The organism is Microbacterium oryzae (assembly GCF_030406385.1).
Lineage (GTDB): Bacteria > Actinomycetota > Actinomycetes > Actinomycetales > Microbacteriaceae > Microbacterium > Microbacterium oryzae_A.
Map to the genome: position 1 here is coordinate 109918 of NZ_JAUEPM010000001.1, position 56665 is coordinate 166582.

At 70.9% G+C, this 56665-nt stretch carries 49 protein-coding genes and 3 tRNA genes (2 of these 52 running past the window's edge); 18 read left to right on the plus strand and 34 right to left on the minus strand.

What is annotated here, in order from left to right; genetic code table 11:
• The 3 genes from QWJ90_RS00575 to QWJ90_RS00585 form a co-directional block, all read left to right on the plus strand.
• Positions 1 to 1290, plus strand: partial view of a hypothetical protein gene (locus tag QWJ90_RS00575; protein ID WP_290105642.1) — the 3' portion only. 3915 nt of this gene lie to the left of the window's left edge; only the last 1290 of its 5205 coding nucleotides appear in the window; its start codon lies beyond the left edge, outside the window; its stop codon occupies positions 1288 to 1290.
• The gene (locus QWJ90_RS00580) at positions 1287 to 4394 is read left to right on the plus strand and encodes a hypothetical protein (protein WP_290105643.1); all 3108 of its coding nucleotides are present in this window, start codon (positions 1287 to 1289) and stop codon (positions 4392 to 4394) included. The genes QWJ90_RS00575 and QWJ90_RS00580 overlap by 4 nt, the downstream gene beginning before the upstream one ends.
• A 61-nt stretch (positions 4395 to 4455) precedes the next feature.
• Entirely contained in the window at positions 4456 to 5277 is an 822-nt protein-coding gene (locus QWJ90_RS00585; protein ID WP_290105644.1) for a peptidoglycan-binding domain-containing protein, read from the plus strand.
• A 63-nt stretch (positions 5278 to 5340) separates the two neighbouring features.
• Here the strand turns inward: QWJ90_RS00585 and QWJ90_RS00590 are convergent.
• From QWJ90_RS00590 to rplU, 10 genes are all read right to left on the minus strand, one after another.
• A tRNA-Ala gene (locus tag QWJ90_RS00590) sits at positions 5341 to 5416 on the minus strand.
• 71 nt (positions 5417 to 5487) lie between these two features.
• Entirely contained in the window at positions 5488 to 5862 is a 375-nt protein-coding gene (rsfS, locus tag QWJ90_RS00595) for a ribosome silencing factor (RefSeq protein ID WP_436836668.1), read from the minus strand.
• A complete protein-coding gene (locus QWJ90_RS00600) occupies positions 5862 to 6872 on the minus strand; it encodes a hypothetical protein (protein ID WP_290105646.1) in 1011 nt (336 codons plus the stop codon). The genes rsfS and QWJ90_RS00600 overlap by 1 nt, the downstream gene beginning before the upstream one ends.
• Positions 6869 to 7468 (minus strand): nicotinate-nucleotide adenylyltransferase, encoded by a 600-nt coding sequence (gene nadD, locus QWJ90_RS00605; protein ID WP_290105647.1) that lies wholly within the window; start codon positions 7466 to 7468, stop codon positions 6869 to 6871. Before nadD ends, QWJ90_RS00600 begins: the two co-directional genes overlap by 4 nt.
• 10 nt (positions 7469 to 7478) lie before the next feature.
• Positions 7479 to 7685, minus strand: coding sequence for a hypothetical protein (locus QWJ90_RS00610; protein ID WP_290105648.1), 207 nt, complete (start codon positions 7683 to 7685; stop codon positions 7479 to 7481).
• 44 nt (positions 7686 to 7729) lie between these two features.
• On the minus strand, positions 7730 to 9013 hold the full coding sequence (locus tag QWJ90_RS00615; protein WP_290105650.1) for a glutamate-5-semialdehyde dehydrogenase: 1284 nt from the start codon (positions 9011 to 9013) through the stop codon (positions 7730 to 7732).
• Positions 9010 to 9834, minus strand: a complete 825-nt coding sequence (gene proB / locus QWJ90_RS00620) for a glutamate 5-kinase (protein ID WP_290105652.1) — start codon at positions 9832 to 9834, stop codon at positions 9010 to 9012. The genes QWJ90_RS00615 and proB overlap by 4 nt, the downstream gene beginning before the upstream one ends.
• The gene (gene obgE, locus QWJ90_RS00625) at positions 9831 to 11330 is read right to left on the minus strand and encodes a GTPase ObgE (RefSeq protein WP_290105653.1); all 1500 of its coding nucleotides are present in this window, start codon (positions 11328 to 11330) and stop codon (positions 9831 to 9833) included. Before obgE ends, proB begins: the two co-directional genes overlap by 4 nt.
• Before the next feature lie 102 nt (positions 11331 to 11432).
• Positions 11433 to 11687: a 50S ribosomal protein L27 gene (gene rpmA / locus QWJ90_RS00630; protein ID WP_156241084.1), complete on the minus strand. Its 255-nt coding sequence runs from the start codon at positions 11685 to 11687 to the stop codon at positions 11433 to 11435.
• Between the two features lie 18 nt (positions 11688 to 11705).
• Positions 11706 to 12014: a 50S ribosomal protein L21 gene (rplU, locus tag QWJ90_RS00635; RefSeq protein ID WP_156243281.1), complete on the minus strand. Its 309-nt coding sequence runs from the start codon at positions 12012 to 12014 to the stop codon at positions 11706 to 11708.
• A gap of 235 nt (positions 12015 to 12249) precedes the next feature.
• Here rplU and QWJ90_RS00640 point away from each other — a divergent pair, with 235 nt between their 5' ends.
• Entirely contained in the window at positions 12250 to 12516 is a 267-nt protein-coding gene (locus QWJ90_RS00640) for a DUF4031 domain-containing protein (RefSeq protein ID WP_156241083.1), read from the plus strand.
• 18 nt (positions 12517 to 12534) lie between these two features.
• On the opposite strand, the gene QWJ90_RS00645 is transcribed toward QWJ90_RS00640, so the two are convergent.
• On the minus strand, positions 12535 to 15189 hold the full coding sequence (locus QWJ90_RS00645; protein WP_290105655.1) for an Rne/Rng family ribonuclease: 2655 nt from the start codon (positions 15187 to 15189) through the stop codon (positions 12535 to 12537).
• Positions 15190 to 15473: 284 nt separating this feature from the next.
• Here QWJ90_RS00645 and QWJ90_RS00650 point away from each other — a divergent pair, with 284 nt between their 5' ends.
• Positions 15474 to 16070 carry a vitamin K epoxide reductase family protein gene (locus tag QWJ90_RS00650; RefSeq protein WP_290105657.1) on the plus strand — a complete coding sequence of 199 codons (597 nt, stop codon included), beginning with the start codon at positions 15474 to 15476 and terminating at the stop codon, positions 16068 to 16070.
• A 145-nt stretch (positions 16071 to 16215) separates the two neighbouring features.
• Here the strand turns inward: QWJ90_RS00650 and ndk are convergent, their stop codons facing one another.
• From ndk to ileS, 4 genes are read right to left on the minus strand one after another with little or no spacing between them, the layout of a single operon-like run.
• On the minus strand, positions 16216 to 16629 hold the full coding sequence (gene ndk / locus QWJ90_RS00655; protein ID WP_156241081.1) for a nucleoside-diphosphate kinase: 414 nt from the start codon (positions 16627 to 16629) through the stop codon (positions 16216 to 16218).
• 43 nt (positions 16630 to 16672) lie between these two features.
• A complete protein-coding gene (locus QWJ90_RS00660) occupies positions 16673 to 17074 on the minus strand; it encodes a DUF4233 domain-containing protein (protein ID WP_290105659.1) in 402 nt (133 codons plus the stop codon).
• A complete protein-coding gene (locus tag QWJ90_RS00665; protein WP_290105661.1) occupies positions 17071 to 18429 on the minus strand; it encodes a bifunctional folylpolyglutamate synthase/dihydrofolate synthase in 1359 nt (452 codons plus the stop codon). The genes QWJ90_RS00660 and QWJ90_RS00665 overlap by 4 nt, the downstream gene beginning before the upstream one ends.
• Positions 18426 to 21755 carry an isoleucine--tRNA ligase gene (gene ileS, locus QWJ90_RS00670; RefSeq protein WP_290105662.1) on the minus strand — a complete coding sequence of 1110 codons (3330 nt, stop codon included), beginning with the start codon at positions 21753 to 21755 and terminating at the stop codon, positions 18426 to 18428. The genes QWJ90_RS00665 and ileS overlap by 4 nt, the downstream gene beginning before the upstream one ends.
• 249 nt (positions 21756 to 22004) lie before the next feature.
• Between ileS and QWJ90_RS00675 the strand changes: the two genes are divergently transcribed.
• Positions 22005 to 22658, plus strand: coding sequence for a pentapeptide repeat-containing protein (locus QWJ90_RS00675; protein ID WP_290105663.1), 654 nt, complete (start codon positions 22005 to 22007; stop codon positions 22656 to 22658).
• Between the two features lie 95 nt (positions 22659 to 22753).
• On the opposite strand, the gene QWJ90_RS00680 is transcribed toward QWJ90_RS00675, so the two are convergent.
• Positions 22754 to 23581: a type IV toxin-antitoxin system AbiEi family antitoxin domain-containing protein gene (locus QWJ90_RS00680; protein ID WP_290105665.1), complete on the minus strand. Its 828-nt coding sequence runs from the start codon at positions 23579 to 23581 to the stop codon at positions 22754 to 22756.
• 325 nt (positions 23582 to 23906) lie between these two features.
• On the opposite strand from QWJ90_RS00680, the gene valS reads away from it, so the two are divergent.
• Positions 23907 to 26471 carry a valine--tRNA ligase gene (gene valS / locus QWJ90_RS00685; RefSeq protein ID WP_290105666.1) on the plus strand — a complete coding sequence of 855 codons (2565 nt, stop codon included), beginning with the start codon at positions 23907 to 23909 and terminating at the stop codon, positions 26469 to 26471.
• Positions 26471 to 26698 carry a hypothetical protein gene (locus QWJ90_RS00690; RefSeq protein WP_290105668.1) on the plus strand — a complete coding sequence of 76 codons (228 nt, stop codon included), beginning with the start codon at positions 26471 to 26473 and terminating at the stop codon, positions 26696 to 26698. Before valS ends, QWJ90_RS00690 begins: the two co-directional genes overlap by 1 nt.
• A 9-nt stretch (positions 26699 to 26707) precedes the next feature.
• Here the strand turns inward: QWJ90_RS00690 and QWJ90_RS00695 are convergent, their stop codons facing one another.
• Both QWJ90_RS00695 and QWJ90_RS00700 read right to left on the minus strand, forming a co-directional pair.
• Entirely contained in the window at positions 26708 to 26944 is a 237-nt protein-coding gene (locus QWJ90_RS00695; protein ID WP_290105669.1) for a hypothetical protein, read from the minus strand.
• Positions 26941 to 27531: an ArsR/SmtB family transcription factor gene (locus QWJ90_RS00700; protein ID WP_290105670.1), complete on the minus strand. Its 591-nt coding sequence runs from the start codon at positions 27529 to 27531 to the stop codon at positions 26941 to 26943. Before QWJ90_RS00700 ends, QWJ90_RS00695 begins: the two co-directional genes overlap by 4 nt.
• Positions 27532 to 27623: 92 nt before the next feature.
• Here QWJ90_RS00700 and QWJ90_RS00705 point away from each other — a divergent pair, with 92 nt between their 5' ends.
• Positions 27624 to 29666: a M3 family metallopeptidase gene (locus QWJ90_RS00705; RefSeq protein WP_290105672.1), complete on the plus strand. Its 2043-nt coding sequence runs from the start codon at positions 27624 to 27626 to the stop codon at positions 29664 to 29666.
• Positions 29667 to 29681: 15 nt separating this feature from the next.
• On the opposite strand, the gene QWJ90_RS00710 is transcribed toward QWJ90_RS00705, so the two are convergent.
• Both QWJ90_RS00710 and QWJ90_RS00715 read right to left on the minus strand, forming a co-directional pair.
• Positions 29682 to 30356 (minus strand): response regulator, encoded by a 675-nt coding sequence (locus QWJ90_RS00710; protein WP_290105674.1) that lies wholly within the window; start codon positions 30354 to 30356, stop codon positions 29682 to 29684.
• Positions 30353 to 31447: a sensor histidine kinase gene (locus QWJ90_RS00715; RefSeq protein ID WP_290105675.1), complete on the minus strand. Its 1095-nt coding sequence runs from the start codon at positions 31445 to 31447 to the stop codon at positions 30353 to 30355. Before QWJ90_RS00715 ends, QWJ90_RS00710 begins: the two co-directional genes overlap by 4 nt.
• A 123-nt stretch (positions 31448 to 31570) precedes the next feature.
• Between QWJ90_RS00715 and QWJ90_RS00720 the strand changes: the two genes are divergently transcribed.
• Complete coding sequence (locus tag QWJ90_RS00720; protein WP_436836669.1) at positions 31571 to 33502, plus strand: amino acid transporter; 1932 nt, start codon at positions 31571 to 31573, stop codon at positions 33500 to 33502.
• 60 nt (positions 33503 to 33562) lie between these two features.
• Here the strand turns inward: QWJ90_RS00720 and clpX are convergent, their stop codons facing one another.
• The 3 genes from clpX to QWJ90_RS00735 all read right to left on the minus strand — a co-directional run bounded on the left by clpX (position 33563) and on the right by QWJ90_RS00735 (position 36245).
• The gene (clpX, locus tag QWJ90_RS00725) at positions 33563 to 34834 is read right to left on the minus strand and encodes an ATP-dependent Clp protease ATP-binding subunit ClpX (RefSeq protein ID WP_290105676.1); all 1272 of its coding nucleotides are present in this window, start codon (positions 34832 to 34834) and stop codon (positions 33563 to 33565) included.
• Between the two features lie 137 nt (positions 34835 to 34971).
• Positions 34972 to 35631: an ATP-dependent Clp protease proteolytic subunit gene (locus QWJ90_RS00730; protein ID WP_156241067.1), complete on the minus strand. Its 660-nt coding sequence runs from the start codon at positions 35629 to 35631 to the stop codon at positions 34972 to 34974.
• Positions 35632 to 35651: 20 nt separating this feature from the next.
• The gene (locus tag QWJ90_RS00735) at positions 35652 to 36245 is read right to left on the minus strand and encodes an ATP-dependent Clp protease proteolytic subunit (RefSeq protein WP_290105677.1); all 594 of its coding nucleotides are present in this window, start codon (positions 36243 to 36245) and stop codon (positions 35652 to 35654) included.
• Positions 36246 to 36434: 189 nt separating this feature from the next.
• Here QWJ90_RS00735 and glgX point away from each other — a divergent pair, with 189 nt between their 5' ends.
• From glgX to treZ, 3 genes are read left to right on the plus strand one after another with little or no spacing between them, the layout of a single operon-like run.
• The gene (glgX, locus tag QWJ90_RS00740; protein WP_290105678.1) at positions 36435 to 38618 is read left to right on the plus strand and encodes a glycogen debranching protein GlgX; all 2184 of its coding nucleotides are present in this window, start codon (positions 36435 to 36437) and stop codon (positions 38616 to 38618) included.
• Positions 38615 to 40897, plus strand: coding sequence for a malto-oligosyltrehalose synthase (treY, locus tag QWJ90_RS00745; RefSeq protein WP_290105679.1), 2283 nt, complete (start codon positions 38615 to 38617; stop codon positions 40895 to 40897). Before glgX ends, treY begins: the two co-directional genes overlap by 4 nt.
• Positions 40894 to 42618 carry a malto-oligosyltrehalose trehalohydrolase gene (treZ, locus tag QWJ90_RS00750; RefSeq protein WP_290105680.1) on the plus strand — a complete coding sequence of 575 codons (1725 nt, stop codon included), beginning with the start codon at positions 40894 to 40896 and terminating at the stop codon, positions 42616 to 42618. Before treY ends, treZ begins: the two co-directional genes overlap by 4 nt.
• 204 nt (positions 42619 to 42822) lie before the next feature.
• Here the strand turns inward: treZ and tig are convergent, their stop codons facing one another.
• The 4 genes from tig to QWJ90_RS00770 form a co-directional block, all read right to left on the minus strand.
• A complete protein-coding gene (tig, locus tag QWJ90_RS00755; RefSeq protein WP_290105681.1) occupies positions 42823 to 44421 on the minus strand; it encodes a trigger factor in 1599 nt (532 codons plus the stop codon).
• Between the two features lie 70 nt (positions 44422 to 44491).
• A tRNA-Pro gene (locus QWJ90_RS00760) sits at positions 44492 to 44568 on the minus strand.
• Between the two features lie 94 nt (positions 44569 to 44662).
• Positions 44663 to 44736 (minus strand) — tRNA-Gly (locus QWJ90_RS00765).
• A 93-nt stretch (positions 44737 to 44829) separates the two neighbouring features.
• The gene (locus tag QWJ90_RS00770; RefSeq protein ID WP_290105682.1) at positions 44830 to 45369 is read right to left on the minus strand and encodes a gamma carbonic anhydrase family protein; all 540 of its coding nucleotides are present in this window, start codon (positions 45367 to 45369) and stop codon (positions 44830 to 44832) included.
• A 162-nt stretch (positions 45370 to 45531) separates the two neighbouring features.
• Between QWJ90_RS00770 and QWJ90_RS00775 the strand changes: the two genes are divergently transcribed.
• Positions 45532 to 46017: a Dps family protein gene (locus tag QWJ90_RS00775; RefSeq protein ID WP_290105683.1), complete on the plus strand. Its 486-nt coding sequence runs from the start codon at positions 45532 to 45534 to the stop codon at positions 46015 to 46017.
• Between the two features lie 404 nt (positions 46018 to 46421).
• Here the strand turns inward: QWJ90_RS00775 and QWJ90_RS00780 are convergent, their stop codons facing one another.
• From QWJ90_RS00780 to QWJ90_RS00795, 4 genes are read right to left on the minus strand one after another with little or no spacing between them, the layout of a single operon-like run.
• Positions 46422 to 47927, minus strand: a complete 1506-nt coding sequence (locus QWJ90_RS00780; RefSeq protein WP_290105684.1) for an amidohydrolase — start codon at positions 47925 to 47927, stop codon at positions 46422 to 46424.
• Positions 47924 to 48574 carry an FMN-binding negative transcriptional regulator gene (locus QWJ90_RS00785; protein ID WP_290105685.1) on the minus strand — a complete coding sequence of 217 codons (651 nt, stop codon included), beginning with the start codon at positions 48572 to 48574 and terminating at the stop codon, positions 47924 to 47926. The genes QWJ90_RS00780 and QWJ90_RS00785 overlap by 4 nt, the downstream gene beginning before the upstream one ends.
• A 35-nt stretch (positions 48575 to 48609) precedes the next feature.
• Positions 48610 to 49632 (minus strand): Fpg/Nei family DNA glycosylase, encoded by a 1023-nt coding sequence (locus QWJ90_RS00790; RefSeq protein ID WP_290105686.1) that lies wholly within the window; start codon positions 49630 to 49632, stop codon positions 48610 to 48612.
• A gap of 5 nt (positions 49633 to 49637) precedes the next feature.
• On the minus strand, positions 49638 to 50135 hold the full coding sequence (locus tag QWJ90_RS00795) for a ribose-5-phosphate isomerase (protein WP_290105687.1): 498 nt from the start codon (positions 50133 to 50135) through the stop codon (positions 49638 to 49640).
• Positions 50136 to 50298: 163 nt separating this feature from the next.
• Here QWJ90_RS00795 and pepN point away from each other — a divergent pair, with 163 nt between their 5' ends.
• The 3 genes from pepN to QWJ90_RS00810 all read left to right on the plus strand — a co-directional run bounded on the left by pepN (position 50299) and on the right by QWJ90_RS00810 (position 54393).
• Positions 50299 to 52848, plus strand: coding sequence for an aminopeptidase N (gene pepN, locus QWJ90_RS00800; RefSeq protein ID WP_290105688.1), 2550 nt, complete (start codon positions 50299 to 50301; stop codon positions 52846 to 52848).
• Between the two features lie 73 nt (positions 52849 to 52921).
• Positions 52922 to 53974: a mechanosensitive ion channel family protein gene (locus QWJ90_RS00805; protein ID WP_290105689.1), complete on the plus strand. Its 1053-nt coding sequence runs from the start codon at positions 52922 to 52924 to the stop codon at positions 53972 to 53974.
• Positions 53971 to 54393 (plus strand): globin, encoded by a 423-nt coding sequence (locus tag QWJ90_RS00810; RefSeq protein ID WP_290105690.1) that lies wholly within the window; start codon positions 53971 to 53973, stop codon positions 54391 to 54393. Before QWJ90_RS00805 ends, QWJ90_RS00810 begins: the two co-directional genes overlap by 4 nt.
• 30 nt (positions 54394 to 54423) lie before the next feature.
• Here the strand turns inward: QWJ90_RS00810 and QWJ90_RS00815 are convergent, their stop codons facing one another.
• On the minus strand, positions 54424 to 55086 hold the full coding sequence (locus QWJ90_RS00815) for a hypothetical protein (RefSeq protein ID WP_290105691.1): 663 nt from the start codon (positions 55084 to 55086) through the stop codon (positions 54424 to 54426).
• 57 nt (positions 55087 to 55143) lie between these two features.
• On the opposite strand from QWJ90_RS00815, the gene QWJ90_RS00820 reads away from it, so the two are divergent.
• Complete coding sequence (locus tag QWJ90_RS00820; protein ID WP_290106329.1) at positions 55144 to 55992, plus strand: acyl-CoA thioesterase; 849 nt, start codon at positions 55144 to 55146, stop codon at positions 55990 to 55992.
• Here QWJ90_RS00820 and sufU read toward each other — a convergent pair.
• Together sufU and QWJ90_RS00830 are read right to left on the minus strand one after the other, a co-directional pair.
• Positions 55976 to 56413 (minus strand): Fe-S cluster assembly sulfur transfer protein SufU, encoded by a 438-nt coding sequence (sufU, locus tag QWJ90_RS00825; protein WP_290105692.1) that lies wholly within the window; start codon positions 56411 to 56413, stop codon positions 55976 to 55978. The genes QWJ90_RS00820 and sufU overlap by 17 nt on opposite strands.
• A protein-coding gene (locus QWJ90_RS00830; protein WP_436836681.1) for an aminotransferase class V-fold PLP-dependent enzyme crosses the window boundary here: on the minus strand, positions 56410 to 56665 show its final stretch. Its footprint extends 1010 nt past the window's final position; only the last 256 of its 1266 coding nucleotides appear in the window; its start codon lies beyond the right edge, outside the window; it ends in the stop codon at positions 56410 to 56412. The genes sufU and QWJ90_RS00830 overlap by 4 nt, the downstream gene beginning before the upstream one ends.

Genomic DNA, 56665 nt, shown 5'->3' on the forward strand with positions numbered 1-56665 from the left:
CGGAAGAGCAGCGCGGCCACGGACGCGACGGAGGCGACGCCCGGCAAGGACGTGAGCACCCTGCGGACGGTCCTCAAGCCTGGCACCCGCTACCGCCTGTCGGTCGGCCTGGCCTGGACCCGGCTCACGGACGACGGCTCCGGAGAGCCGCCCACGCGAGAGGACGGCACCGGCCGCACGGCGACGTGGTTTTTCCGCACCGCGCCCGTCCCGCCCGCCGGCATCGCGCCGCTCACGGTGTGGAAGAGCTCGATCGGCAGCGGACCGCTCGTGTCGTTCACGGTCGACACGTTCAAGGTGGAGTACCTCGACCGCTACCTCATCGGCTACTCGGTCGCCGACCACGAGCGGTTCGTCTTCACGAAGGACCGGCCATCCGCTCGTTTCCGCGCGCCGCACGTGCGCGCCCTCGCCGCCACCTACGGCCGGGACCTCGGGCTGCTCCTCAAGCCGACCGATCGCCCCGACCCGCCGCTGTACCGCAAGCCGGAGATCATCGGGCTCTTCGGCGCGCTCGCGCTGCCGTTCGCCGATCCGATCGCCGCGGCGAGCGCGGCGTACGGATGCCCACTGCCGCCCCGGGAGGCGGAGACGGCGTGGCCGAACGTCCTGCAGCCGAGCACGCCCTACGACCTCTCGGTCGCGCTTCCTCCGAAGCGGAAGCGGGCGACCGCGGCGAGCGCGCAGCTGCGCGGGATCACGTTCGTCACGAGCGCGTTCGCGGGGCCCGCCGAGCTGGTCGCCTCCCTCGGCTTCACGCGCTCGACCGCGGCGAGCAGGATCGCCGCGGCTGCGGCGTCCGGGCATCTGCCGGTGACGTCCGCGGCTCCCCTCGCCGAGGGTCTGAGCGCGGACGACGACGCCTTCGAGGCGGCGATCTCGGCGCTGGGGCTCCCGCCGCTGCGCATCCCCGACCCGAGCGCGACCGGCGCGCCCCCGCCAGGTCGCAGCAGCCTGCTGTGGGAGAAGCTCTCCGACGGCCGCTGGGCCCTGCGCGGCCTGCTGCTGGAGGCGTCCGAGCCGCTGGTCCGACAGAACGGAGCCCGGATGGACATCCAGGAGGCCGCGTACTCCCGCACGGATTCCGTCGCCGTGCCGCTTCCCATCCGCCGCCGGGACCGCACGGGCACCCGCGCGCTCTGGCTCCTGGCCGAGCCGATCGTGCCGGCCGCGCCTCGCACTCTGCGCGTGCGGGTGACGGACCGGAGCACCGGATTCTGGATGCGGATCACCGTTCCCGTCGCGCCGGTCTTCGCGACGTCGGCGATCGTGGGGAGGAGCCGACCGTGAGCAGTTCCCTCGCCCGCCACGATGAGGGGTACGCCGAGGCCGCGCTCATCCGCCATGGCCAGCCGATCCCGAGCGACGAGCGCGTCCCGGAGGGCGTGCACTGGCGCATCATCCCGCCGCCCGGGATCCTCCCCGCCGGTCCGGTCGTCGTCTGCGACTCCCCGATCGACGGCACCGGATCCCGCGAGGTGCGCTCGGATCGCGACACGGCCGGCCCCTGGCACGTCGACGAGGACCACGACCTGCTCCTCACCGTCGACAGCGCGCCCGATCAGATGACGGGATGGCTCGGCATCCAGGCCGAGGGCCGCCTGCGCATCGCCGTCATCGCCGAGCGGACGGCCTCGAACGGCGAGTACATCGAGATCACGGCCCGCGACATGCCTCCCGACCAGGGCGAGTGCGTTGTCGCCGCGAGCGACATCTCGCGGGTCCGGGTGACCGGCCGCGGCACCGTCATCGAGGTGTGGGCGAGCTCCGTCCCGCGTGAGCGCGACTGGGCTGGCGAAGTCCTTGACGTCGCCGCGCTGGACCCGGACGCCGCAGACGCGATGGGCGGCGCCTACGCCCCGCTGAACGTCGCGCTCGAACCAGCTCGAGAGAGGGTGCTGCGCGCCGCCCCCGACCGGCCGGTGCCCTACGCGCCGCGTCAGCCCTGGCCGGAGTACACCGTCGACGACGAGGTCGCCCGCGTCAGCCGGCTGGTGGACGAGGAGGACACGATCCGGGGGTGGCTCCGGCTGGCGGGCGAGGGCATCCTGGCGGGACGCCGCGGCGAGGTGGTGCAGGAGGTCGGCGGCGCGCAGGCGCTGCGCTATCCCGTCGCCTCCGCGCTCGGCGTGGCCGCGGCCGATCCCGGCGTGGCGCGGTGGCTCGCCCGGCAGGGGATGTTCGTCGACAGCCCTCGCGGATGGAACCGGGGGCCGGCGATGGCCGTCGCGCTCGTGCCGATGATCGTCCTCCGTGCGCCCGTCTTCGTCCGTCCGGCACCCGGTCTCGAGGAGATCTACGAGTCGCAGGTCCCCGGAGCGCTGGGCGAGCTGCGCGCGCGGGCCGCGGACATCCCACGACCGCCCGAGTACCGGCCCGGTCGTTTCGGGCGCGACGACCCCTTCGACCCGTTCGGCGGCGGCGGCGGGAACCGGCTGCTGCGGCCGCGCTGGGTCGTCGACCTCGTTCAGCTGCCGATGCCCCTCACCCTCGACGGATCCCCCGCGCTTCCTCCGGCCCCCTCCCCGGCGCTGTCGGGCCCGGCCACGTGGACGCTCGCGGAGCCGGTCGACGCCACGCCCCAGCGCACGGACGCGCGGGAGCAGAGGGTCGCCCTGCGCGGGGTCGCGCCGTTCGGCCCCGTCTCGTTCGTGCAGATCCCTCCGGACCCTGGCGGCCCCGACCGCGTCACAATGCACGACCGCGTGTCTGACGACGTCGCCCGTCCCCTCCTGGCGGGATGGCCGCAGCCGACGACCCTTGGCGCGCCACCCGTGACGGATCCGGTGCTCCGCGGGCGCGTGCCCGTCGCCACGCCCGCCGATGCGCGGACCGTGGAGTGGGAGGTGCAGCTCGGCGACTGGATCGGACGCTGGGGAGAGCCCGGACGCGTCGTCGCCGAGCCGCCCCTGCCCGCTCCGCCGGTTCCCCCCGTGCTCCGCGCGACCTTCGTCCGTCTTCCGGCGACCGGCACCGCACCCGCGTCACCGGGGACCATCCACGTCGAGCTGGTTGTCTCGCCGGCGACGGCGCCCGGGGCGCTCCCACTCGGCGCCGTGCATCTGCGGATCGACGGCGCGGACATCCCCCTCGCGACGCCGGACGTGACGACCGCCCACGCGACGGTGACGCACGACCATCCGGCGCCGCCGACGGTGCCCGGACAGGATCGCGTCGTGCGCATCGAGGCCTGGGTGACGGATGCCGCGGGCACCTCCTCGGCCGCGCCGAACCCGGCCGTCGATGTCCACGCGGCCGACGCGCGGGCGCTTCCCGTGCCCTCCGTCTCGCCGCGGCTCGTGATGACGGGCCGCGCGGGTCCGGCACCCGACGTCGCGGTGCGACTGAGTGTGCGAGCCGCGCCGGGGGCCGCGTTCTACCGCTTCTACACCGCCCCCGAGCAGGTGGTCCGCGCCGCCGTCGGCCTCGCCTCCAGCGGATTCCGCTCGGATTCGCGGCCGGCGCGCGCGGCGGCGCTCCTGGCCGCCGCCGCCCGCCCGCCTCGGAAGGGGTTCACGCTCGCGGCGACCGCCGAGGTCGTCGGCGGCGTCGCCACCGGCGCGCTCGCCATCCCGAGCGTCACGACCGACCTCGTGCTCGTGCGCGCGGTGCCCGTCACCGGCGTCGTCGACGCGTACGGGAAGAAGGCCGAGGGCGTCGAGGCCGACGTCGCCGCCGCCGTGCCCACGTACCTCGCCGTCCCGACCGCCGACGTCCCTCCCCTGCCGCGCCTCACCGCCGAGGTGATCGCGGACGGCGCCGCCCGGGAGGTGGCGGTGACCGTGACGACGTCGGGCGTCCCCTCCTCGGTCCTTCGTCGGCTGCCGGGGGTGATCGAGGCCCGGCTCGTCGAGGCGATCGACCGCACCGATCCGCACTACTGGCCGCAGGTCACGACGGTCCCTCTGACCGCGCATCCGGACGGGTCGCACACCGCCACCGCGCGGATCCCCGTCCCGACCTGGGCGCGCGTGCGGCTCGCCGCGTCCGTGCGCTTCGCCGCTGAGGGCACGACCGTCCCGGGCGCGGACATCGTCGTCGATCCGGACCTCGCCAGCGCCGCGCCGCAGCCCGACGCGGTGATCTCCCCGTGGGGTCCGCTGTCGGCGCCGATCTCGGTCGACGTCGACGGTCCGGAGCCCGCCGTCACCTCGGCGCCGGATGCGTCGGGCACCGCCGTCACGGTGACGGGCCTCCCGCTCACCGCCGCGGGCAGCAGCCCGTTCACGGCCGTGCTGTATCTCGCCGACCCGTCCGGAGCGCTCATGGAGTCGTCTCGCCACCGCTCCGTCACCGGCGAGGCGGCGTCGTTCACGGTCGCCCCGGCGGGCGCGGCCGCGGTCGTCCTCGTCGATCCGTTCGGCCGACCGCGGGCTGCTGTGCGGATCGACTGATCATGCCCGCCTTTTCGACACCCACGAGAGCCGACGGCTGTCGGCAAGGAGGATGATTCCCATGGGACTCACATCCCGTCTGTTCACCGATCCCCCGGATCCGCGCTTGGACGCGTGTCTTGTCGACGACGCCGCCCACATCTTCCAGGGCGCGGACGGCTCCCACGTGGCCTGCATCCAGATCGCGCTGAGCCTGCTCAGCGATGGCCAGGTGTTCCTCGTCATCGACGGGGTGTTCGGTGATCAGACCTCGCAGGCCGTGTTCGATTTCAAGGATGAGCGGGGCATCCTGGCACCCGGAGAGGTCGTTCCGAATCGCATCGTCGGAAAGGGCACGATCAAGGCGCTCGATGAGGAGATGGAGGTCTTCGAGAATCAGTCCGTTGCGACGGACGAGTTGGTGGCGTCGACCGTGCTCGGCGCGCCGCACGATCACTCGCTCTGTCCGACATCCGGGTTCTCGGCTCCCGGTTCCGGAGGCCGCGTGAATCACTTCGGCACGCCCGTGAATCCGCTGCCGGGCCGGAGCATCAACATCTCCGGCGAGCATGAGACCGACTATCTCGGATTCGAGGACTTCACCACGGGCATGGTGCTGGGTCCGCCCCGTCCACTCACCTCCATCATCCCGGACCACACCATCCAGAACATCTGCCTTCGCGACAGTCCCTTCTCGATGGACGGATCGGCGGATGCCGCGCGTGATGAGATCCTGCGCATCGCCGCACCCGACTGCCGACTGACCTTCTGCGGTGACGTGCCGCAGTACCGGCCTCAGCTGCTCTCACTCGGGGTGGTGCACCAGCACATGGTCCTGGCCGATCCTCGCTTCACCAACCCCGCGACGGCGACGGCCGAGGTCCTGATCATCGCGATCCCGTGACAGCTTTCAGGATCGCGCAGAAAGCCCGGGAAATGGAAAAACCCCCGCCGAAGCGGGGGTTCTTGGTGGACCTGAGGGGACTCGAACCCCTGACCCCCTGCATGCCATGCAGGTGCGCTACCAGCTGCGCCACAGGCCCAGATGCTGTCCGGTAGAAGCCCCGGACAACTCCTTTAGCTTACACGACCGTGTGGGAGCGGTGAAATCCGCTCACTCCGCCGGGCGCGTCGCGGGAAGATCGATCGGAACGACCGGGCAGTCCTTCCACAGGCGCTCGAGCGCGTAGAACGACCGCTCCTCCTGGTGGAAGACGTGCGCGACGAGGTCGCCGAAGTCGAGCAGGATCCAGCGCGCCTCCGCTCGGCCTTCACGGCGCAGGCACTTGTGACCGGCTTCGAGGAGCTTCTCCTCGATTTCGTCGGCGATGGCGGCGACGTTGCGCTCGCTGCGCCCCGTCGCCATGAGGAAGATGTCCACGAGCGGCAGCGGCTCGGAGACGTCGAGCGCCACCTGATCCTCTGCGCCCTTGCCATCGGCCGCGGCTGCGGCGATCTGCAGCATGTCGATGGACGACTGTGTTGCCATTATCCGAATACTCCTGTGGTCCATGCGATGACGACCGCACCGACCACGACGATGCCGAGGCCCGCAGCGGTGATGCCGAGCGTCAGCACGAGCTTCTGATTCTTCTCGGGAATGGGAGGCCGGATGACCTCTCCCGGGCTCTTGGACGTCGACACCGCACTGCTGGCGGCGATCGGCGTCGGCGACGACGAGAGCGGGAGCTCTCCGTCGAGGAGCACGGCGTCGACCTCGCGGCCGTCGGTCGTGCCTCGTGCTGCCCCGCTGGAGCCGAAGCCCTCGGGCAGCTTGTGCGAGCTCGTGATGAGCAGCTCGCCGGTGGCGGTGATCGGCGCGCTGAGCGCGGCGGTCGCCGGGATCTCGTCGAGGATGAGCGTGCTCGGCGCCGAGCTCGACCCACTGGTCTCGTGCGGGTAGGTGAGGAGCTCGTCGAACGACGACGGCGAGTGCGTCACGTCGTCGATCGTCATGTTCTCCCCGAAGCCGGGTCGAAGTGTCGCCCGGGGACCCTCGGCTTCGCGCAGGAGCGCCGGCGATTCCTCAATCTCGGCCGGCGCCTGCGGCTCGTCCTGTGCGTCGATCGGCTCGACCGGCTGGGGCACCTCGTCGGTGACGATGGTCGCCTCGATCGGCTCCTCGTCGTCGACGTCGGCCGCCGGGATGGTCGTGAGGCCGTCGGTGCGCAGCCGCTCCTGTTCACGCAGCTGACGACGCGTGAGGCGCGGATGGCCGTCGTCGGCCGAGTGCGGATCGGTCGTCTCCGCGGGAACGGGCTTCTCGACGGCGGTCGGGTCGGTCTCCGCCTCGGGGTCCGTCGGCTCGTCGGCCTCCTCGACCTCGGTCACGTCATCGTCGCGCTCCGGAGCGTCGGGGGCGACGACCTCATGCTCGCTCTCGTCGTCCTCCTCCGGGGACGCGGCGACGTCGTCAGCGGGGATGATCGGGTGCTGTCCGGTCTGGCGCAGCTCACGCAGCTGACGTCGTGTGAGCGGACGACCGTCTGATGTGCTCATGACTTGCTCCGATACAGATGATGCTTCGCGATGTACTGCACCACGCCATCCGGCACGAGGTACCAGACGGGAAGATCGCGGCTCACGCGGTGGCGGCAATCGGTGGAGGAGATCGCCAGCGCGGGGATCTCGAGACTGCTCACGACACCTCCGGGCAGTCCGTCTGTGCTCAGCACATGACCGGGACGCGAGACGGCGACGAAGTGGGCGAGCTCCCACAGTTCATGATGGTCCCGCCAGCTGAGAATCTGCGCCACGGCGTCCGCCCCGGAGATGAAGAACAGCTCCGCGTCCGGTCGCTCCGCCTGCAGATCTCGCAGCGTGTCGACCGTGTACGTCAGCCCGCCGCGATCGATGTCCACGCGGCTGACCGTGAAGCGCGGATTCGAGGCGGTGGCGATGACCGTCATCTCATAGCGCGCCTGCGCGGCGGACACGTTCTCCTTCTGCCACGGCTGCCCCGTGGGCACGAAGACGACCTCGTCGAGATCGAACGAGGTCGCGACCTCGCTCGCCGCCACCAGGTGGCCATGGTGGATGGGATCGAACGTCCCGCCCATCACGCCGATCCGCGGAGCGCGCCTCGAGGTCGTCACCGTCCGAGACCTAGTGGCCTGCGCCGTCTGCCTGGCTCGACGCGTGTCCGTCGGCGCCGATGTGGCGGTTGGCGACGTTGCGGTACGACGCCATGATCAGCGCGAGCACGCCGAAGACGCCGAACGCCACGAGGCCATAGTGGACGGTCTCGAGAGCGACGTTGCCGTGGTGCTCGGATTCAGCGGCGAGGGTCGTAATCGCGGTGGCGAGGTCCATGTGAGCTTCCGTTCTCGGGGCGGGCGAACCGTTCCAGCTTACCGTCAGCCCCGCACCTGACCGGAGCCACGCCCGATCCATTTGGTGCTGGTCAGCTCGGGAAGACCCATCGGTCCGCGCGCATGCAGCTTCTGTGTGGAGATGCCCACCTCCGCGCCGAAGCCGAACTCCGAGCCATCCGTGAAGCGCGTGGACGCATTCGCGAACACGGCCGCGGAATCGACCTCGTCGAGAAACCGCTCGGCGTTGCGCACGTCGGCCGTCACGATCGACTCCGTGTGGCCGGTGCTGTAGCGGCGGATGTGCGCGATGGCTTCGTCGAGCGAGTCGACCACGCGCATGGCGATGTCGAGGCTGAGGTACTCGGTCTCCCAGTCCTCCTCGGTCGCGGGGACCACGTCGGACGCCAGCGACGTCACGGTCTCGTCGCCGTGGACGGTGACCCCCTCGCGCTGGAGCGCCGCGACGACGGCGGGCACCAGACGCTCGGCGGCCGAGCGGACGACGAGCACGGTCTCGGCCGCGTTGCACACCGACGGCCGCTGCACCTTGGCATTCACGACGATGTCGCGCGCCCAGTCGTCGGGGGCGCTCGCGTCGAGCACCACATGCACGTTGCCGGCGCCGGTCTCGATGACGGGCACGATCGACTCCGTGACGACGGTCTCGATGAGGCTCGCACTCCCCCGCGGCACCAGCACGTCGACGAGGCCGCGAGCCCGCATGAGCGCGCGCGCACCCTCGCGCCCGAAGTCGTCGACGGTCTGCACGGCGTCGGCGGGAACGCCCTGCGCGTCGAGCGCGGCGCGCATGACGTCCACGAGCACCTCGTTCGACGAGCGCGCCGCGCTGCCGCCGCGGAGGACGACCGCGTTGCCCGACTGCAGGGCGAGAGCGGCGATGTCGACCGTGACGTTCGGGCGCGCCTCGTAGATGACGCCCACGACGCCGAACGGCACCCGGCGCTGCTCGAGCATCACGCCGTTGTACATCCGCTGACCGCGCACGAGCTGCCCGACCGGGTCGGGCAGGGCGGCGACCTGGCGCACGGCGGACGCGAGGGCCTCGATGCGGGCGGCATCCAGACGCAGACGATCGAGCAGCGACGCACCGATTCCCTGCTCCTCGCCGCGACGCAGGTCGTCGGCGTTCGCGGCGACGATGCGGTCGCGATGCACCACGAGGGCGTCCGCGATCGCGTGCAGCGCGGCGCGCTTCTCGTCGCTCGTCAGCCGCGCGACGGCGCGCGAGGCCTCCTTCGCGCGACGCAGGCGATCCTCGGGAGCGTCCACCGCGGTGTCGGAAGCGAGCAGGGCGTCTGTGGTCATCCGCCCAGTGTAGCGAGCGGTCCCGTCAGCGCCGGGCGGTGGTCGGATGGCGAGAACCAGGTTCCGATGGCGGCTCCCGAGAGCGCTTCGGCGACCTGGTCGGCACTCGTGACGAGCACGCCGATGCCCGCCGACGAGGCCAGCCGCGCGGCGGAGGCCTTCGTCGCCGCACCGCCGGTGCCGACGCTGTTGACGACCTTCGACCCGAAGGCGTACGCCGACAGGTCGTCGTCGGCCTCGATCACGGCGATCGGCTCGGCGCCGGGCTCTCCGGGCGGGCGAGTGTAGAGCGCCGTGATGTCGCTCAGCAGCACCAGCGCATCGGCGCCGACGAGGCGCGCGACGAGCGCCGCGAGGCGGTCGTTGTCGCCGAAGCGGATCTCGTGCGTGGCGACGGTGTCGTTCTCGTTGACGATCGGCAGGATGCCGAGTCCGAGCAGGCGCTCGATCGCACGCCGCGCATTGCTGCGGTGCGTGGGATCCTCCATGTCGTGCGCGGTGAGGAGCACCTGGCCCGCGACGATCTTGAAGGGCGCCAGCGCCTCCTGGTACCGGTACACGAGGACGTTCTGGCCGACCGCCGCCGCGGCCTGCTGCGTGGCGAGGTCGTGCGGCCGCGACTCGAGGTCGAGGAACGGCATCCCGGTGGCGATCGCGCCGGACGACACCAGCAGCACCTCGACGCCGCGCGCGTGCGCGGCCGCGAGGGCCTCGACGAGCACGGGGATCCGCCAGGCGGCCTCGCCGCTGATCGACGACGAGCCGACCTTGACGACGATCCGCCGCGCGGCGGGCAGTTCGCTCCGCTCCCGCAGGGTCATTCCGCGTCGTCCTCGTCTCGACGGGCCAGGCGGCGCTCCTCCTCGAAGGCGCGCTCGGCGGTGCGGGCGTCCTGACGGGCGTAGTACTTCTCGCGGCGCTCCGAGGTCGTACGACGGTGGTTCGGGTCCAGACGCGCATCGAGACCGCGGGGGGCCTGCACGAGCTCCGCTGCCGAGGCGATCGTGGGCTCCCAGTCGAAGACGATGCCGTCCTCGCCGATGACGACCGTCGAGCCCGCCACCGCGCCGAGGCGGAACAGCTCGTTCTCGACGCCCAGCTTCTCCAGGCGGTCGGCGAGGAAGCCCACCGCCTCCTCGTTCTGGAAGTCCGTCTGCTGCACCCACCGCAGCGGCTTCTCGCCGAGCACGTGGTAGACGTTGCCGTACGTGCCACCATCGACGCGCACGGTGAAATCCTTCTCCGCGCCCTTGGGGCGGATGACCACGCGCTCGCGGGGCGGCTCGACGGGAGCGTTCCTGCGGTGCTCGTCGATGATCTCCCCGAGCGCGAAGGTGAGCTCGCGCAGCCCGCGGCGCGCGACGGTCGAGATCTCGAAGACGCGGTAGCCCAGCGCCTCCAGATCAGGCCGGACGAACTCGGCGAGCTCGTGGGCCTCGGGGACGTCCACCTTGTTCAGCACGACGATCTGCGGGCGCTCGAGAAGCGGCACCTGGCCATCCGCGACCGGGTAGTTGGCGAGTTCGTGGCGGATGGTCTCGAGGTCGCTGAGCGGGTCGCGACCGGGCTCGAGGGTGGCGCAGTCCAGGACGTGGACGAGCGCGGTGCAGCGCTCGACGTGACGGAGGAACTCGAGGCCGAGGCCGCGCCCCTCGCTCGCGCCCTCGATGAGGCCGGGAACGTCGGCGACGGTATAGCGGATGTCGCCGGCCTGCACGACACCGAGGTTCGGGTGGAGCGTGGTGAAGGGGTAGTCCGCGATCTTCGGGCGGGCGGCGGAGATCGCCGCGATGAGGCTGGACTTGCCGGCCGACGGGAACCCGACCAGCGCGACATCGGCGACGGTCTTCAGCTCGAGGACGACGTCGCCCTCCCAGCCGGGCGTGCCGAGCAGCGCGAAGCCGGGAGCCTTGCGCTTGGGCGAGGCGAGGGCGGCGTTGCCCAGGCCACCGCGGCCACCGGGCGCGGCGATGAAGCGCATGCCGGGCTCGATGAGGTCGACCAGCACCTCGCCGTCCGGCGCCTTCACGACGGTGCCGACGGGCACGGGCAGCTCGAGGTCCTCGCCCTGTGCGCCCGAGCGGTGGTCGCCCATCCCGAACCCGCCGTTGCCGGCCGAGCGGTGGGGCGAGTGGTGGTAGCTCAGCAGCGTCGTCGTCTGCGGGTCGGCGACGAGCACGATGTCGCCGCCGTCTCCGCCGTTGCCGCCGTCCGGACCACCGAGCGGCTTGAACTTCTCGCGGTGCACCGACACGCAGCCGTTCCCGCCCTTGCCCGCGCGCAGGTGCAGCGTCACCTCATCGACGAACGTGACCATGTCGGTTCCAGCCTCTCGGAGATCCCGGTGCGAGCCGGGGGTAAAAGAGAACGGGGCGGGCCGAAGCCCGCCCCGTCCAGATGCATATGCGTCTCGAGGTGATTACTCGCCCGCGACGATGTTGACGACCTTGCGGCCGCCCTTGGTGCCGAACTCCACGGCGCCCGAAGCGAGGGCGAACAGCGTGTCGTCGCCACCGCGGCCGACGTTGGCGCCCGGGTGGAAGTGCGTTCCGCGCTGGCGGACGAGGATCTCGCCGGCGTTGACGGTCTGGCCGCCGAAGCGCTTGACGCCGAGGCGCTGCGCGTTCGAGTCGCGGCCGTTGCGAGTGGAGCTTGCGCCCTTCTTATGTGCCATCTCTGGAGCCTCTTCCGCTTACTTGATGCCGGTGATCTTGACGCGCGTGAGGTCCTGACGGTGGCCCTGGCGCTTCTTGTAGCCGGTCTTGTTCTTGTACTTCTGGATGACGATCTTCGGGCCGCGGAGGTCGTTGAGCACCTCGGCGGTGACCTTGACCTCGGCCAGCTTGGCGGCGTCGGTCGTCACGGCGTCGCCGTCGACGAAGAGGACGGCGGGCAGCTCGATCGTCTCACCCTCAGCAGCCTTGAGCCGGTCGAGGGTCACGATGGTCCCGACCTCGACCTTCTCCTGCCGACCACCGGCGCGAACAACTGCGTAGACCACGTTCATACCTGTTTCATTGGGGAAGCCGTGCGGCTTCCGAATCTCACGGGAAGACTTCGCTTGCGTATCGCACGGGATGTGCGAGGTGCGTCTCGGGCAAGACTTTCGTCGCGCCGCCAGTGGGAGAGCGCGCGACAGGGGACGCACCAAAGGAATACTTTACCCCATCGAGGCCGGTCCGCCAAAAGCGGCCGAACCGGCGCGTTGAGGGCGGATGTCCGTAGGCTGGATGGCCATGACCGTTCTCGTCGATCAGGCCCTCTGGCCCGCACACGGACGCCTCTGGGCCCACCTGGTGAGTGACGAGAGCCTCGCGGAGCTGCACGCGTTCGCCTCGGCCAACGCCATCCCCCGTCGAGCCTTCGACCTCGACCACTACGACGTCCCGGAGGACGCGCTGCCGCGCCTCGTGGCCGCCGGAGCGGTGGCGGTGTCGGCGCATGAGCTCACGCGCGCGCTCATCGCCTCGGGCCTGCGGGTGCGCGCTCGAGACCGTCGCTGAGGTCTCGAGCGCGCCCGCTCACTCCCCTTCGGGGTTGCGCTTGACGTCGACCGCGGTGCCGAGGAGCGCCGCCGTGGTCACGCGACGACGCGCGCGGCCCTGGCCCGGCGCCTTCGGCTCCGGAAGCGCCTCCAGCACGGAGTCGAGCAGCTGCGCGGCCTCCGACGCCGGGGCGACCGATGCGGGCTTCTCGACCTGACGCTTCTTGCGCGGCCGGCGCGGGCGCTCCCGCTCCTCGCTCTGCGCTCCCCCGCGTGGTCCCTCCGGCAGCTCGATGCCCAGCGAGGGCAGCTCTGCGGCGCCCTCGGCGGGAACGTGCTCCTCGTGCTCGGCGTGCTCGGGCTTCGCGATCGTCGACGCGGCGATCTGCGCGAGAGCCGACTTCACACCATCCGTGATGACGTGCGCAGCCGTCGACGCCTGCTGCGCCACCGGCGAGCTGGCGGGAGCCTGGCCGCCGCGCGAGCGACGCCCGTTGGAGCCGCCGTTGGAGCCGTTCGATCCGGTGGAGCCGCTGCTGCTCGAGCGGTGCTTCACCACCGGGTCGTGGTGGACGATGACACCGCGGCCGGCGCAGACCTCACAGGGCTCGCTGAAGGTCTCGAGCAGGCCGAGGCCGAGCTTCTTGCGGGTCATCTGCACGAGGCCGAGCGACGTCACCTCGGCGACCTGGTGCTTGGTCCGGTCGCGGCTCAGGCACTCGATGAGCCGTCGGAGGACGAGGTCGCGGTTCGACTCGAGCACCATGTCGATGAAATCCACGACGATGATCCCGCCGATGTCGCGCAGCCGCAGCTGACGGACGATCTCCTCGGCGGCCTCGAGGTTGTTCTTCGTGACCGTCTCCTCGAGGTTGCCGCCCGAGCCGACGAACTTGCCCGTGTTGACGTCGACGACGGTCATCGCCTCGGTGCGGTCGATCACGAGCGAGCCGCCCGAAGGCAGCCAGACCTTGCGGTCGAGCGCCTTCTCGATCTGCTCGGTGATGCGGAAGTCGTCGAAGGGGTCGCCATCGCCCTCGTAGTGCTCGACGCGGTCGAGCAGGTCGGGCGCGACGCCCGTGAGGTAGTCGACGATCGTGCGCTGCGCCTCGGCGCCCTGGATGAGGAGCTTCGTGAAGTCCTCGTTGAAGACGTCGCGGATGATCTTCACCAGCAGGTCGGGCTCGCTGTGCAGGAGCGCGGGAGCGCTGCCCTTCTGCACGAGCTCGTTGATGTGCGCCCACTGCGAGGTGAGGCGGTTCACATCGCGCGTCAGCTGGTCCTCGGTGGCGCCCTCGGCCGCGGTGCGCACGATGACGCCCGACGACTCGGGGAGCACCTCCTTCAGGATCTTCTTCAGGCGCGCGCGCTCGGTGTCGGGGAGCTTCCGCGAGATGCCGTTCATGGCTCCGCCGGGCACGTACACGAGGTAGCGGCCGGGAAGCGAGATCTGGCTCGTGAGACGCGCGCCCTTGTGGCCGACCGGGTCCTTCGTGACCTGCACGAGGACGCGGTCGCCCTGCTTGAGCGCGAGCTCGATGCGGCGCGGCTGGTTGCCGGTCTCCACGGCGTCCCAGTCGACCTCGCCGGAGTACAGCACGGCGTTGCGGCCGCGCCCGATGTCGACGAACGCCGCCTCCATGCTGGGAAGGACGTTCTGCACGCGACCGAGGTACACGTTGCCGATGAGCGACGCGTCCTGGTTGCGGGCGACGTAGTGCTCGACGAGCACGTTGTCCTCGAGGACGGCGAGCTGGATGCGGCCGTTCTTCGATCGGACGATCATCTGCCGGTCGACGGCCTCGCGGCGCGCGAGGAACTCCGCCTCGGTCACCACGGGGCGACGGCGCCCGGCCTCGCGGCCGTCACGACGACGCTGCTTCTTCGCCTCCAGGCGCGTAGAGCCCTTGATGCGCTGCGGCTCGGTGATGACCTCGACGACGCGCTGGCGACGACGCGGCTCCTCCACGGGCTCCGCGGGCTCCTCCGGCCCACTGCGACGGCGACGCCGGCGCGAGGACGACGAGCGACCGTTGGACGAGTCCTCCGGCTCCGGCTCGGGAAGAGCGGGCAGCGGCGCGACCTGCGGCGCGTAGAAATGCAGGTCGGTCGTCACGCGCGAGACGAACTCGGCGGGCAGCAGGCCGAGGCTCACGGCCGTCACGGGCTCGGGCTCAGGCTCGGGCTCGGGCTCGGGCTCGGGCTGAGCCTGCTCCGCCGTGGGCTGCTGCTCGGTCGCGGAGACCTCCTCGGCGGGGGTCTCCTCGACGGAAGCCTCCTCCACTGCGGTCTGCTCGCTGAGGGGAGCATCCTCGGCGGCGGTCCCCTGCTCCGCGGGCTGCTGCTCGGCGGGCTGCTGCTCGGCGGGCTGCTGCTCGGTGGAAGCCTCCCCCGCCGGCGCCTGCTCGACAGGACCCTGCTCAGCGGGCGCCTCCTGGGCCGCCTGCTCGGCCGGCGCCTCCTCGGCGGCCGGCTGCTCCTGAGGAGCCGACGCATCGCCATCCGCGATCTGCTCCTGGGGAGCGGACGCGCCGCCATCCGTCGGCTGCTCGTCGGCGGGCTGCTCCTGGGGAGCGGCCTCGACGCTCTCGAGGGGCGCGTCGCTCGTCTGGTCGCTCGTGGGCTCGGCGGCGTCTGCGGCGCCTCCGTTCACGTCGAAGGTTCCGTCTGTGTCGTTGTTCACTTCAGCCATCGCTGGCGTTCTCCCTGCGGGGCGGAAATCCGCCCGAGAATCTCGTGCGGCCCCGCGTTGCGCGGCCGCGAACTCCATCGGCATGCGACCGGCACATCGCTCTGGTCGCGCGGGGCAGTCGTCGCCCCGAAGTCTTCATCGTCCGACGCCTCCCCGGTCGCGCCGGGATTCACGTCGCGACCATTATCTCACTACCGGCCGTTCACCCGCACCCAGGTGACGCTCGGGGTCGCGGCGGCGCCGGGCGCGGCGGTCGGCTCAGGCCGCGATGCGATAATCCGGGCATGCCCGAGACTCGCACGCGCCCCACCGCTCTGGCCATCTGGCTCGTCCTCGCTGGCGTCGTCGGCTGGTGGGCGGCGTTCTCGCTCACGGTGGAGAAGTTCCACCTGCTGCAGAACCCGGGCGCGGCGCTCGGCTGCGACTTCAACCCGCTCGTGCAGTGCGCGAAGAACCTCGACTCCTGGCAGGGCGCCGTCTTCGGCTTCCCCAACCCGATCATCGGCCTGGGGGCGTGGATCGCCCCCATCGTGGTCGGCATGGCCGTGCTCGCCGGAGCACGCTTCGCCCGCTGGTTCTGGGCCCTGTTCACCCTCGGCATGGCCTGCGGGTTCGCCTTCGTGTGCTGGCTCATCTTCCAGAGCATCTTCATCATCGGAACGCTCTGCCCCTGGTGCATGGTGACGTGGTCGGTGGTCATCCCGTCGTTCTATGCCGTGCTGCTCCATTCGATCCGGATCGGGGCGATCCCGCTGCCCGCGGGGGCCCGACGCGCCGCGGACACCCTCATGGGCTGGCTGCCGGTGTTCGCGGTAGTGAGCTACGCGATCATCGCGGTGCTCGCGCAGCTGCGGCTGGATGTGCTCGGAATGCTCTTCTAGCACCGAGCGAGCGAGCGCCTCCCGGTCATCGAGCGAGCCGAGATGCGGCGAGCCGCCCCGGGAACGTTCCCGGGGCGGCTCGCTTCGTTTTCGACTCGCTTCGCTCGCTCAACGACCGGAAGCGGCTCGCTGCGCTCGCTGAGTGTCAGAACCAGATCTCGAGCTCGCGCGCTGCGGACTCCGGGCTGTCGGAGCCGTGCACGAGGTTCTGCTGCACGGCGACGCCCCAGTCGCGACCGAGGTCGCCGCGGATGGTGCCGGGCGCGGCGGTCGTCGGGTCGGTGGTGCCGGCGAGCGAGCGGAAGCCCTCGATCACGCGGTTGCCGGCCACGCGGATGGCGACCACCGGGCCGGAGAGCATGAACTCCAGGAGGGGCTCGTAGAAGGGCTTGCCCTCGTGCTCGGCGTAATGACGGGCGAGCAGGTCGCGGCTGGGCTCGACGAGCTTGAGGTCGACGAGCGAGTAGCCCTTCGCCTCGATGCGGGCGAGGATCGCGCCGGTGAGGCCGCGGGCGACGCCGTCGGGCTTGACGAGGACGAGGGTCTCTTCGGTGGCCATGGAGGTGCCTTTCTGTCAGGACGGGGAAGGACGGATGGTCCGGTCAGTCGGTCTCCGCGGCCGCCGCGGCGCGCTGCGCGGAGATGCGCCGTTCGATCCGCGCCCCTCCGATGGTCGCATACACCCACATGCCGCCGAAGACGAGCGTGACGAACAGGATGGCCGGGACGAAGAGCGCACCGAGGGCGGTGATGACCTGCAGCACCCAGCCGAGGGCCAGGCCCCAGCGGTGCCGCAGCAGGCCGCTCGTGAGGATCATGAGCACGGCCATCACGGCACCCGCGACGATGCCCCACCACTGCGGGACGCCATCCGGCAGCGCCTTCAGACCGAAGATCGACAGGCCCGCGAGGAACACGACGATCGCCTCGAACGCGAGGACGACCGAGCCGACCTTCTCCGGAAGTGTCCGGTAGCGCCGCTCCCGCGGCTTCGCGTCGCTCATTCGCCCGTCACCGGCTTCCACTCCTCCTCCTGCGCGAGCAGGATGGCCTCGCCGGCCAGCACGACGGAGCCCGCGATCGCGACCGCGCGCTTCTCCCCCTGCTGCGCCCAGGCTCGCGCGGCCTCCGTCGCGTCGTAGACGCCGGGGTGGACCGTCACCCGCAGCCCGGCGGCCTCGACGATGTCGGCCAGGCGCTCGACGTCGCCGGCACGCTCGGACGACGGCGCCGTGGCGAAGACGTGCGCGGCGACGGGGGCGAGCGCGGCGATGATGCCGGCGGCGTCCTTGTCATCGAGCACGCCGAGGACGATGCCCCACTCCGCGAAGTCGAACGACTCCGTGAGGGCGCTCGCCAGGGCCCGCGCGCCGTGCGGGTTGTGAGCGGCGTCGACGAGCACTGTCGGCTCGATGCCGACGAGCTGCAGGCGCCCGGGGGAGGTCGCCTGCTGGAGGCCCTCGGTGATGATCTCGGGCGCGATGGCCTGCGACCCCGCGCCGATCAGCGCCTCGACGGCCGCGATGGCGACGGCGGCGTTCTGCCCCTGGTGGCGCCCGTAGAGGGGCAGGTACTCCTCGGAGTACGACGCGGCGAGCCCCTTCACAGTGATGAGCTGTCCTCCGACCGCGAGCCGGTCGTCGACGAGCGCGAATTCCTCGCCCTCGGTGACGACGGTCGCACCGCGCGCAGCTGCCGCGCGGTGGATGACCGCGGCCGCGTCCGGCTGCTGGGCGGCGGACACGACGATCGCGCCGTCCTTGATGATGCCCGCCTTGACCTCCGCGATCTCGGCGACGGTGGAGCCGAGCCGGGTCACGTGGTCGATGTCGATCGGCGTGAGAACCGCCACATCGCCATCCGCGGTGTTCGTCGAGTCCCAGGCGCCGCCCATCCCCACCTCCAGGACGAGCACGTCGACCGGCGCGTCCGCGCAGGCGACGAAGGCCAGCACCGTGAGGAGCTCGAAGAACGTCAGCGGCGCGTCGCCCTTCGCCTCGAGCTCGGCGTCGACGAGGGCGACGAACGGCTCGATCTCGTCCCAGGCGTCCGCCACGGCGGCGTCGGCGATCGGCTCGCCGTCGATGAGGATCCGCTCGGTGAACCGCGTGAGGTGCGGGCTCGTGAAGAGCCCCGTCCGCAGACCGTGCGCGCGCACGAGGCTCTCGATGATGCGGGCGGTCGACGTCTTGCCGTTGGTGCCCGTGATGTGCACGACGCGGTACGTCCGCTGCGGGTCGTCGAGCAGCTCGAGGATGCGCGCCGTGCGCTCCACGCGCGGCTGCACCCACTGCTCCCCGGCGCGCGCGAGCAGCGCGTCGTAGACGGCGTCGGCGCGGGCGGTGTCCTGCGCGCTCATGCTGCGCTCCCCACTCGAGAGACGGCGACGGTGAAGTCTCCCGCGTTGGCGTAGGTGCCGGCGGGCACCTGCGCGGTGTGCTCGGCCTCGTTGGTCGCATCGGTCACGCTGTGCTCGACCGCCAGGGTCTCCCCCGCGACGTCGGCGATGTCCCAGGCGAGTCGGACCGCCTCGGCGTCCGCGTCGGACGCGAACGCCAGCTGCAGACGGATGCGGTCGCTGACCTCGAAGCCGGCGGCCTTGCGCGTGTCCTGCACGGCGCGAACGACGTCGCGGGCGAGCCCCTCGGCCTCGAGCTCCGGGGTGGTCGTGGTCTCCAGCAGCACGAAGCCGCCGGACGGCAGGGTCGCGATGGCCTCGCCCTCGGGGCGCCCCGAGGTGTCGAGCGCGAGTTCGTACTCCCCCGCCTCGAGCGCGATGCCGCCCGCGGTCACGACTCCGTCCTGCTCCGACCAGTCGCCGGACTTCGACGCCTTGATGACCTGCTGCACCTGCTTGCCGAGGCGCGGACCCGCCGCGCGGGCGTTCACGGTGAGGCGGTGCGAGATGCCGTACTGCCCGGCGGTGTCGTCGCCGAGCTCGACGAGCTCGACGGACTTGACGTTGAGCTCCTCCCGCAGGATGTCGTCGAACTGGGCGAGGCCATCCGCCCCGCCCGTGACCACGGTGAGCTTCGCGAGCGGCAGGCGCACGCGGAGTCCCTCCTTCTTCCGCAGCGCGTTCGCGACACTCGACGCCTCGCGGACCGCGTCCATGGCGGTGCGGATGTCGGCGGCGCCGGCGAACGCCGCGGCGTCGGGCCAGTCCTCCAGGTGCACGCTGCGGCCACCGGTGAGGCCCTGCCACACGCGCTCCGCCACGAGCGGGATGAGCGGCGCGGCGACCCGCGTGAGCGTCTCGAGCACCGTGTAGAGGGTGTCGAACGCGTCACGGGTGCGCGGGTCGTCGGTGACGCCCTGCCAGAAACGGTCGCGCGAGCGCCGGATGTACCAGTTGGTCAGCACCTCCGCGAAGTCGCGCAGGCGCGCTGCGGCCGTCGTGGAGTCGAGGTCGTCGAGGTCCGCGGCGACATCCCGCACGAGGTCGCCCGCGAGCGCGAGGATGTAGCGGTCGAGCACGTCCGTCGAATCCGTGCGCCAGGTGGCCTCGTAGCCCTGGCCATCCGGACCGCCCGCGGCGTTCGCGTAGGTCGCGAAGAAGTACCACGAGTTCCACAGCGGCAGGAGGAATTCGCGCACGCCCGAGCGGATGCCCTCCTCCGTCACGATGAGGTTGCCGCCGCGCAGCACGCTCGACGACATGAGGAACCAGCGCATCGCGTCGGAGCCGTCGCGCTCGAGCACCTCCGACACGTCGGGGTAGTTGCGGAGCGACTTCGACATCTTCTGGCCGTCGCTGCCGAGCACGATGCCGTGGCACGAGACGCCCGTGAACGCCGGCCGGTCGAACAGCGCGCCGGAGAGCACGTGCATGACGTAGAACCAGCCGCGGGTCTGGCCGATGTACTCGACGATGAAGTCGGCCGGCGAGTGCGTCTCGAACCAGTCCTTGTTCTCGAACGGGTAGTGCACCTGCGCGAACGGCATCGAGCCGGAGTCGAACCAGACATCGAACACGTCCTCGATGCGGCGCATCGTGCTCTGCCCGGTCGGGTCGTCGGGGTTCGGGCGCGTGAGCTCGTCGATGTACGGGCGGTGGAGGTCGACCTGGCCCTGCTCGTTGCGGGGCAGCGTGCCGAAATCGCGTTCGAGCTCCTCGAGCGACCCGTAGGCGTCCACGCGCGGGTGGTTCGGGTCGTCCGACTTCCACACCGGGATCGGCGAGCCCCAGAAGCGGTTGCGGCTGATCGACCAGTCGCGCGCACCCTCGACCCACTTGCCGAACTGGCCGTGCTTGACGTTCTCGGGCGCCCAGGTGATCTGCTCGTTGAGCTCGACGAGGCGGTCCTTCACGTCGGTGACGCGGATGAACCAGCTCGAGACCGCCTTGTAGATGAGGGGGTTCCGGCAGCGCCAGCAGTGCGGGTACGAGTGCTCGTACGACTGGAGGCGCAGGAGCCGCCCGCTCTGACGCAGGAGACGCACGAGCGGCGTGTTGGCGTCGAGCCACAGCTCTCCCGCGACGTCGGGCACCATGTCGAGGAAGCGGCCGTCGTCGCCCAGCGACACGATGGTGGGGATGCCCGCGGCGTCGTTCAGGCGCTTGTCGTCCTCACCGTAGGCGGGGGCCTGGTGCACGATGCCGGTGCCGTCGCCCGTGGTGACGTACTCGTCGACGAGGATGCGCCAGGCGTTCTCGGTGCCCCACTTGTCGGTGTCGGCGAAGTAGTCCCACAGGCGCTCGAAGGTCACATCGCGCAGCTCCTCGCCCGTCACGCGGAGGCGCACGGCCTCGCGCACGGCGGCGGCGTCCTCGTAGCCGAGGTCCTTCGCGTAGCCGGCGAGCAGGTCCTCCGCGAGGAGGAACTCGGCGCCCTCCGCACCCTCGGCGGCGCCGTTGGGCCCGACGGGCACGACGGCGTAGACGATCTCCGGCCCGACGGCGAGCGACATGTTGGTCGGGAGGGTCCAGGGCGTCGTCGTCCACGCGAGCGCGCGAGCGCCTTCGATGCCGAGAGCCGCGGCCTTCTCACCGGTGAGCGGGAAGGACACCGTCACCGACGGGTCCTGACGCATCTTGTAGACGTCGTCGTCCATCCGCAGCTCGTGGTTGGACAGGGGGGTCTGGTCGCGCCAGCAGTAGGGCAGGACACGGTAGCCCTCGTACGCGAGGCCCTTGTCGAAGAGCGTCTTGAACGCCCACAGGACGCTCTCCATGTACGTGGCGTCGAGCGTCTTGTAGCCGCGCTCGAAGTCCACCCAGCGGGCCTGGCGGGTGACGTAGTCCTCCCACTCGCGCGTGTACGCCAGCACGGACTCGCGCGCCTTGGCATTGAACGCGTCGATCCCCATCTCGAGGATCTGGTCCTTCTCGGTGATGCCGAGCTGCTTCATGGCCTCGAGCTCGGCCGGGAGGCCGTGCGTGTCCCAGCCGAAGACGCGATCGACCTTCTTGCCGCGCATGGTCTGGAAGCGCGGGAACAGGTCCTTCGCGTACCCGGTCAGGAGGTGGCCGTAGTGCGGCAGGCCGTTGGCGAACGGCGGGCCGTCGTAGAACACCCACTCGTCGGCGCCGTCGCGCTGCGAGATGGAGGCGCGGAAGGTGTCGTCCGCGGCCCAGAAGTCGAGGATCTCGCGCTCGATCTCGGGGAAGCGCGGGCTCGGCACGACAGCGCCCGGTGCGGCCTTCTCGGCGGCGGGACCGAACGAGGACTTCGGGTAGGTCATCTCACTCCAGCAGTTCCTAGGGGACTGCGAGGACGACCCCCTGCTCGACGACAGGAGCCGCGGTACCACCCCGCGTGCGCCGCACGCGGCGCCACTCTCACTGCGGCTGTGACGGGCCTGCCCCGCGCGGTTCTACTGGGGTCCTTGCGTTCCCGTTCTTCCGCGAGCTCCCCGGTGATGGCCGGATCGGTGCCGATGCCTCCATGGTACCGCGACGGCGCCGTCGCGGGGGCGGGCTAGGGTCGGGGCATGGCGAGAAGGCAGGAGCGGCCCGCGGCGCCGCGCATCGGATCCCCCGACCTCCCGGCGCACCTCGAGGATGGCCTTCCCCGCCGGCACGCCGACCTCCGGCAGGTGCGGCTGGCGGGCCTCTCCGGCGAGGTGGATCTCGAGCACGCGTCCCTCGAGGAGTGCGTCGTGCCATCCGCCGCCGTCGACACCCTCGCTCTGCGCGGCGCGACCCTCGTCGACGTCGAGGTCACGGACATCCGCGCCGTCTCCGTCGTCGCCCGCGACACGGCCATCCGCCGCGTGCGGATCACCGGCGGCCGCATCGGCACCCTCGACCTCGCCGAGGCACGTATCGCCGAGCTGGAGCTGCGCGACGTGCGGATCGACTATCTGTCTCTGGCCGCGGCGCGCGTGGAGGACGTCCTCATCGCCGACTGCGCCATCCGCGCCGTCGACCTGCCGCACGCGCAGCTGACGCGGGTGGCCTTCGAGCGGTGCCGCGCGGACGAGGTCGACCCCCGCGGCATGCGAGCGAGCGACCTGGACCTGCGCGGACTGGACGCGCTGTCGTACCTCGATGCGCTCGCGCTCCGCGGCGCGACGCTGACGGAGGACCAGGTGCGCGCGCTCGCGCCGGCCTTCGCCGCCGCCGTCGGCATCGACGTGCGCTGAGGCCGCCCCGGCCGGAGATCCCGCCAGCGCCGGACGCTGCGCGCCGGATCCTCCGGAGTACGCGGGATCTCCGGCGGACGCGACCTCGATGAGCCTCAACGAGCGGACTTGTGGAGTCCCTGCGCGACCGCGCGGACCATGAGGTCCTGCACGCCGGCCCAGTCGAAGAGGATCTGCGCGTAGCTGACGCGGATGACGTGGTAGCCCATGAGGCGCAGCTGCGCGTCATGCGCGTTGTCCTGGTCACGCTGCGGCCCGACGTGGTGCCCGCCGTCGATCTGCAGCACCAGGCGCTCGCCGATGAGCAGGTCCACTCGGTGCCCGGCGATGTGGACCTGCCGCCGCAGCGGGAGCTTCAGCCAGCGCAACCGTGGCACGACGAGGGTCTCGAGCCCGGAGTCCGCGAACGGCAGCGCCTCATGCAGCAGCCGTCGGGCGGTCGGACCGAGGTGCAGCCGCTCGATCGTCTGGGATTCGAAGAGCCCTCGCCTCATCGCCGACTCCCATACGACGAGCGCGTTCTCGTACGGCTGGCAGGCCGCCGTCATCACCAGCACGTTCTCGATCGGGTCGACGAGGTCGTCGGGATGTCTGGGCACGGCCGGCAGGGCCCAGTGGAGGTGAGCGGATGTCGGCCTCGCCGGTTTCCCGTGGGCGGCCATCCCCAGATGCCACGCCCCGTCCTCGATCGTCCACAGCCCGAGGCGTGCGGCCTGCGAGATGCACGTGATCACGGCGCCGATCTCGGCGGCGGCGATGAGTGCGGGGTCGGCGTCGGCTCGCGCCACCCAACCGCGACGCGGGCGCACGAGCGCGCCACTGCGGGCGGCTCGGCGAATCTGCTGATCGCTCACACCTGCCGCACGCAGCGTGCTCACCCGCGCGACGCCCTGACGAGCCGAGAGCGCCGTATCGATCTCCATCCCTCCACGGTGAGCGAGGGCCGCACCGCAGCGAACAGGCAAGACGGATCTGTGGACGACGAAGCACTCCGTGGCACCCGGTGCACGAGGTGTCCTGGCGGGAAACCGACGTCGACAAGTCCCCACGTCGGAGATCTCGCCGGCACCGGACGGATCCCGCCATGGGCTCCTTCCCCCGCGGGATCTCCGGCGTCGAGGCGCCATCAGCCCCTCGCCCGAGCCGCCCCGGCCGCCCGGCCCCGGCCATCCGCCCCCGGTACACTGGACCGGCACCCACACTCAGGCACGCAGACACCGTGCCGTACATAGCGCGCGAGGAGATCCCATGGCCGCCGTTCCCGACAAGCCCGCACTCGAGGGTCTGGAAGCGAAGTGGGGTGAGACCTGGGAGCAGCAGGGCACGTACCTGTTCGACCGCGACGCCGCTCGCGCGAAGGGTCGCGCCGGTGTCTTCTCCGTCGACACGCCGCCTCCCACCGCGTCGGGCAGCCTGCACATCGGGCACGTGTTCTCCTACACGCACACCGACGTGAAGGCGCGCTACGAGCGCATGCTGGGGAAGACCGTGTTCTACCCGATCGGGTGGGATGACAACGGTCTCCCCACCGAGCGCCGCGTGCAGAACTACTACGGCGTCCGCTGCGACCCCTCGCTGCCGTACGACCCCGAGTTCACGCCGCCGTTCGAGGGCACGACGAAGACGATCAAGGCCGCGGACCAGATCCCGGTCAGCCGCCGCAACTTCATCGAGCTCTGCGAGAAGCTCACCGTCGAGGACGAGAAGACCTTCGAGGACCTCTGGCGCTCCCTCGGGCTCTCCGTCGACTGGACGCAGACGTACCGGACGATCTCCGACGACACCATCCGCACCAGCCAGCTCGCGTTCCTCAACAACCTCGAGCGCGGCGAGGCGTACCAGGACCTCGCGCCGACGCTGTGGGACGTCGACTTCCGGTCGGCGATCGCGCAGGCGGAGCTCGAGGACCGCGACCAGCAGGCGTCGTACCACCGGCTCGCGTTCCACAAGACGGATGGCTCGGGCGACATCCACATCGAGACGACCCGTCCCGAGCTGCTCGCGGCGTGCGTCGCCCTCGTCGCGCACCCCGACGACGAGCGGTACCAGCCCTTCTTCCACTCGACGGTGACGACCCCGGTGTTCGGCGTCGAGGTGCCGGTGCTGCCGCACCCGCTCGCACAGCCCGACAAGGGCTCGGGCATCGCCATGATCTGCACCTTCGGCGACGTGACCGACATCATCTGGTGGCGTGAGCTCGACCTCCCCAACCGCACGATCATCGGCAAGGACGGCCGTGTCGTCGCCGACGCCCCCGAGGCGATCACGACCGAGGCCGGCCGCGCCGCCTTCGCCGAGCTCGCGGGCAAGACCGTCTTCAGCGCCAAGAAGCGGATGGTCGAGCTGCTGGAGGAGTCCGGCGAGCTGGAGAACGTGTCGGCCGCGTTCACCCACCCCGTGAAGTTCTTCGAGAAGGGCGACCGCCCGCTCGAGATCGTCTCGACGCGCCAGTGGTACATCCGCAACGGCGCTCGCGACGCGGAGCTGCGCGCCAAGCTCATCGAGCTCGGCCAGCAGATCGACTGGCACCCCGAGTTCATGCGCGTGCGGTACGAGAACTGGGTCAACGGCCTCACCGGCGACTGGCTCGTCTCGCGTCAGCGCTTCTTCGGCGTGCCGATCCCCGTCTGGTACGGCCTGGACGAGAACGGCGACCGCGACTACGACCGCGTGCTCGTGCCCGACGCGGCGACTCTGCCCGTCGACCCGTCGAGCGACGTGCCCCCGGGCTACAGCGCCGACCAGCGCGGCGTCCCGGGCGGCTTCGAGGCCGAGACCGACGTCTTCGACACCTGGGCCACGTCGTCGCTCACCCCGCAGCTCGCCGGCGGATGGCAGCGGGACGCGGATCTGTGGAACCTTGTCGCGCCGTTCGACCTGCGCCCGCAGGGCCAGGACATCATCCGCACCTGGCTGTTCTCGACGCTGCTGCGGAGCGCCCTCGAGGATGACCGCACGCCCTGGGCACACGCCGCGATCTCCGGCTTCATCGTCGACCCCGACCGCAAGAAGATGTCGAAGTCGAAGGGCAACGTCGTCACGCCCGCCGACATCCTCGCCAAGCACGGGTCCGACGCGGTCCGGTACTGGGCGGCCTCCAGCCGTCTCGGCACGGATGCGGCGTTCGACCCGCAGAACCCGACGCAGATCAAGATCGGCCGTCGCCTCGCGATCAAGGTCCTGAACGCGGCGAAGTTCGTGCTCGGCTTCGAGGCGCCCGAGGGCGCCACGGTGACCGAGGCGCTCGACCTGTCGATGCTGGCTGCGCTCGACGACGTCGTGGCGCAGGCGACCAAGGCGCTCGACGGCTACGACCACGCCCGCGCGCTGGAGGTGTCGGAGTCGTTCTTCTGGACGTTCTGCGACGACTACCTCGAGCTCGTGAAGGAGCGCGCGTACGCGGGCGGTGATGCCGGCGCTTCCGCCGCCGTGGCCCTGCGCACGGCGCTGTCCACGCTCCTGCGCCTCCTGGCGCCGGTCGTCGTGTTCGCCGCCGAGGAGGCCTGGTCCTGGTTCGAGAGCGGCTCGATCCACCGTGCCGGATGGCCGGAGGCCAGCGGCCTCGGCGGCGACCCCGCCGTCCTGTCCGTTGCCAGCCAGGCCCTCATCGGCATCCGCCGCGCGAAGACCGAGGCCAAGGCGTCGCAGAAGACCGCGGTGACCTCCGCCTCGATCGCCGCGCCGGCGGGTCAGATCGAGGCGCTCCGGCTCGCCGCGGAGGACCTCAAGGCCGTCGGACGCATCGCCGAGCTCGAGATCGCCGAGGGCGACGCGTTCGCCGTCACGAGCATCGCCCTGGCCGAGGAGGCCTGATGCAGCTCGGCACGCGCTGGTCGGTCGGCTCCGAGCCGCCGGCCAGCGTGCCCGCCGAGCTCCGGCCGGAGATCGCGCGCGTCGAGGCGGAGCTGGCGGATGGCCCGGGACGCGCCTCCTGGACGCTCACCTGGCTCGAGGGGCGCCCGATCGCCGAGCTCGACGCCGGCTTCGAGGTGCTCCTCGACCCGGAGGGCGTCGCCTTCTCGCGTCCGTTCCAGGACTGAGCGCTGGTCTCACCCGCGAGTGAGACCCCATGACGTGCGGGCGGCCGCCAGGTCGCCCGCACGTCTGCTCTCGGCGAGGATCGCCTCGCGCGCGAGATCGGCCGCCAGCCGAGCCGCCCGGGCGCAGGCGCGCCGGCGCACGTGCTCTTGAAGCGCATCGGCCACCCGCAGAGCGAGCCGCTCCCCCGCGTGCAGTGGCGGAAGCGGCGACGCTCCCCGCAGCGGCGCCGCCGTCATCGTCGTCATGATCGTTCCCCTCTCCGCGGCAGCGGGAACATGTCCGCACGCAGCGACACCGCGCGCACGCCCTCTCCCGTCTGCCCTCGATAGCGCTCGGCGTACTCGGTGAAGAGCGCGTCCATCCGCTCGGCCAGCTCGCGCATCTGCGAAGCGGTCAGGTGCGCGGTCGTGGTCGATGACACGCTCGCTTCCCGCCAGTCCTCGGTCTCGGTGTCGGCGCCTCGCGTGAAGTAGTCGAACATCTCCTGGAACCGCGCTCGGTGGTACTCGGCGACGGCGACCTGGAGCACGGCGCGCGCCGCCGGCGAATCGCCCACGGACTCGTCGCCGAAGCTGATCCGCCCGCGCGGCCGCTCCCACCAGCGCTCGCGCCCTGCCCGCCCCTCGACCTCGCGGACCAGGCCGTGCCGCGCGAGCATCCGCAGGTGGTAGCTCGTCGACCCCGACGACTCCCCTGTCAGGGCTGCCAGCGTGCTGGCGGTCTGCGGGCCCTCCTGGCTCAGCAGATCCAGGATGCGCACGCGCAGCGGATGAGCGAGCGCACGCAGCGCGCCGGTATCGAGAACACGCGTCGCCGAGGGCTCGTCCGTCATAACTGCAAAGATAGCTTTGCAAAGCTTCCTTTGCAATAGCGTCTCGTCAGCGAGACGGATGGCGAAGGCGGGTCCGTCGTTAGGCTGGCGGGATGACCGCGCCGGCTTTCAACCCGCTCCTGGCTCCCTCGCCGCTGCCCTACGGCATCCCGGACTACGCGGCGATCGAGCCGCAGCACTACCTGCCGGCGTTCCAGGCGGCCTTCGCGGAACAGCGCGCGGAGATCGACGCCATCAGCACGGAGCCCGCGGCGCCGACGTTCGAGAACACGCTGGAGGCACTCGAGCGATCCGGCGCGCTCCTCGACACGGTCTCCCGTGCGTTCTACACCGTGAACTCCGCGCATGCTTCGCCGGAGATCCAGGAGATCGACGAGCAGCTGGCACCCCTGATGTCCGCGCACGCCGACGCGATCGCCCTCGATTCGGCGCTCTACGAGCGGATCGCGACCGTGCACGCGCAACGCGACGACCTGCCGCTCACTGGTGAGCAGCGTCGGCTCGTCGAGCGCCGGCACACGGAGATGGTGCGGGCGGGCGCCGCGCTCGACGCGGAGGCGAAGGGCCGTCTGACGAAGCTCAACTCCCGCCTCGCGACCCTCACCACACGGTTCGAGAAGAACCTCCTCGCCGACACCAACGATCTGGCCGTCGTGTTCGACTCCGCAGCGGAGCTCGAGGGGCTCTCCGCGGGCGAGATCTCCGCCGCGACGGAGGCCGCTCGGGCCCGCGGCCTCGCCGGGCGATACGTCGTCCCGCTCACGCTGTTCACCGGTCATCCGCAGCTGTCCTCCCTGGTGCGTCCGGGGAGCCGCCGGCGCCTGCTCGCCGCATCGCGAGCGCGCGCCGCCCGTGGGAACGCCCACGACAACACCGCGGTGGTGCGCGAGATCGTCCGCCTGCGTGCGGAGCGGGCGGAGCTCCTCGGCTACCCGTCGCACGCCGCCTATGTCACCGCCGACGAGACGGCGGGCTCCCCCGAGGCCGTGCGCGACATGCTGCATCGTCTCGCCCGGCCCGCGGCGCGGAATGCGCAGCGGGAGAAGACGGCCCTGGAACAGGCCGCCGGCCATCCGATCGAAGCCTCGGACTGGGCCTTCTACACCGAGAAGGTGCGGCAGGAGTCGTACGCCATCGACGTCGTGGCCCTCCGGCCCTGGTTCGAGGCGGAGCGCGTGCTGCAGGACGGGGTGTTCCACGCCGCCCACGCCCTGTACGGCGTCTCGTTCCGCGAGCGCGCCGACCTCGTGAGCTATCACCCCGAGGTGCGCACGTTCGAGGTGCTCGACGCCGACGGCTCGGCGCTCGGCCTGTACCTCCTCGACCTGTACGCTCGCGACACCAAGCGCGGCGGCGCCTGGATGAACTCCCTCGTCGCGCAGTCGGAGCTGCGCGGCACGATGCCCGTCGTCGTCAACAACCTCAACGTCGCAAAGCCCGGGCCCGGTGAGCCGACGCTCCTCACCCTCGCCAACGTGACCACGCTGTTCCATGAGTTCGGGCATGCGCTGCACGGCCTCTTCGCCCGCGTCCGATATCCGCATCTCGCGGGCACGGCCGTCCATCGAGATTTCGTCGAGTTCCCGAGCCAGGTGAACGAGATGTGGCTCCTCTGGCCGGAGGTGCTCGCGAACTACGCCGTGCACCACGAGACGGGCGAATCGCTGCCGCCGGAGATCGTGGACCGGCTGCAGGCGAGCACGACCTTCAACCAGGGCTTCGAGACGAGCGAGTACCTCGCCGCCGCCTGGCTTGACCAGGCGTGGCACTGCCTGAGCGCGGCGGAGGCGGCAGCCGTCGACGATGTGGCGGCGTTCGAGGCCGCGGCGCTCGCGGAGATCGGCCTCGACGACCCCGCAGTGCCGCCCCGCTACTCCTCGACGTACTTCCAGCACGTGTTCGCCGGCGGGTACAGCGCCGGGTACTACTCCTACATCTGGGCGGAGGTGCTCGACGCCGACACCGGGGAGTGGTTCCGGGAGAACGGCGGTCTCTCGCGGAAGGCCGGCGATCGCTTCCGCCGGCTCCTGTTGGGCGTGGGCGGCGCGAAGGACCCCCTCGATGCCTACCGCGACTTCCGCGGCCGCGACGCCGACATCGCCCCGCTACTTCGCCGCCGCGGGCTCGACGCGTAACCGCGCCGGGCGGTGTCAGGGGCGGTAGCGATAGCCGAGCCCCGGCTCCGTCAGCAGGTGGCGGGGTCGGGCGGGGTCCGCTTCGAGCTTGCGTCGGAGCTGACTCATGTAGAGACGCAGGTAGGCGTCCTCGCCCGTGTACGCCGGGCCCCACACCGTCGTCAGCAGCTCCCGCTTGCCCACGAGCCTGCCGACGTTCTGCAGCAGCACCTCGAGCATCGACCACTCGGTCGCGGTGAGATGGACGGCGGCGCCCTCGCGCGTCACGGCGTGCGCGGCGAGATCGACCGTGGAGGGCCCGAGCTGGAACCGGTCGGCCTCGCCTGCTCGAGCGGGCGAGACCCGCAGCAGCGCGCGCACACGCGCCAGCAGCTCGTCGACGGCGAACGGCTTCGTCACGTAGTCGTTCGCGCCCGCGTCGAGGGCCGCGACCTTCTCCGCGGTCTGCGACCGTCCGCTCAGCACGAGGATGGGCATGCGATGCGCGCTCCGGACCGTCGCGATCACCTCGATGCCGTCGAGCGCCGGCAGGCCGAGGTCGAGGATGACGAGGGCCGGCTCCCGTCGCGCGATCTCGCGGACGGCCTCGGCGCCGTCGCCCGCTTCCATCACGTCGTACCCGCGCGCCTCCAGGTTGAGCGCGAGGGTACGCCGGATGGCCGCGTCGTCCTCCACGATGAGGATGGTCATGATCGACCGCCGGCACCGCGACGGCCGTCATCCACGACAGGAAGGATCAGCACGCCGGTCAGGCCCCCGCCCTCGGTCGGCCGCAGCTCGAGCGCACCGCCCATGGCCTCGGCGAATCCTCGTGAGAGGGAGAGCCCGAGACCCGCGCCCGTCCCCCGGTCGTCGAGCCGGCGGAACGGACGGAAGGCGTCGGCGCGCTCGGACGTGGGGATTCCCGGCCCTCGGTCCACGACGGCCAGCTCGACCCGGGGCCCGGTCTGACCGATGCGGAGCTCCACCTCACCTCCACCGTGATGGAGGGCGTTGCGCACCAGGTTCACGATGACGCGCTGCACGAGGACCGGGTCGCCGACGGCGTCCGAGACCGCCCCGGACACCGTGACGCGCACGCCGTCGCCCTCCGGCCCCAGCTCATCGAGCGCGAGGCCCGCGGCGTCCTCCGGCCGCATCGCCTCGAGCGCGACCGGGAGGACGCCCGCATCCAGGCGCGAGGAGTCGAGGAGGTCGTCGAGCAGCCGCTCCAGCCGCGCCAACGACGCCAGTGCCGTGGTCAGCAGCTCCCGACGCTGACCGGGCGTCCACTCGACGTCCTCGCTGACGAGGCTCGCCACCGCGGCCGAGGCCGCCGCCAGCGGCGTGCGCAGGTCGTGCCCGACGGCGGCGAGGAGCGCGCTGCGCGTCCGGTCGGCCTCCTGCGCCGCCTGCGCCCGGCTCTCCGCGGCGATCGCCTGTCGCGCCAGCAGCAGCCGCGCCTCGGACTGGCCGACGACGAGACTCACCAGCACGCCCACGGCGACGAACACGGCGATGGCCACGAGCTGCGCGAGATCGGTGACGTGCACGGTGTGCACGGGTTCCGTGAAGAAGAAGATGAGCAGCGGTCCCGCCACCACAGACGTGACGAGAGCGACGACGAGGCCGCCGAGCACGGCGGCGACCACCACGATCAGGAGGTAGAGCAGCGCCGCCACCACGAGATCCTGCGCGTCCATCGAGGCCGCGACGCCCGCCGTGGTTCCCACCAGCGCGAGGAGCACCACGGCCGAAGCCGTGAGCTGTCGCCGGAGGGGAAGCATCGCGAAGCGCCGCACGAGAGGGATTCTCCCCGCTCCGGGGGGCACCGCCCCCTCGCGGCGCGCCGACCCCCGGGAATCCTGACGCGATCCTGACGCCGAGGCACGTCCGGCGCCCCGACGCGGGACTAGCGTCATCCGGTGTCCAGTTGGAGAGGCGGAGATCAGATGCTCGTCGAGAGCGCAGTGAACCCGGAGAGCCGAAGCGGAAGCGAACCGGAGATCGATCCGGGCGGGGGCGCGCCGTGGTGGCGGGTGATGTGCCTCACCGGCGTCGACTACTTCTCCACACTCGGCTACCAGCCCGCCATCGCGGCGCTGGCCGCCGGCCTCCTCTCCCCCATCGCCACGCTGGTGCTCATCGCCGTGACGCTGTGCGGAGCCCTTCCCGTCTACCGGCAGGTGGCGAAGGAGAGCCCGCACGGCGAGGGATCCATCGCGATGCTCGAACGGCTGCTGCCCTGGTGGGGCGGAAAGCTGCTGGTCCTCGTGCTCCTGGGGTTCGCCGCGACGGACTTCATGATCACGATCACCCTCTCGGCAGCGGACGCGACGGCGCACATCGTGGAGGACCCCTTCGTTCCCGAGGGCTGGGAGAGCCTCGAGGTGCCGATCACGCTGCTGCTCGTCGCGCTGCTCGGCGCCGTGTTCCTCAAGGGCTTCCGCGGCGCGATCTCGATCGCCGTCGTACTGGTCGGCACCTTCCTCGTGCTGAACGCCGTGGTCATCCTCGTGTCGATCGCGGAGGTCGCGGCCCGCCCGGTGCTCCTGCGCGACTGGCTGACCACCGTCACCACCGCCCACGGCAGTCCCCTGGCGGCTGTCGCGGTCGCGCTCCTCGTCTTCCCGCGGCTGGCACTGGGTCTGTCCGGGTTCGAGACCGGGGTGGCGGTGATGCCGCAGATCCGCGGTCGACGTGGCGACACGGAGGCGCGGCCGACGGGGCGCATCCGAGGAGCGCGCCGGCTTCTCACCGCTGCCGCCGTCACGATGAGCGGCTTCCTCCTCGGGTCCAGCTTCGTGACGACGCTCCTCATCCCGCAGGCGGAGTTCCAGCCCGGCGGCGGGGCCAACGGGCGGGCGCTCGCCTATCTCGCACACGACCTCCTCGGCGAGCGATTCGGAACCGCGTACGACATCACGACGGTCCTCATCCTGTGGTTCGCGGGGGCCTCGGCGATGGCGGGTCTGCTGAACCTCGTCCCCCGCTACCTCCCGCGGTACGGCATGGCGCCCGCGTGGGCGGCGGCGACCCGGCCCCTCGTGATCGTCTTCACCGCGATCGCATTCGCCATCACCATCGCGTTCCGCGCGGACGTCGACGCCCAGAGCGGTGCGTACGCCACGGGCGTGCTCGTCCTGATCACCTCGGCCTCCATCGCCGTCTCCCTCTCGGCGCGTCGCCGGCGCAGGCCGCGCGCGGCCGCCGCCTTCGCCCTCATCGCGGCGATCTTCCTCACGACGACGGCAGTCAACGTCGCCGAGCGACCGGATGGCGTGAAGATCGCCGCCCTCTTCATCCTCGGCATCGTGTCCGTGTCGGTGCTCTCGCGCGTGCCGCGGTCCTTCCAGCTTCGCGCGCGTTCGGTCCTCTTCGACGACCGGGCGCTGGCGTTCATCCGGCACGACGCCGAGCACCACGGCTCCGTCCGCATCGTCCCCAAGGAGCCCGGGATCGGCACGGCGACGGAGTTCGCGGACAAGCTGCGGAATGAACGACGCTTCAACGGCATCCCGCGCGCGGCTCAGGTCGTGTTCCTGCAGGTGCACGTGGGCGACTCCTCCGAGTTCGAGGAGGATCTCATCGTCCGCGGCGAGGAGCACGCGGGTCACCGCGTGCTGAGCGTGCGGGCGGCGTCGGTGCCGAATGCGATCGCGGCGGTCCTGCTCGCCATCCGCGATGAGACGGGCGTCGTCCCGGATGTCTACTTCGAGTGGAGCGAAGGCAGCCCGGTGTCGAACATGCTGCGCTTCCTCATCTTCGGCACCGGCGAGATCGCCCCCGTCACCCGCGAGGTGCTGCGGCGAGTCGAGCCGCTGCGGCGGTGCCGACCGGACGTGCACGTCGGCTGACCGCCGCGGACAGCGGAAGGGCCGGGATCGCTCCCGGCCCTTCTGCATCGCAGGTCCTGCCTAGGCGCTCTTCTTGCGCTGACGCAGCACCACCGTCGGCGCGGCGCCGTCTTCGACGGCAGCACGGGTGATGACGACCTTCGCGACGTCGTCGGCGGAGGGGATCTCGAACATGATCGGCCCGAGCACCTCCTCGAGGATGGCCCGAAGGCCCCGTGCGCCCGTCTTCCGACCCACAGCGAGATCGGCGATCGCGCGCAGCGCCTCCTCCTCGAAGTCGAGGTCGACGCCGTCGAGCTGGAACATGCGCTGGTACTGCTTGACGAGGGCGTTGCGCGGGACGGTGAGGATCTCCATCAGCGCGTCCTGGTCGAGCGCGCCGACGGAGGCGATGACCGGCAGACGCCCGATGAACTCGGGGATGAGCCCGAACTTGTGCAGGTCCTCCGGCAGCACCTCGGCGTACAGGCCGCCGTCTTCGCGCTTGTCCTGCAGCGGAGCGCCGAAGCCGACGCCGTGACGACCGACGCGCGAGGAGATGATGTCCTCCAGGCCGGCGAATGCGCCGGCGACGATGAACAGGACGTTCGTGGTGTCGATCTGGATGAACTCCTGGTGCGGGTGCTTGCGCCCGCCCTGCGGCGGCACCGACGCCACCGTGCCCTCCAGGATCTTCAGCAGCGCCTGCTGCACGCCCTCACCCGAGACGTCGCGCGTGATCGAGGGGTTCTCCGCCTTGCGGGCGATCTTGTCGACCTCGTCGATGTAGATGATGCCGGTCTCGGCGCGCTTCACGTCGAAGTCCGCCGCCTGCAGCAGCTTGAGGAGGATGTTCTCCACGTCCTCGCCGACGTAGCCCGCTTCCGTGAGGGCCGTCGCGTCTGCGACGGCGAACGGCACGTTCAGGCGCTTCGCCAGGGTCTGCGCCAGGTAGGTCTTGCCGGAGCCGGTCGGACCGAGCATGAGGATGTTGCTCTTGGCGATCTCGACGTCCTCGGCCTTCTGCTCGGCCGTCTTGATCTCGCCGCGTGCGCGCACGCGCTTGTAGTGGTTGTAGACGGCCACCGCGAGGGCGCGCTTCGCGGGCTCCTGACCCACGACGTACTCCTCGAGGAAGCCGAAGATCTCGCGCGGCTTCGGGAGGTCGAACTCGGCGACCGCTCCCTCGGAGCCGGACTCGGCCATCCGCTCTTCGATGATCTCGTTGCAGAGCTCGACGCACTCATCGCAGATGTACACGCCGGGTCCGGCGATCAGCTGCTGCACCTGCTTCTGACTCTTGCCGCAGAAGGAGCACTTGAAGAGGTCGGCACTCTCACCGATGCGAGCCATGGTCCTTCTCCTCCTGGGATCCCTGTCGGGGTTGTGTTCGAGCCTAACCTCTGCTGCCGACACCGACGCCAGCGACGCGGAACCGCAACAGGAGATGCCCCGGACGCGATCGCGTCCGGGGCATCTCGGCGCCCGTCCTACTTGGACAGCGGCGTGCGCTTGCGCGTGGTCAGCACCTGGTCGACGAGGCCGTACTCCACGGCCTCCGCGCCACCGAGGATCTTGTCGCGGTCGATGTCCTTGTGGACCTCCGCCTGCGACTTGTTCGAGTGCTTCGCCAGCGTCTCCTCGAGCCAGGTGCGCATGCGGAGGATCTCCGCGGCCTGGATCTCGATGTCCGATGCCTGACCGTGGCCGGCCTCGCCGACGGCGGGCTGGTGGATGAGGATCCGGGCGTTCGGCAGCGCGAGACGCTTGCCGGGGGCGCCGGCGGCCAGCAGCACGGCGGCTGCCGAGGCTGCCTGGCCGAGCACGACCGTCTGGATCTGAGGCGAGATGTACTGCATCGTGTCGTAGATCGCCGTCATGGCCGTGAAGGAGCCGCCGGGCGAGTTGATGTACATGATGATGTCGCGGTCGGGGTCCTGGCTCTCGAGCACGAGGAGCTGGGCCATGACGTCGTCCGCAGACGCGTCGTCGACCTGCACGCCGAGGAAGATCACGCGGTCCTCGAAGAGCTTGTTGTACGGGTCCTGGCGCTTGTAGCCGTAGGCCGTGCGCTCCTCGAACTGAGGCAGGATGTACCGGCTGCTGGGGACCTGGAAGCCCTGCGGCGTCGCGGTGTAGGGGGTGTTCATCGTGTGGGTCCTCTCTCGCCTCACTGCGCGTCGCGGTCGGTGCCGCCCGCGCCCGCCACGTCCGCCGCGTGCTCGCGGATGTGATCCACGAAGCCGTAGGCCAGTGCCTCGTCAGCGGTGAACCAGCGGTCGCGGTCGCCGTCCTCATTGATCTGCTCGACGGACTTGCCGGTCTGAGCTGCGGTGATCTCGGCGAGGCGGTTCTTCATCGAGATGATGAGCTCGGCCTGCGTCTGGACGTCGCTGGCGGTGCCGCCGAAGCCGCCGTGCGGCTGGTGGAGGAGCACGCGGGCGTTGGGCGTGATGTAGCGCTTGCCCTTCGTGCCGCTCGTCAGCAGGAGCTGCCCCATCGAGGCCGCCATCCCGATGCCGACGGTCACGATGTCGTTCGGAACGAACTGCATCGTGTCGTAGATCGCCATGCCGGCCGTGATCGAGCCTCCGGGCGAGTTGATGTAGAGGTAGATGTCCTTCTCGGAGTCCTCCGCGGCGAGAAGGAGGATCTTCGCGCAGATCTCATTCGCGTTCTCGTCGCGCACCTCCGTGCCCAGCCAGATGATGCGGTCCTTGAGGAGCCTGTCGAAGACACTCTGTGCCATCAGCGGTTCGGCCATGAAATCACTCCATTTCGGTGATGCGTCGAGTTCGACCCTACCGGCGCGATTTCAGCGCCCCGTCCGTGTTCGCCGTGGGCATATCAGCAGCGTCGGCGGTTCTCAATACCATGAGCGCGGCGCGCTTTCCATGCCTATCTTCCGGATGCCGCGCGCGCATACGTTCGCCCATGACACCAGGAGGAATCTGTGATCACTTGGCCAGGCACCCCGTACCCGCTCGGGGCCACGTACGACGGCGATGGAACGAACTTCGCGCTCTTCAGCGAAGTCGCGGAGCGAGTCGAGCTCTGCCTCATCGGCGATGACGGCATCGAGACGCGGGTGACGCTGCAGGAGGTCGACGGCTACGTCTGGCACGCCTACCTCCCCGAGGTGGGACCGGGTCAGCGCTACGGCTACCGCGTGCATGGCCCGTCCGACGTCACCGCCGGCCAGCGCTGCAACCCGAACAAGCTGCTCGTGGACCCGTACGCGAAGGCACTGTCGGGCGAGATCGACTGGGATCCGTCGCTGTACGACTACCAGTTCGACAACCCCGACGAGCGCAACGACGACGACTCCGCGGGGCACACGATGCTCGGCGTCGTGGTCAACCCGTACTTCGACTGGCGCGGCGACCGCCAGCCCCGCACGCCGTACGACGAGACCGTCATCTACGAGGCGCACGTGAAGGGGCTCACCGAGCTCCACCCCGACGTCCCCGAGTCGGACCGCGGCACCTACGCCGGCATCGCGCATCCGAGCGTGATCGCCCACCTCCAGCGGCTGGGGGTCACGGCGATCGAGCTCATGCCGGTGCACCAGTTCGTGCACGACAACATCCTGCTCGAGAAGGGGCTCCGCAACTACTGGGGCTACAACACCCTCGGGTTCTTCGCCCCGCACAACGGGTACTCCGCCTGGGGCGACGCGGGCGAGCAGGTGCAGGAGTTCAAGGCGATGGTGCGCGCTCTGCACGCCGCCGGCATCGAGGTCATCCTCGACGTGGTCTACAACCACACGGCCGAGGGCAACCACATGGGCCCGACCCTCTCCTTCAAGGGCATCGACAACGCCGCGTACTACCGACTCGTCGACGACTCCCCGCAGCACTACATGGACTACACCGGCACCGGCAACACCCTCAACGTGCGGAACCCCCACTCGCTGCAGCTCATCATGGACTCGCTGCGCTACTGGGTGACCGAGATGCACGTCGACGGCTTCCGCTTCGACCTCGCCGCCTCGCTCGCACGCGAGTTCTACGACGTCGACCGGCTCTCGAGCTTCTTCGAGCTCGTGCAGCAGGACCCGATCGTCTCGCAGGTGAAGCTCATCGCCGAGCCGTGGGACGTCGGACCCGGCGGCTACCAGGTCGGCAACTTCCCGCCGCAGTGGACGGAGTGGAACGGCAAGTACCGCGACACCGTCCGCGACTTCTGGCGCGGCGAGCCCTCGACCCTCGGCGAGTTCGCCTCGCGCATCACCGGCTCCGCCGACCTGTACCAGACGTCCGCGCGTCTGCCGCGAGCCTCGATCAACTTCGTCACAGCGCACGACGGCTTCACCCTCAGCGACCTCGTGTCATACAACGAGAAGCACAACGACGCCAACGGCGAGGACAACCGCGACGGCGAATCGCACAACCGCTCGTACAACCTCGGCGCCGAGGGCCCGACCGACGACCCGGAGATCCTCGAGTCGCGCGCCCGCCAGCAGCGCAACTTCCTCGCGACGCTGCTGCTGTCGCAGGGTGTGCCGATGATCGCGCACGGAGACGAGCTCGGGCGCACGCAGCAGGGCAACAACAACGGCTACGCGCAGGACAACGAGCTGAGCTGGATGCATTGGGACGAGGCGGATGATCCGCTGATCGAGTTCACCTCGGTCGTCACGCGTCTGCGGCGCGATCACCCCACCTTCCGCCGCTCGCGCTTCTTCGACGGCCGCCCGGTCCGGCGCGGCGAGGGCGACCCGCTGCCCGACATCGTCTGGCTGCAGCCGAGCGGCACGGCGATGGAGCCCGAGGACTGGGAGACCGCGTACGCCCGCTCGGTCGGCGTCTTCCTCAACGGGCAGGGGATCATCGGGCGGGGGGCCCGCGGGGAGCACATCGTCGACGACAACTTCCTCATCTGCTTCAACGCGCACATCGAGCCCGTCGACTTCGTGCTGCCGGCGGAGGAGTACGGCGAGTGGTGGGTGATCGTCCTCGACACCGCAGACGGCATCGACCTCACCGCCCGCGCAGCGGGCTCGTCGGTGCGGGTGGAGGGCCGCTCGATCGTCGTGCTGCGGGCTTACCGTGAGCCGGAGGAGACGCCGGACTACTCCCCCGCCGCGTCGGTCGAGCTCGCGCTGAGCCGTGCCAAGGGCGAGGAGACGTCGTGAAGACGCCTCGCTCGACGTACCGCCTCCAGATCGCGCGGGACTTCCCGCTCGACGCCGCCGCCGAGGTCGTGGGCTACATCCGCGACCTCGGGGCGGACTGGGTGTACCTGTCACCGCTCCTGACCGCCGAGCCCGGCTCGAACCACGGCTACGACGTCGTCGATCATTCCGCGGTCGACCCCGAGCGCGGCGGGGCGGATGGCCTGCGACGGTTCGCCGAGGCCGCTCGCGAGGCAGGGCTGGGGATCCTCGTCGACGTCGTGCCCAATCACGTCGGGGTGGCGACGCCGGAGCGGAACCCGTGGTGGTGGGACCTGCTGACGCACGGGCGCGAGTCCCGGTACGCCGAGGCGTTCGACGTGGACTGGGACGCAGGAGACGGACGCATCCGCCTGCCCGTCCTCGGCGAGGACGACCCCGAGCTGCGCATCGAGGACGGCGCGCTGTGCTACTTCGAGCACCGGTTCCCCATCGCGCCGGGCACCGCGGATGACGGTGCGGACGCCGCGACCGTGCACGCGCGTCAGAACTACGAGCTCGTTCCCTGGCAGCGGGAGAACGCCGAGCTGAACTACCGCCGCTTCTTCGCCGTCTCCACCCTCGCGGGCATCCGCGTGGAGGAGCCGTGGGTGTTCGACGAGTCCCACGCCGAGATCCTGCGCTGGGTGCGCGAGGGCATCGCCGACGGTCTGCGCATCGATCACCCCGACGGCCTCGCGGACCCCGGCGGGTACCTCGAGCGCCTCGCAGAGGCGACCGACGGCCGTTACGTGCTGGTGGAGAAGATCCTCGAACCCGGCGAGCAGCTTCCGACGCACTGGGCGACGGCGGGAACCACGGGATACGACGCGCTGGGCGACGTCGACCGGGTTCTCGTCGACCCGGCGGGGCGCGCCGTGCTCGACGCTCTCGAAGCGGAGCTCGCCGGGGGCGAGGCCGACTGGGAGCGGATGGTCCACGACGGCAAGCGCGGCATCGCCGACGGCATCCTCGAGTCGGAGGTCCGACGTCTCGTGCGTCTCCTCCCGGAGGTGCCGGACGCGCAGGACGCCCTCGCGGAGCTCCTCGCCTGTTTTCCCGTCTACCGCTCCTACCTGCCTGCGGGGCGCGAGCACCTGGAGGAAGCCGCGGCGAAGGCGCGCGCCGCACGCCCCGATCTCGCGGAGACGATCGACCGTCTCCTCCCGCTTCTCGGCGACCAGGGCCATCCCGCCGCCATCCGCTTCCAGCAGACGTCGGGCGCAGTCATGGCCAAGGGCGTGGAGGACACCGCGTTCTACCGGTATGGGCGTCTGGTGTCGCTCAACGAGGTGGGCGGCGACCCGTCGGAGTTCGCCGTCACGCCCGAGGAGTTCCACCGTCGGCAGCAGACGCGCCAGGCGATGACCCCGGTCTCGATGACGACGCTCTCCACGCACGACACCAAGCGCGGCGAGGACACCCGCGCGCGCATCGACGCCTTCTCCGAGGTGCCGGAGCGCTGGCGCGAAGCACTCACCACGCTCCGATCGCGCGCGCCGCTCGGCGACGGCCCACTCGAGGCGCTGCTGTGGAGCACGCTCATCGGGGCATGGCCGCTCTCCCGCGAGCGCGCCCACGCATACGCCGAGAAGGCGGCCCGTGAGGCCGGCACCGGCACCACGTGGACGGCGCCTGACGAGGAGTACGAGCGTCGCCTGCACATGCTGGTCGACGCGGCCTTCGACGACGCGGAGGCTTCCGCCGTCGTCGAGGAGTTCACGGCGACCGTGCGCGCGGCCGGGTGGTCGAACGGACTGTCGGCGAAGCTCCTGCAGCTGACCATGCCGGGTGTGCCCGACGTGTACCAGGGCAGCGAGCTGTGGAACCGCTCGCTCGTCGACCCGGACAACCGCCTACCGGTGGACTACGAGGAGCGGCGGGCGGCTCTCGCGCGCGTCGACGGCGGCGAGCTGCCGCCCGTGGACGAATCGGGCGTCGCGAAGCTGCTCGTGACGGCGCGAGCGCTGCGTGCGCGTCGCGACCGCTCCGAGCTGTTCACGCGCTACGCGCCGCTGCCCGTCGTCGGAGAGGCCGCCGCGCACCTCATCGCATACGACCGCGGCGGCGCGGTCACCCTCGCGACGCGCCTGCCGATCGGGCTCGAGCGGCGGGGCGGCTGGGGAGACACGCAGGTGCTGCTGCCTCCGGGAGCGTACGTCGACGCGATCACGGGCACGGCCATCCGCGGTGGCACGCTGCGCGTGACCGACGTCCTCACCCGCTACCCGGTCGCGCTGCTGCTGAAGGAGGAGTCATGAGCTTCGAGGTCTGGGCCCCGAACGCGGGGACGGTGGCGTTGCTGCTGGACGGCGACCGCCACGACATGCACGCGGTGGGTGACGGATGGTGGAGCGCTGTCATCGAGGAGCGAGCCGGCGCCGACTACGGCTACCTCCTCGACGACGACGAGACGCCCCTTCCCGACCCGCGCTCGCGCCGACAGCCGGACGGCGTGCACGGCCTCAGCCGCGTGCACGACCCGAGCGCCTACGCGTGGACCGACGAGGGATGGACGGGCCGCCAGCTCGCCGGCGGGCTCATCTACGAGCTGCACATCGGCACGTTCACCCCGGAGGGGACGTTCGACGCGGCGATCGCGCGGCTGCCGCACCTCGTCGAGCTCGGCGTGGACTTCGTGGAGATCCTGCCGGTGAACGCCTTCAACGGCACGCATAACTGGGGCTACGACGGCGTCCTCTGGTACGCCGTGTCGGAGAGCTACGGCGGGCCCGAGGCGTACCAGCGGTTCGTCGACGCGTGTCACGGCGCCGGTCTCGGCGTCGTGCAGGACGTCGTCTACAACCACCTCGGGCCGAGCGGCAACTACCTCCCGCGGTACGCGCCGTACCTCTCGGACGCCAGTGCGAACACCTGGGGCGCGTCGGTCGACTTCAGCCGGCCCGAGGTGCGCGCCTTCGTCGTCGACAACGCCCTGATGTGGTTGCGCGACAACCACGTCGACGCGCTGCGCCTCGACGCGGTGCACGCGCTCGTCGACGACGGCCCCGTGCACATCCTGCAGGAGCTCGCGGAGGAGGTGGACGCGCTGAGCGCGCACCTGCGCCGGCCGCTCACGCTCATCGCGGAGTCGGACCTCAACGACCCGAAGCTCATCACCCCGCGAGAGGCGGGCGGCTACGGCCTCCATGCGCAGTGGAGCGACGACTACCACCACGCCGTGCACGTGGCGCTGACGGGCGAGACGACCGGCTACTACGCCGACTTCGAGCCGATGTCTGCCCTGGCGAAGGTCGCCACGCGCGGCTTCTTCCACGACGGCACATGGTCGTCGTTCCGCGAGCGCGAGCACGGCAAACCCATCCCGCCCGAGACGCCCACCTGGCGGCTCGTCACCTATGCGCAGAACCACGATCAGATCGGCAACCGCGCGACCGGCGACCGCCTGAGTCAGACGCTCGACGACGACCGGCTCGCCCTGGCCGCCCTCCTCTCCCTCGCGACGCCCTACACGCCCATGCTGTTCATGGGCGAGGAGTGGGGCGCCTCGACTCCCTGGCAGTTCTTCACCTCCCACCCCGAGCCCGAGCTCGCGGAGGCGACGGCGGAGGGTCGGATTGAGGAGTTCGCGAAGATGGGCTGGGACCGGGACATCGTGCCCGACCCGCAGGACCCGGAGACCTTCACGCGATCGCACCTGGACTGGGACGAGCCCTACCCGGCCGACGGCGAGCCGACCCGGCACACGCGCCTCCTCGGGGTGCACCGGTCGCTGGCCCGACTGCGGCGGAGCGAGCCGGAGCTCACCGACCCGCGATTCGGGCGGCTCTCAGCGGAGTGGAGCGAGGAGCCGCGCTGGATCCGCCTGCGGCGCGGCGGTCTCGAGATCGCCGTCAACCTCTCCGAGGAGCCGCTGTCGATCGGGCGCCCGTCGGAGGTGCTGTTCGCGACGGCGGCGCTGGGTGAGGCGGATGGAGCCATGACGGTGCCGCCCCAGGGTGGCGCGATCGTCCGGGTCTGAGGCTCTCCCGACGCGCGAGAGAGCGCGGGTGCCATCCGGCACCCGCGCTCTTTCGCGCGTGGCGCGGCACCCGGCGGTGCGACCTCACGGAATGCACGCGTCTCAGCCGCAGAACGGCACCCCTGAGTCAGACCGCCATCTCCGGCCGGATACACGAGAGAGCGCGGGTGCCATCCGGCACCCGCGCTCTCTTGTGGTGAGGTGTTACTCCGCCTTCTCGGCGGGAGTCTCCTCGGCCTTGGGCTCCGCCTTCTTGCGCGTAGCGCGCTTCTTGGGCTTCTCCTCGGCAGCAGGCTCCTCAGCCGCGGCCTCGTCGGCCTTGGGCTCCGCCTTCTTGCGCGTAGCGCGCTTCTTCGGCTGCTCCTCGGCGGCGGGCTCGTCCGCCTCGGGCTCGGCGGCAGACTTCTTCTTCGCTGCGGGCTTCTTCTTCGCGGCGGGAGCCTTGACGGCCTCCTCCTCGTCGGCGGGAGCGTCAGCCACCGGCGCCTCGTCGACCGAAATCTCCTCGGCCTCGTCGGACTCCTCGTCGACGGCGGCGAAGTCGCTCACGTCCACGGGGTTGCCGGCGGAGTCCACGACGGTGACCTTGCCGAGGACGATCGCGATCGCCTTGTTGCGCGCGACGTCGCCCATGAGCGCGGGCAGCTGGTTGCCCTGCTGCAGCGCCTGGACGAAGTCCTGCGGCGACATGCCGTACTGGGTCGAGGCCTGGATGAGGTACTGCGTGAACTCGTCCTGCGAGACCTGCACGTCGAGCTGCTCGGCGATCGCGTCGAAGAGAATCTGCGTGCGGAACTGCTTCTCGCTCGCCTCGGTGACCTCGGCGCGGTGCTCGTCGTCCTCGAGGCGGTTCTCCTGCTCGAGGTGACGGTGCACCTCGTCCTCGATGAGGCTGGCGGGAACGGGGATCTCGACGGTCTCGAGCAGCGTGTCGACGAGCTGGTCGCGCGCGGCGGAGCCCTGCGAGAACGCGCTGCGCGAGGCGGCGGTCTCCTTGAGCGACTCGCGCAGCTCGGCGATCGTGTCGAACTCGCTCGCCATCTGGGCGAAGTCGTCGTCGGCCTCGGGCAGCTCGCGCTCCTTGACCGCCTTGACGGTCACAGCGACCTCGGCCTCCTCGCCGGCGTGGTCGCCGCCGACGAGCTTCGAGCGGAACGTGGTGTCCTCGCCGGCGGTGAGCGAGTCGATGGCCTCGTCGATGCCGTCGAGCAGCTCGCCCGAGCCGACCTCGTACGAGACGCCCTCGGCGCGGTCGATCTCCTCGTCGCCGATCTTGGCGACGAGGTCGAGCTCGACGAAGTCGCCCTTCGCGGCGGGACGGTCGACCGGGACGAGCGTGCCGAAGCGCGCGCGCAGGTTGTCGAGCTCCTCGTCGATCTTCGCGTCATCGATCTCGACTGCGTCGACGGTGACCGTGAGGCCCTCGTAGGCGGGGATTTCGAACTCGGGACGGACATCCACCTCGACGTCGACGACGAGGTCGCCGGAGAAGTCCTTCTCGCTGGGCCACTCGACGATGTCGGCCTGCGGACGGCCGAGGATCTTCACGTCGTTCTCCGCGACGGCGGAACGGAAGAAGCCGTCGAGGCCCTCGTTCACGGCGTGCTCGATGACGGCGCCGCGGCCGACGCGCTGATCGATGATCGGAGCGGGAACCTTGCCCTTGCGGAAGCCCGGGACCTGCACGTCGCGGGCGATGTGCTCGTACGCGTGCTGGATGCCCGGCTTGAGGTCTTCGGGGCTGACCGTGATGTGAAGCTTCACCCGCGTCGGGCTGAGCTTCTCGACGGTGCTGTTCACCATGCTGGTTCGTTCTCCTTGTGACGGACCCGCGCGCTGGGCGCCGGTGCGGGCTGAGGTCTGGATGGGCCGTTGGTCGGGGCGACAGGATTTGAACCTGCGGCCTCCCGCTCCCAAAGCGGGCGCTCTACCAAGCTGAGCTACGCCCCGCGGATATCCCCGCGAACGGGAACACGAAACGGCCTCGGAAAGTCTAGCCGACCAATCCGCGTGGCCATGCCACCGGCGGGGCGAGAAGGAGATGTGGAGGGGATGACGAGAATCGAACTCGCGTGACCAGTTTGGAAGACTGGGGCTCTACCATTGAGCTACATCCCCGGAGCCGTCTCCGGCACCGGGAACGATCTTAGCCCAACCCCGCGAGTGGTTCGAACACCGCGGATCCGCCCGCGCGCGTCGCCTCGGCGATCCTCAGCCCTCGTCGAGAGCGGCCGCATGGCGCGTCGCGTGCCCGAGGTAGTTGGCGGCGTTGCGCGCGAGACCCGCGACCTCCTCGTCGGTGAGCGATCGGCGCACCTTCGCCGGCACGCCAGCGACCAGGCTCCGCGGCGGGACGACGGTGCCCTCGAGCACGATGGCGCCGCCCGCCACCAGCGACGACGCCCCGATGTCGGCGCCCTGCAGGACGACCGCGCCCATCCCGACGAGCGCGCCGTCGCCGATGCGGCAGCCATGCACCACCGCGTTGTGCCCGACCGAGACGCCGTCGCCGATGATCGCGTCGAAACCGGCGCCCACATGGACGGAGACGTTGTCCTGCAGGTTGCTGCGCTCGCCTACGCGGATGGCGCCGGTGTCGCCGCGAAGGACCGCGTTGTACCAGACGCTCGAGCGGGCGCCGATGATGACATCCCCCACGATGCGGGCGCCGTCGGCGACGAAGACGTCGGAGGCGAGCTCGGGTGTGTCGTCGCCGAGCGCGAGGACCGTGGCACGGGGTGAGATGGTCATGCCACGACCCTATGCGCTCCCGAGGTTCGGTAAGCCTCACTTTCCCTGCTTCACCGGCGATTTAGCCGAGCCTGCGCTTGCTTGCGGAATGCCTGTCGGCGAGTAGCGTTGTATTCACCGACAGGGCGTGACCCACGCTCGGCAAGACGAAGGAGAACCACCATGAGCGACGCACAGACCATCTCCGCCACCGCTTCCGACCCGACGGTCGCCGCCGGCTCGGCTCAGTTCCTCTCCCCGGTCGTCCTCGGCCTGCAGGCCCTCGTCGTCAACGGCAAGCAGGCGCACTGGCACGTGCGCGGCGCCAACTTCATCGGGGTGCACGAGTTCCTCGACACCCTCGTCGAGCACGCGCAGGAGTGGGCGGACCTCGCCGCCGAGCGCATCGTGGCCCTGGGGCTTCCCATCGATGCGCGCCTGAGCGCGGTCGCCGGCAAGACCCCCACGACGGGCGCGCCGGCGGGCTTCGCGCAGTCCGACGTGGTCATCCGCGGCGTCGTCTCCGACATCGACACGGTGCTCGCCGACCTTCAGACCGCCATCGAGGGTCTCGACGAGGTCGACCTCACCAGCCAGGACGTCGCCATCGAGATCAAGGCCGGCCTCGAGAAGGACCGCTGGTTCCTGGTGGCGCACATCGCGGAGTGATCGCGCACTCTCCTCGTCAGAAGGCCCCGGTCCGGATGGATCGGGGCCTTCGGCGTGTGCGCGCCTGATCTCCCATGTCTCACTTGCTGCGGCCATCCGACGCTCAGACCCGCCGCAAGTGAGACATGGTCGGCACATCCGCCCCGCCCTGTCTCACTTGCAGCGGCCATCCGACGCTCAGACCCGCCGCAACTGAGACATGGTCGGCACATCCGCCCCGCCGTGTCTCACTTGCAGCGGCCATCCGACACTCAGACCCGCCGCAAGTGAGACATAGTCGGCACATCCGCCCCGCCGTGTCTCACTTGCAGCGGCCATCCGACGCTCAGACCCGCCGCGAGTGAGACACGGTCGAGAGCCTCACCCCGCCTCCGCCGCCGCCGCCACGCCGCCGCCACGCCGCGTCAGGCGAGGTGCGTGAGGCGACCCGCCAGCAGCGTCGCGTGGACAGGCATCCCCCGCAGCTGCTCGGCGGACGCCGCGAGCGGGTCGTGCTCGACGAGCACGAGGTCCGCGACCTCGCCCGGCAGGATCCGAGAGCCGTTCGCCGACCCTCCGGCAGTGGCTGCAGCGAGCGCGGTGGCCGAGTCGATCCCCTGATCGGCGCGCCACGGCTCCTCCCCCGAACGTGCGCGGAAGACGGCGGCGGACATCTGGATCCACGGATCCAGGGGCGTCACGGGAGCATCAGAGCCGAGGAGCACGTTCGCGCCGGCGTCGACGAACTCGCGCAGCGGGTACGCGACGGCCGTCTGCGCGCTCCACTCCGCCGCCACGAGCTCGCGGTCGTCGAGCGCGTGCTCCGGCTGGATGCTCGCTTCGACGTTCAAGCGCGCGAACCGCGCGATGTCGGTGCGCGTGACGAGCTGCGCGTGCTCGATGCGGCCGGGGACGTCCGCGGCGGCGAACGCGTCCAGCGCGTGCCGGTTCGCGACGTCGCCGATCGCGTGGATCGTCGTCACGATGCCCGCCGCCGCCGCCCGGGTGACGAGCTCGAGGAGCGCGCGCGGGTCGGCGTTCAGCCGGCCGCGGCTGCTCCCGTCGGCGTACGGACCCGAGGTCGCGGCCGTGCGCGTGCCGAGCGAGCCGTCGGAGATGACCTTCAGCATGCCGAACTCCACCAGGGGCGACCCGTCGAGCGCGTCGCCGGTGAGGAGACCCTCGGCGATGACGCGGTCGAGGTCGTCGGGGTACGCGTCGAAGCGCACCCGCGTGACATCGTGGCCGCGGGCGAGGCGCCGCCGCCACCGGTCGGCGTTCCACGCCATCTCGAGGTCCTGGACTCCGACGACGCCGCGCGCGGCGGCCTCCTCGAGCGCACCATCGAGGGCGCGGTCCTCGTCCTCCGCGGGGAGATGCTTGAGTCGCTGCTCGATGGCGAACGCGACGCCCTCCCGGACGAGGCCCGAGCCGTCCGTCGCCACGCCCTCGCGTCGCAGCGCGGCGGTGTTCATCCAGACGCTGTGGAGATCGGCGCTCACGAGGTAGGTCGGGACCTCGCCGGTGACCTCGTCGAGCACGGCGAGCTCGGCGGGCTCGTCCCACAGGCCCTCTCGGAGGCGGGCGACGACACGGCGACCGTCGGAGCGCACGGGAGCGGCGAGCGCAGCCCGGGCGGCGTCCCGCGAGGAAGCCGCCTCCTCCACGGAGACGGTGCCGCGGGCCAGCGCGTGCTCGAGGGTGTGCACGTGGTGGTCCCACAGGCCGGGCACGAGCCACGCGCCTCCCGCATCGAGCACCGCACCGCGGTGACGGATGGCCCCGGCCGGGGCGATGTCGACGATGCGGTCGCCATCGAGCCAGACGTCGTACACGCCGTCCACGTCGTAGTCCGGGTGCGCGAGCAGCTCGCGTCCCTCCCCGCCGATGCGCGCCCCCGCGATGACGTCGATCCGGTCCCCGCGCCTCATCGCGCCGTCTCCCGCGCCGCGCGCCGCATCTCCTGCGCGCGGCGCATCTCGTCCGCCAGCTCGGGGTTGCGGTAGGGGCCGTCCGACGCCAGGCCCGCGGCGATCGTCTCCACCACCGCGTCCGGGCGGTTCTGGCTGAGCTTGCGCTTGGCCACGACCTTCGCGGGCGTGAGGCGGAAGCCCACCGTCCCCGCCTCGAGGCGCTCGATGAACGCCGCGTCGTTCGGCCGCTCCCACATGAGCCGAGGGTCCTCCGCGAGGTTCTCGAAGTGCGCGACGAGCCGGTCGAGCACAGCGAGGTTCTCCTCGGACGAGAGCAGCTCGGGGACGCCGGAGAGGTGCACGGAGACGAAGTTCCATGTCGGCACGGCCTTCCCCTCGCCGTACCAGCGCGGGGTGATGTAGCCGTGCGGCCCCTGCAGCACGACGAGCAGCTCGCGCTGGCCGAGACCGTGGATGAGGTCGTCGGGCTTGCCGACGTGGCCGACGACCGTCAGGTCGTCTCGCCCCTCCTCGAGCAGCACCGGATAGTGCGAGGCGACGAGTCCGTCGTCCGTCGCGCTCACGAGCGTGGCCCACGGATGGCCGTGCACGATCCGGCGGATCTCCGGCACGTCGGTCATCGCGAAGCTCGGGTTCTGCCGCATCCTCCGATGCTACGCGGGCGCCGGCACCGGCCTGCTCAGCGCTGGCACGTGGGGCACCAGTAGAGCTTCCGGGCCTGCATCTCCTCGAGCACGATCTCCGTGCCGCACACGCGGCAGGGCAGGCCGGCACGGTGGTAGACCCAGTGGCGGTCGTCGCGGCTGGCCATCGCACGGCGCCAGCCGTCCGCGTCGAGGCCGTCCATGGTCATCATCTGCCCGGTCTCGACGCCGATGCGCAGCAGCTGCACCCAGTCGCGCCAGAGTTCCCGGACGATCTCCTCGGGGATGGCCTTCCCCGGCGTGTGGGGATCCAGCCGGGCGCGGTAGAGCATCTCCGCGCGGTACACGTTGCCGATGCCGCTGACGACGGACTGGTCCATGAGCAGCTGCCCGATCGCGACGTTGCGGCGGCGCACCGCGCGGACGAAGCGCTCCTCGCCCTCCGCCACGTCGCCGACGAGCGGGTCGGGGCCGAGCTTGGCGATCACCGCGGCGATCTCGTCCGGCGTCTGCACCGCGCACGCTGTGGGCCCGCGCAGGTCCGCGCACGTCGCGTCGGTGAGCAGGCGCACCCGCACCTGCCCCACGACCGGCGGCGGCCAGGGCGCGTCGTCGGCGGCGAGGCCGTCGGCCTCATCCAGGCCGCTCGTCTGCTCGGACATGCGCACGTGCACGCGCGCCCGGCGCGGGGCGCCGATCGACGTGAGGGAGTTCTCCCCCGCGTCGTCGAACACCCGCTCCGCATCGGGAAGATCGGTTCCCCGCTGGTTGGTCTGGCCCATCCGCCCGTTCGCGGAGGCGATCGTGGGATCGACGAGGACCTCGCCGGCGAAGTCCCACGCGCCGTAGAGCCCGAGGTGCACGCGCAGCCAGACCTGCTCGTCGAACTCGAGGAACATCTGCTTGCCGACGGACTCCGCGCGCGTCATGGTGCGGCCATCGAGAACCTCCGCGCCCTGCGCGAAGCGGCCCTGCGGGCTCGAGACCGCGACCGGGCGCCCCACGAAGTTGCGCGCGAACTGGCGGGTGATCCGATGGACCGAGTGACCCTCGGGCATCCGAGCTAGGAGACCTGGCGCGGGCCGGGGCCGTCGACGAGCGCACCCTCGCGCTCGTAGGCGCCGATCTGCGCGATCCGGCGGGCGTGCCGCTCGTCGTTCGAGAACGGCGTCTCGATGAAGCGGTCGATGAACCGCGTGACATCGTCGAACGTGTGCTGCCGGGCGCCGATCGCGATGACGTTCGCGTCGTTGTGCTCGCGAGCGAGCTCAGCGGTCGACAGGTTCCACACCAGCGCGGCGCGGACGCCCTCCACCTTGTTGGCGGCGATCTGCTCGCCGTTGCCGGAGCCGCCGAAGACGACGCCGAGGGCGGAGACACCCGCGCGCTGGTCCGCGACGACGGCCTGCGCCGCGCGGATGCAGAACGCCGGGTAGTCGTCCAACGGCTCGTACTCGACGGGACCGTGGTCGAAGACCTCGTGCCCCGCCGCCGCGAGGTGGTGCTGGAGCTGGGTCGAGAACTCGAGACCCGCGTGATCGGTCGCGATGTGGATGCGCATGGCTCCGATTCTCTCGCACCTCGCCGGGCCGAGGCGCACACCGGCGGATGGCTCGCCGCGAATGCCGTGAGCGCGCGCCGTCGAGCACGTAGAGTGTTGAGGTTGCCGCAGGCGTCATCAGCGCCCGGAGATCTTTCGTCCCCTACCCATGGGAGTGGAACAAGTGCCTGGAGAGAACCTCACCCGCGTCGAGGCGCAGGAGCGCCGCGCGATCGTCGAGACGCAGACGTACGAGATCGCGCTCGACCTGACCAAGGGCGCCGAGGTGTTCGGGTCGCGCAGCGTCGTGCGCTTCGCCGCGACCGCCGGAGCGAGCACCTTCATCGACCTCATCGCGCGGGACGTCCGCGAGATCACGCTGAACGGCCGCGAGATCGACCCCGCCACCGCGTACGCCGACTCGCGCATCCGTCTCGACGACCTCGAGGCCGAGAACGAGCTCGTCGTCGACGCCGACTGCCTCTACACGAACACGGGCGAGGGCCTGCACCGCTTCGTCGACCCCGTCGACGGGGAGGTCTACCTCTACTCGCAGTTCGAGGTGCCCGACTCGCGCCGTGTGTTCGCGGTCTTCGAGCAGCCCGACCTCAAGGCGACGTTCCAGTTCACCGTCACCGCGCCGGCGGCGTGGAAGGTCGTGTCGAACCAGCCGACGCCCGAGCCCATCCCCCACGACGACGGCGTCAACGCCACCTGGGGCTTCGAGCCGACGCCGCGCATCTCGTCCTACATCACCGCGCTCATCGCCGGCCCCTACGAGGAGACGCGCTCCGAGCTCACCTCCGCGTCCGGTCGTGTGATCCCGCTCGGGCTGTTCGCGCGCAAGAGCCTGTGGCAGCACATGGACGCGGACTACGTCTTCGAGAAGACGCGCCAGGGCTTCGCGTACTACGAGGAGAAGTTCGGCTACCCGTACCCCTTCGCGAAGTACGACCAGCTCTTCGTCCCCGAGTTCAACGCCGGGGCGATGGAGAACGCCGGCGCGGTGACCTTCACCGAGACCTACGTCTTCCGCAGCAAGGTCACCGACGCGGTCAAGGAGCGTCGCGTCGTCACGATCCTCCACGAGCTCGCGCACATGTGGTTCGGCGACCTCGTCACGATGAAGTGGTGGAATGACCTCTGGCTGAACGAGTCCTTCGCCGAGTGGGCCTCGACGATCGCCACGGCCGAGGCCACCGAGTGGACCGAGGCCTGGACGACCTTCAACGCGATGGAGAAGACCTGGGCGTACCGCCAGGACCAGCTCCCCTCCACGCACCCGATCGTCGCCGAGATCTCCGACCTCGAGGATGTCCAGGTCAACTTCGACGGCATCACCTACGCCAAGGGCGGCTCGGTTCTCAAGCAGCTGGCCGCGTGGGTGGGCATCGACGCGTTCTTCGAGGGCGTGGGCGCGTACTTCCAGAAGCACGCGTACTCCAACACCACGCTCTCGGACCTGCTCGTCGAGCTCGAGCGCACCAGCGGCCGCGACCTCGGCCCGTGGTCGCGGAAGTGGCTGGAGACGGCGGGCGTGAACACGCTCTCGCCCGTCATCGACGACGACCACGACGGCCGCATCACGCGCTTCGCGATCACGCAGACCGCGCCGGCCGACTACCCCACGATCCGGCCGCACCGCCTCGGCATCGGGTTCTACGACCTCGTCTCGGGCGCGCTCACGCGCACGCACAGCATCGAGATCGACGTCGACGGCGATCTCACCGAGGTTCCCGAGCTGAAGGGCGCGCGCCGCCCCGCGCTCGTGCTGCTCAACGACGCCGATCTCGCGTACGCGAAGATCCGCCTCGACGACCGCAGCCTCGAGACCGCGATCGACCACCTCGCCGACATCGCCGACCCGCTCGCGCGCTCGCTCGTGTGGGGCGCAGCCTGGGATCAGACCCGCGACGCGGAGACCGCGGCGACCGACTACGTCGACCTCGTCCTGCGCAACATCGGGCGCGAGACCGAGTCCACGACCATCCGCACGACCCTCTCGCAGCTGCAGCTGGCGGCGAACAGCTACGTCGCGCCAGAGGCTCGCGAGGAGACCCGCGCGCGGGTCGCCGACGGCCTCTGGGAACTCCTCCAGCGAGCCGAACCGGGCAGCGACCTCCAGCTGCAGCTGACCACGGCGTTCGCGTCGGCCGCGTCGACCGCTGCTCAGTGGGAGCGCGTGCGGGCGCTGCGCGCAGGCGAGAGCGTGCTCGACGGGCTCGAGATCGACACCGACCTCTCCTGGCAGCTCCTCGTCTCGCTCGCCGCCGGCGGCGTCGCGGACGCGGCGGCGATCGACGCGGCGCTGGCCGCCGACAACACCGCGAAGGGCGCCGAGTCCGCCGCCCAGGCGCGCGCGGCCATGCCGTCGGCCGAGGCGAAGGCCGCGGCCTGGGCGTCGCTCGTCGACAGCGACGCGCTGCCGAACACGGTCGTCCGCTCCGCGGCCGCCGGGTTCGTCCACCCGGCCACGCGCGAGCACCTCACGCCGTTCGTCGAGAAGTACTTCGCGATGCTCCTGCCGGTGTGGGAGTCGCGCACCTTCCAGATCGCGTCGTACCTCATCGAGCTGCTGTACCCCGCGCCGCTCGCCAGCGCCGAGCTGCGCCGCGCGACCCGCGCGTGGCTGAGCGAGCACCCCGAGGCGCCCGCGGCCCTGCGTCGCATCGTGGCGGAGAACCTCGCGGGCGTCGAGCGCGCGCTGGCCGCTCAGGAGCGCGACGCGGAGTAGCCCCGTCCGAAGGGTGCCGTGAGTCCCGGTGGATCCCAGGATCCGCCGGGGCTCGCGCCGTACCATCGAGGGGATGATGCTGCCGACAGAGACCACCGACCCCACCGACCTGGGCTTCTGGCAGAACGTCCTCAAAGACCTGGGCGTGTTCGGGCTAGATCTGCTCTGGGCCGCCGCCAACGTCGCCGTCTGCATCTTGATCGCCTGGGTGCTGCGCTTCGTCATCCGACGCGTCGTGAAGCGCATCGTCGAAGGCGCCAAGAGCAGGGCGAAGGTCGACGACACGCGAGCGCTCGAGCGCTCCCCGCTCGCCGCGGTGCGCGTCGTGCAGCGCACCCGCACGCTGGGCTCCATCCTCACGAACGTCGTGAACATCACGATGGTGATCGTCGCGCTCGTCCTGGTGGCCTCGATCCTCGCTCCGAACGTCCTCGCATCGCTGTCGCTCCTCACGGCGGCGGTGGGCGCCGGGCTCGGTTTCGGCGCGCAGAACATCGTCAAGGACGTGCTCAACGGCATCTTCATCGTCGCGGAGGACCAGGTCGGCATCGGCGACGTGGTCGACCTGGGGCTCGCGACCGGCGTGGTGGAGTTCGTGAGCGTGCGCATCACGCATGTCCGCGACGTGAACGGGGTGCTCTGGTACGTGCGGAACGGCGAGATCACCCGCATCGGCAACATGACGCAGGGATGGTCGCGCGTCGTGCTCGACCTCACCCTTCCCAAGGACATCGTCATCGAGGACGTCGAGCACCTGCTGACCGATACCGCACTCGCCCTCGCGCACGATCCGCGCTGGCGATCGCGCGTCATCGGCGAGCCGGAGGTCTGGGGTCTGGAGTCGCTCGAGGGCGACACCCTGGTCATCCGTCTCGTCATCAAGGCCAAGCCCACCGCGAAGGACGACGTGGCGCGGGTGCTGCGCGAGCGGCTGCGAGCGGTGCTCCTCAACGAGGGCATCGACGTCACCGGCATCGCGCGTGCGGTGCTCGAGGGCGCCGAGGGTGCGCTCCGGGTGCGTGGCGCCAACCCGCCGACGCTCACCAGCGAGCTGCCGGAACGACCGACCTGGCGCCCGCGCAGCGGCGCCGCGCAGAGCCAGAGCGAAGAGGAGTCCGGAGCATGAGCGAGCCCAAGAGCCTGCGCCCCCTCGGAGTGGGGACGTTCTACGAGCAGGTGGGCGGGCGCGAGACCTTCGCGAAGCTCGCTGCCGCGTTCTATCGGGGGATCGCCGACGATGAGGTCCTGAAGCCCATGTATCCCGAGGCGGATCTCGCCGCCGCCGAGGAGCGGATGCTGATGTTCCTCGAGCAGTACTGGGGCGGGCCGACCACCTACAGCGAGACGCGCGGCCATCCGCGACTGCGCATGCGCCACGCGGGGTTCCACATCGACCCCGAGGCGCGCGACCGATGGCTCGCGCACATGCGCCGCGCGGTCGACGAGCTCGAGCTCTCCCCCGTGCACGAGGCCACGCTGTGGGACTACCTCGAGCGCGCCGCGCACGCCATGGTCAACACCTTCGAGCCGCAACCGGGGCGCTGACCGCTCGCCTCGTCCCGCGTCGGATCGGCGTCAGCGCGCTCCGGTCTGCCTCACCGCGGTCAGTCCCACCGCGGCCGGGCCGCGCGTGAGGATGTGACCGCGCTCGAGTGTGACGCGCGTCCAGCGGCCAGCCGTGGACACGCGGGCCTCCTCCTCACCGCCGATGAAGCCGAACGAGAACGCCGCGAACGCCACGCCGCGCGGCAGGCCCGCCAGCTCCTCGTCCGGCTCGCCCCAGATGCTGCCCCGCACCGAGCGCACCACGTCCTCGCCGGGTTGTGCGGGCAGCGCGTGAGCGACCGCGGCGATCCCCCACTGGGCGCGGCTCGCGAGCACAGCGGCCGCGATCCCGCCCGCGGGCGTCCAACCGCCGCGCGGCGGCGAGACGCCGGCCCACGCCGGAGCCAGCGCCGTATCGGGCAGCGCGAGCGCGCTCGGCTCCTCGGTCTCCGCGAGGGACGCGACCGTGAGATCGCACTCCAGTTCGGGATCCGCGCGCAGCACTCGCATCGCGAGCACGGTGGGCGTACGGTCGAGGAGCCCCTGCGGCGCGAGCGCGGCGGAGGACATCACGAGGACGCCGCCGGCCGCCTGCAGACGCACCCCCTCGTCGCCGACGCGGGAGGCACGGCCCGCGAAGGTCAGCGCGTCACGCGCGGTCGGGGCATCGGCGAGCAGAAGGCGAGCGGTCACCCGCTCTAAACTAGCAATGTGACCATCGAGCCCCGCCCAGACGACCCGGTCCAGATCATGCTCGACGTGATCGAGCTCGAGCGGATGGCTGCGCGGACGCACGAGGACATCTTCCTCGGGCGCTCGCACTACATGCCAGGCGGACGGGTGTTCGGCGGGCAGGTTCTCTCGCAGGTCGTCGCGGCGGCCGCGCGGACGCTGTCCGACGACCGGTTCGCGCACTCGCTGCACGGCTACTTCCTGCGCCCCGGCGACATGACGAAGGACATCACCTTCGGCGTGGACCGCATCCACGACGGCCGGTCGTTCGCGCGGCGCCGCGTGCAGGGGTATCAGGACGGGGTGCCGATCTTCTCCGGCATCCTCTCCTTTCAGGACGAGGACGAGGGCGTGGAGCATCAGTTGCCGATGCCCGACGTCCCCGGCCCCGAAGACCTGCCGGACCCGGCGGCCGACCCCGAGCGCCACCCGCAGTCTCGGCGGCTGCTGGCGGCGAACCCGATCGAGGTGCGGCACCTCGAGGGAAGCCTCATGGGCCCCGCGCCGGTCGGCGCGCAGCCGACGCAGGCCGTCTGGACGCGCGTGCGGCGCCCGATCGGCGACGACCGGCTCCTCCATCAGGCGGCGCTCGCCTACCTCAGCGACTACACGATCCAGGAGCCGTCGATGCGCGGCGCCGGGCTGTCGTGGGCGGCCCCTGGCCTGAAGGTCGCGAGCCTCGACCACGCGATGTGGTGGCACCGTCCTGCGCGCGCCGACGAGTGGATGCTCTACGTGCAGGAGTCCCCCGGCGCGCAGGGCGGGCGCGGGCTCGCGTTCGGGCGGATCTACGCGCGCTCCGGCGAGCTGGTGGCCTCGGTCGCGCAGGAGATCATGCTGCGGACGCCGGTCACGACGCCTGCTTGAGATCGGCCTCCAGCGCCACCCATCCCAGCATCGCGCACTTGATCCGCATGACGTACTTCGCGACGCCCTGCAGTGCCGCCGCGTCGCCCAGCGCCTCCGATGGCGCGACCGCTCCTCGAGAGCGCAGCATCGTGCGGAACTCGTCGATGAGTGCGAGTGCCTCTTCCCGGGAGGCGTGCTCGAGGAGACCGGTCATGATCGAGGCGGAGGCCATCGAGATCGAGCACCCGTGGCCATCCCATCGCAGGTGCGCGATCGTGCCGTCCCCACCCAAGGTGACGCCCACGGTGATCTCGTCGCCGCACGACGGGTTCAGCTCGTGATGCGTGTGCGCGAGCGGCGTCGGGTCGCCCTTGCCCTCCGGATTGCGGGCGTGATCGAGGATGAGCTCCTGGTAGAGCCCCTGCAGGTCGCCGCTCATCGGTCCGCTCCGAAGAACCCGCGGACCTCGCCCAGCGCGTCGTGCAACGCGGCGATCTCCGCAGAGGTGGTGTAGACCGAGGCGCTCGCACGCGTGGTCGCCGTCAGACCCAGGCTGCGATGCAGCGGCTGCGCGCAGTGATGGCCGGTCCGCACCGTGATGCCGCGGTCGTCGAGGAACTGGCCGACATCATGCGCGTGCACGCCCTGGACGTCGAAGCTCGCGAGCGCCGCGCGGGGTGCCCCCGGAGGC

Coding starts and splice junctions, on each gene's coding strand:
- QWJ90_RS00585 (WP_290105644.1), top strand. CDS start 4,456: ATGGGACTCACATCCCGTCTGTTCACCGATCCCCCGGATCCGCGCTTG.
- rsfS (WP_436836668.1), bottom strand. CDS start 5,862: ATGGCAACACAGTCGTCCATCGACATGCTGCAGATCGCCGCAGCCGCG.
- QWJ90_RS00600 (WP_290105646.1), bottom strand. CDS start 6,872: ATGAGCACATCAGACGGTCGTCCGCTCACACGACGTCAGCTGCGTGAG.
- QWJ90_RS00610 (WP_290105648.1), bottom strand. CDS start 7,685: ATGGACCTCGCCACCGCGATTACGACCCTCGCCGCTGAATCCGAGCAC.
- QWJ90_RS00615 (WP_290105650.1), bottom strand. CDS start 9,013: ATGACCACAGACGCCCTGCTCGCTTCCGACACCGCGGTGGACGCTCCC.
- proB (WP_290105652.1), bottom strand. CDS start 9,834: ATGACCCTGCGGGAGCGGAGCGAACTGCCCGCCGCGCGGCGGATCGTC.
- obgE (WP_290105653.1), bottom strand. CDS start 11,330: ATGGTCACGTTCGTCGATGAGGTGACGCTGCACCTGCGCGCGGGCAAG.
- rpmA (WP_156241084.1), bottom strand. CDS start 11,687: ATGGCACATAAGAAGGGCGCAAGCTCCACTCGCAACGGCCGCGACTCG.
- QWJ90_RS00640 (WP_156241083.1), top strand. CDS start 12,250: ATGACCGTTCTCGTCGATCAGGCCCTCTGGCCCGCACACGGACGCCTC.
- QWJ90_RS00645 (WP_290105655.1), bottom strand. CDS start 15,189: ATGGCTGAAGTGAACAACGACACAGACGGAACCTTCGACGTGAACGGA.
- QWJ90_RS00650 (WP_290105657.1), top strand. CDS start 15,474: ATGCCCGAGACTCGCACGCGCCCCACCGCTCTGGCCATCTGGCTCGTC.
- ndk (WP_156241081.1), bottom strand. CDS start 16,629: ATGGCCACCGAAGAGACCCTCGTCCTCGTCAAGCCCGACGGCGTCGCC.
- QWJ90_RS00660 (WP_290105659.1), bottom strand. CDS start 17,074: ATGAGCGACGCGAAGCCGCGGGAGCGGCGCTACCGGACACTTCCGGAG.
- QWJ90_RS00665 (WP_290105661.1), bottom strand. CDS start 18,429: ATGAGCGCGCAGGACACCGCCCGCGCCGACGCCGTCTACGACGCGCTG.
- ileS (WP_290105662.1), bottom strand. CDS start 21,755: ATGACCTACCCGAAGTCCTCGTTCGGTCCCGCCGCCGAGAAGGCCGCA.
- QWJ90_RS00675 (WP_290105663.1), top strand. CDS start 22,005: ATGGCGAGAAGGCAGGAGCGGCCCGCGGCGCCGCGCATCGGATCCCCC.
- QWJ90_RS00680 (WP_290105665.1), bottom strand. CDS start 23,581: ATGGAGATCGATACGGCGCTCTCGGCTCGTCAGGGCGTCGCGCGGGTG.
- valS (WP_290105666.1), top strand. CDS start 23,907: ATGGCCGCCGTTCCCGACAAGCCCGCACTCGAGGGTCTGGAAGCGAAG.
- QWJ90_RS00690 (WP_290105668.1), top strand. CDS start 26,471: ATGCAGCTCGGCACGCGCTGGTCGGTCGGCTCCGAGCCGCCGGCCAGC.
- QWJ90_RS00695 (WP_290105669.1), bottom strand. CDS start 26,944: ATGACGACGATGACGGCGGCGCCGCTGCGGGGAGCGTCGCCGCTTCCG.
- QWJ90_RS00700 (WP_290105670.1), bottom strand. CDS start 27,531: ATGACGGACGAGCCCTCGGCGACGCGTGTTCTCGATACCGGCGCGCTG.
- QWJ90_RS00705 (WP_290105672.1), top strand. CDS start 27,624: ATGACCGCGCCGGCTTTCAACCCGCTCCTGGCTCCCTCGCCGCTGCCC.
- QWJ90_RS00710 (WP_290105674.1), bottom strand. CDS start 30,356: ATGACCATCCTCATCGTGGAGGACGACGCGGCCATCCGGCGTACCCTC.
- clpX (WP_290105676.1), bottom strand. CDS start 34,834: ATGGCTCGCATCGGTGAGAGTGCCGACCTCTTCAAGTGCTCCTTCTGC.
- QWJ90_RS00730 (WP_156241067.1), bottom strand. CDS start 35,631: ATGAACACCCCCTACACCGCGACGCCGCAGGGCTTCCAGGTCCCCAGC.
- QWJ90_RS00735 (WP_290105677.1), bottom strand. CDS start 36,245: ATGGCCGAACCGCTGATGGCACAGAGTGTCTTCGACAGGCTCCTCAAG.
- treZ (WP_290105680.1), top strand. CDS start 40,894: ATGAGCTTCGAGGTCTGGGCCCCGAACGCGGGGACGGTGGCGTTGCTG.
- tig (WP_290105681.1), bottom strand. CDS start 44,421: ATGGTGAACAGCACCGTCGAGAAGCTCAGCCCGACGCGGGTGAAGCTT.
- QWJ90_RS00770 (WP_290105682.1), bottom strand. CDS start 45,369: ATGACCATCTCACCCCGTGCCACGGTCCTCGCGCTCGGCGACGACACA.
- QWJ90_RS00775 (WP_290105683.1), top strand. CDS start 45,532: ATGAGCGACGCACAGACCATCTCCGCCACCGCTTCCGACCCGACGGTC.
- QWJ90_RS00780 (WP_290105684.1), bottom strand. CDS start 47,927: ATGAGGCGCGGGGACCGGATCGACGTCATCGCGGGGGCGCGCATCGGC.
- QWJ90_RS00785 (WP_290105685.1), bottom strand. CDS start 48,574: ATGCGGCAGAACCCGAGCTTCGCGATGACCGACGTGCCGGAGATCCGC.
- QWJ90_RS00790 (WP_290105686.1), bottom strand. CDS start 49,632: ATGCCCGAGGGTCACTCGGTCCATCGGATCACCCGCCAGTTCGCGCGC.
- QWJ90_RS00795 (WP_290105687.1), bottom strand. CDS start 50,135: ATGCGCATCCACATCGCGACCGATCACGCGGGTCTCGAGTTCTCGACC.
- QWJ90_RS00805 (WP_290105689.1), top strand. CDS start 52,922: ATGATGCTGCCGACAGAGACCACCGACCCCACCGACCTGGGCTTCTGG.
- QWJ90_RS00810 (WP_290105690.1), top strand. CDS start 53,971: ATGAGCGAGCCCAAGAGCCTGCGCCCCCTCGGAGTGGGGACGTTCTAC.
- QWJ90_RS00820 (WP_290106329.1), top strand. CDS start 55,144: ATGCTCGACGTGATCGAGCTCGAGCGGATGGCTGCGCGGACGCACGAG.
- sufU (WP_290105692.1), bottom strand. CDS start 56,413: ATGAGCGGCGACCTGCAGGGGCTCTACCAGGAGCTCATCCTCGATCAC.